Raw genomic sequence first — 57,671 nt, 5'->3', positions numbered from 1 at the left:
ATCCAGCTGACGGTACAGTGGTACCGCCAGGCAGATGGTGGCCGGCGTCATCAGGTAGCTGATGTATTTCGCGCTGTTGTTGTATGTCTGGTATTCAATTCCGAAAACACGCAGGAACAAAATCGTAAAGACGATGGCTATCAGCAGCGGATTCACCAGCGTATGCTTCACCTTCTGTTTCAGAAACATGCCGACGCCATAAAAGAACAGCGTGATGAATATGCCAAAAAATGTGGAAGTTTGCCAGAATGTATTCATAAATCAGGTTTCCTTTATAGTTTAAGTTTTATAGTTTAAGTATTTCAGTAAAACGGTTCATCGTCTTCGCAATACCGTTTTACAATTTGCGTTTCGTAATGACACACGCCATTACGTGTTTTCATCTGTGTACCTGCGGGAAAGGCGGAGGAACCACTGGGTGATCCGTCCCGTGGCGACCATGACAATCAACGTGACTGCAATGATAATCGTAACGTACGCTGTCAGAGAAGACCGCAATTCATTCCAGGCATCGATCAGTCCCACTGCAGCAGGAATAAACAGCAGCGGCATAATGAAAATCAGAAAATCCGCTACTTCTTTCACATCATCCACTTGCAGGGTCTTCTGTTCCAACAGAAGAAACAACAGCAGAATACCGTAAATGCTGGCCGGAATCGGAAATGGAATCAGCGCGTGCAGCACTTCGCCGATGAACGACAACGCAATAATAATAGTAAATTGTTTAAACAGTTTCAAGGTGAACAGCTCCGTTCCTATTACACTTTTCAAGTTGTACCATTTTATCACAATATCGGCAAGATTTCCATGTTTGTCAGCATCTGTCTGGCAGATTTTGCCGATAAAACAAGGTTGGTCGTAAAAACGACCAACCTTGGTGTGCAAACACGCATGGTTACTGGGATTTTACCCCACTACTTCTTAATATTATAGGATAGACAATTTATATGTCTGTACAGGCGAAGCCGTCAGATACAAATGTCGAACTGTATGAGAGTGAAGGCTCAGGGTTTCCCCGGTTTTCCACCCTATAAAATAACTCCCAAAATACATGGGAACGCATTCCGGGAATTACTCACCTTCTTCCCAAAATTTACGTAAAACCAGTCGTTATCAGTCGATTTTTATGGTAAAATTGATTGTAGTAACGCAAGCATTAAAAAAGCTCTGCAACCAGCGTTACAGAGCAGGTTATCAGCTTGGTGCGCCTGAGACGAATCGAACGTCCGCACCCGGTTCCGGAGACCGGTGCTCTATCCACTGAGCTACAGGCGCATGTTAAATTGTACAAATGGTATTATAGCACAGTTTGTCGTTTGTAGCAAATATTTTTATTGTTTTTTTTACTGAGGAAGCATTATGTGGCAGTATGTTAAACGCTATGCGCATTTCGCGATTATCGCCGCGCTGTTCATGGGCGGCGAAGTGCTGATGGATTTAATTCAGCCGGGTCTCATGCGCCGCATCGTGGACGACGGGGTGCTGGGCCTGAACAATAACGGCGTGGGCAATCTTGAACTGGTCTGGCGTTTAGGCATCCAGATGATCGGCATGGTACTCATCGGCTGCTGTTTCGGTTCCCTGAACAACGTGTTTGTGAACATGGCCAGCCAGAACATGGGCAATGACCTGCGCAAGGACATGTTCCGGAAAATCATGACCTTTTCTTTCCCACAAATTGACCGCTTCGGCGCCGGTTCCCTTATCACCCGCATCACCAACGACGTGACCCAGGTGGAACGGCTCATCGCCCAGTTTGTACGGGGCATGGTACGCACGGTACTGATGACCATCGGCAGCCTGTATTTTATGTTCACCCTGAGCCCCGATTTCGCCTTCATCGTGCTGGGCGCCCTGCCCTTCATCATCGGCGCCATGTATTTCGCTCTGCGCAAGTTGAACCCGCTGTTTACCCTTCAACAGGAAAAACTGGATGTCGTGAACGACATGCTGCAGGAGGATATCTCCGCTATCCGCATCATCAAGGCCTGCGTGCGAGAAACCTACGAGAAGCTTCGCTTCGGCAAAGCCAACGACGATTTGATTAAAACACAGCTGAAGGTTCTGCTGACCCTCGCCTTTCTGAACCCCCTTGTCAACATGGTAATGAACCTTAGCGTCGCGGCCATCCTCTGGTACGGCGCCAGGGATGTGATGGAAGGCGCCGCTTCCCCCGGCAGCATCATGGCGGCCATCACTTACACGACACAGCTGTTAATGGGCATCATGATGCTGATGATGCTGTTCCAGAACATTTCCCGCGGTTTCATTTCCTGGAAACGGCTGGCAACGGTGCTGCATCTGGAGCCGGAAATTCAGGACGGAAAGTTTGAAGACAAAGATTGCAGCAACGTTTCTGATTTTAGTTTTGAAAATGCTGACGCATCTGGACAACGTTCAGAAAACACAACAAAAATAATAAACACACAGGGCCGTATTGAATTTGTAAACGTGTCTTTCACCTACCCCGGAAGCCAGAAACCGGTGCTGGAAAATATCAATCTCACCATCAATCCGGGCGAGACCATTGCCATTATGGGTTCTACCGGCAGCGGGAAGACCACGCTGATCAATCTGATCCCCCGTTTTTATGATGTAACGGAAGGCAGCGTGCGCATCGACGGTGTGGATGTTCGGGACTATAAAGTCAGCTCCTTGCGTCGTAGAATCGCTATCGCGCTGCAAAAGAGCGAACTCTTCAGCACCTCAATTAAAGAAAACATTGCCTGGGGCAGACGCGAATTGGATGAAACCAAAACCGAAACGGCAACAACTGATGAAACCGAAACCGGCATGGCAACGCCTAATGAATCACGGGGCTATGATTTACAACCTAACGAAACGGATCTGACAGAAAGTGACACACAGTCAAATACTGCCGCTGACGCGGACATCGAACGCGCCGCCCGCATCGCCCAGGCCCACGAGTTCATTGCGCCGCTGGAACAGGGTTACGATACCGTTGTGGCCGAACGGGGCATGAGCCTCTCCGGCGGACAGAAGCAGCGCATCGCGTTAGCCCGGGCCGTTTTGAAAGGCTCGCCCATTATGATTTTTGACGATGCCACCAGCGCACTGGATCTGAAAACGGAAGCCAACTTTTACAATGAGCTGGCAAAGACCAGTCCCCAAAGCACAAAAATTATCGTAGCGCAGCGCATCGCCTCCGTTCGTCGCGCCAATCGCATTTTAATTCTGGAAAGCGGAAAGATCGTCGCGGAAGGAACGCATAAAGAGTTGTTAAAGAGCTGTGCCATCTATCAGGACATTTACCAGTCCCAGGTGGGCGACATTGCGCAACACGAAAACGCAACGCAAACTGAAAACGCAAATACCACACAGCCAAAAACAAACACTACAAGTAACGAAGCGGATGCTTCTGCGAAAGGCGGTGAGCGGTCATGAGTAAAAACGTAAAGACCCAGACCCCGCAGTCCGGTATCGGCCCCCGCCGCGGCAACATGTTCGCGGAAACGGAATATGCGAAAGACATCGGCTGGACCCTGAAGCGCATCGGCCTCTATTTTGTAAAAGAGAAAAAACTGATCTTCGGTATGCTCGCCGCCGTACTGGGCGGCACCCTTGCGGGGATTTACGCCCCCATGCTGCAGAGCAACGCCGTGGATATCATCGCCGGACAACGCAGCGGCGACTTGCAAACAACCATTGCCTTTATGCTCGCCACTTATTTAATGATAAGTCTCCTGCGAATGGCCCAGGGCGTGTTCAGCGCAAAGCTGAGCCTGCGCATCGTCAGGCAGTTCCGGGAAGAACTGTTCGGCAAGGTCATCGACCTGCCCGTAAAGTATACGGATACCCATTCCCACGGCGACGTGATGAGCCGCATGACCAACGACGTGGAAAACATTTCCACTACCGTTTCCCAGGCCCTGCCCTCTTTGTTCAGCGGTGTGCTGACCATCATCGGCACGGCTGCCATCATGCTCTGGCTTTGCTGGCAGCTGGCCCTGTTAAGCTGTGGCACCATCTTCCTCACCGTCATCGTCACCCGTCTGTTGTCGTCCTTTGTCCGCAAATATTCCAAGGAACGGCAGACCTTATTGGGCAGTATGAACGGAACCGTGGAAGAAATCGTCAACGGGTACCGCACGGTTGTCGCCTACAATCAGCAGGACAAATCGGCGGAACGGTTCTGCAATGTTTCCGACAAACTGACCAAAGCCGGTATCCGCACCGAAGTCTGCAGCGGCGTCATGGGTCCGGTGATGAACTGTATCGGCAACATCGGCTTTGTGGTCATCGCGGCCTTTGGCGGCTACTTCGCCATCCACGGCATGATCTCCGTGGGCGTCATCTCCGCCTTCATCGTGTACGCCAAACAGTTCAGCCGTCCCATCAATGAAATCGCCCAGATCTACGGGCAGTTGCAGTCCGCCATCGCGGGCGCGGAACGTGTTTTCCAGGTGTTGGACGAAACCAGCGAGGACCTGTACGGCCTTGTCTGGGAAGACCAGGAACAGGTTTCCGTACGTTTCGAGGACGTGGAATTCGGTTACGTGCAGGGCAAACCGGTGCTGAAGCACTTTAACCTTACGATTCCGGCGGGCAAAAAGGTAGCATTGGTAGGTTCCACCGGCAGCGGCAAGTCCACCGTGGTCAATCTGCTGATGCGCTACTACGACGCCGACAAAGGAGCTATCTGGATCAACGACCAGAATGTGGAAGAAATCACCCGGGACAGCCTGCGGAAACACGTGGGCATCGTGCTGCAGGATACAGTTCTCTTCTCCGATTCCATCCATCATAACCTGCAATACGCCAACGAAAATGCGACTGCAGAAGAGATAAAAAAAGCAGCGGAGATGAGCCGCTGCCATGAAATGATCGAACTGTTGCCGCAAGGCTATGAAACTCTGCTGACGGGAGCCGGGGAAAACATCAGCCAGGGCCAGCGACAGTTGCTGGCCATCGCCCGGGCCTTCGTGGCCAATCCCCGCATCCTGATTCTGGACGAAGCCACCTCCAACGTAGACACAAGAACGGAAAAAGCCATCCAGGATGCCATGCAGGAAGTGATGAAAGGGCGCACCAGCATCGTCATCGCCCACCGTCTCTCCACCATCCGGGACGCGGATCTGATCGTGGTACTGGACCAGGGACGCATTGTGGAACAGGGAAATCACGACGAACTGCTGGCCCGTAAGCAGAAATATTATGATTTATACATGACGCAATACGCCGGCTTTGCTACGTAACTACCCATTACCGAAACAGGCATCAAAATCTTTTCGTTTTCAACATTATAAAACTCCGGACAGCTTCCGCGGTCCGGAGTTTTTCACGTTACGGTGTTTCCCGTTTATAACCTTTATGAATTCCCTTTTACCACACAGCAGCGTTCACGCCATTTACAGAATGGCACCGGTCAGACAAATCGATCAAGCCCTCGTCTTCGCGCCCATGGCTTTTAACTGCATCTTGCGTTTATACATCAGGGCATCGGCCCGTTCAAAGACATCATGTACATTTTTGTCCTGCCCCGGCACAAAATCGGTAAGGCCCACGGATACGACCACTTTTCCTTCTTCTTTTACGTTCGCCTCAACCTGACGGTTAAAAGCCGCCACGCAATCATGGCGTCCTTCAAAACCCTGTTTCTCCAAAATCGCTACAAACTCGTCGCCGCCGGTACGGAACACCGGGCTGTGTTTAAAGTTTTCACAAATCAACTTACTGGCAGCGCAGATGTATTCGTCCCCCGCCTTGTGCCCGTAGGTGTCGTTGATATGTTTCAGTCCGTTCACGTCGCAGACCAGCATGGCAAATTGCTTTATGGATCCGGACCCGATCAGCTCGTCCAGCCGGCTCACCTCATCCACATACGCCTGCTTGCTCTTTACACCGGTCATGGCGTCCCGATAGGCCAGCTTCTGAACATGGCCCAGCTCGGCCTCTGTTTCCTCCGTTCTCCGCTGCACGATAGCATAATTGGTGAAAAACATGCCCAGAGAGAACATGATCAGTATCAGGACAACCGAATTTTTGCGGGACCCTCGGACGACATAATCCTGCTTTTTTGAATTAATGAATTCCTCTTCCCCCATTTCATAGGCGGCCGCATCGGCCTCGCCCCTGTAGAAACCGCGGATCTCCGACATGGTTTTTTCTGCAAAGTCCTGGTCCGACTGCCTCATCCAGCTCATGGACATAAACACGATAATCGCCATCAGGGCAACCCAGGCCACCACAGAACGTCCGAAGACCTTGGCATAGTCGCGGTGCAGCACATTGCGCAGGAACAGGAAACCGCACACGGACCAGATGGTAATCAGGAAATACGTTTCCGTTGCCAGCTGTTCAAAGTTGTTCAGTTCCGGGAAAAGCTGTAACAGGGCAAATACGGCCATGATTGCCACGCCCACAAAACCTGTGCAGTGCTCCGTCCGGTCTCCCCGTTCCCCTGCCAGCTTATAGGCTGCAGCAGAAATCAGACCATACACAATGATGGCGGAAATGGTCAGCACGTCAACGATCCAGCCTACGGCGGTGCGGCCCAGCAGCGGAATCGGCAGCGACAGCAGCAGGACCAATTCCACGGCCCGCTCCGGATTCCTGCGCTGGTTCAGTTCCGCAAATCGGTCAGGCAGGATGTCGTCCTTGGCTACACTGTAGAACAGACGGCTCAGCGCCACCGTGTTGCCGATGAGGCTGGTCATTACCAGAGAAAACAGCGCCGCCGCCAACAGGAACATGCCTGTATCTCCCAGATAATAATGGGCTGCGTAAAACGCCGGCAGCACTTTCAAACCGCCCCCCTGATCTGCCAGACGGTTAATATAATCCGGCCAGCCGGTATACTGGGACGGGATTGCCGAAATGGAAAGCAGGATCACAAAAATGTACAGCAGCGTGGTAGTCACGACGGACACGGTTAATACGTTAAAGGTCTTCTTATGACTGAACTTGAATTCCCGGGCGGAATGGGAGATATTTTCAAAACCGATGAAAGCCCATGGCGCGATCAGCGCGATGCCGGTCACCTGGGATAACGCGCTTTTACCGGAAATAAAGCCGGGGGTGAAAGGAAACACAGCCGCATCCCGATGCAGCATGGCCACGGCAAAACAGACGGCTATGCAGACGGTAAAGGTCAGCGCCAGCACTTTCATAAGGTTTACGGCAATCCGCTCCCGCTTCATACACAAAAGTCCCATGAACAAAATGGCGGCCATGGTCAGCAGCACTTCGCCCAAATACACTTCGTAATCAAAAACCGTGTACAGGTAGCCGAAACGGAATGTATCGCCCAGGAAATTACGGGCAAACAGCGGTAAGGAAGTCGCATTGGCCCACAGCATGGCCAGATAAGCCAGGCCCACATACCAGAAACTCAGGAAGGCCCGGTCATAGCCGAATATCTTTTTTACATAGCCGTACACACCGCCGGCGGAAGGATAATAGTTGATCAGGTAATGATAATTCCGACTGATAAACAGCATGATGACCATACCCACCAACATGCCCAGCGCGCTTCCCACCGGTCCCGCTTCCGACAGGTACAGGTTCGTGGTAAATACAAAGGAGCCCCATCCGATGGCAGTGCCCACTGACAACGCCCAGGCGCCCAGTGGCGTAAGATACGGTACCAGACCTTCTTCCCGCTCTTTGACTGAACCAAACTCTTCCATAATAGAGACCTCCACCGTGCCGCGGAACATTGCGGCATATATTATTTCAGCATATGTTTACAGAAACACTGATTAATCAGCGTCTCCTTATATTATTTTAGACACTCGCGCAACGTGGCCACCATATCCGGAATATTGATAGGCTTGGCGATGTGCCCGTTCATACCCACGTCCAATACATGCTGGATATCCTCTGCAAAAGCATTCGCCGTCATTGCGATAATGGGGATCCGGGACAGTTCCGGATCCGGCAGGGCACGGATCGCTTTCGTAGACTCGTACCCGTTCATCACCGGCATCTGGATATCCATCAGCACGCCGTCGTAATACCCGGGAGCAGACGCCGCCACTTTATCCAGGCCGATCTTACCGTCTTCCGCCGTTTCCACCTTGAATCCCAGTTCCATCAAAATCATCTGGGCAATTTCCCGGTTGATCACATTATCCTCTACCAGCAGCATCCGCTTGTTTCTGAAGTCCGCCTGCTGTTTGGCAACTTTGCTTTCCTCGTCGGTTTCGGCTTCCGGTTCCTCTTCCGCCAGGGGGAAGCCCACCCGGATGATGAACTCCGTACCTTTCCCCTGCTCTGTTTCCACTGCAATGGTACCGCCCATCAGGTTTACAAGGCTCTTGGTGATTGCCATGCCCAAACCTGTGCCCTGGATGTTGTCCACCGCGGTCGTGCGTTCCCGTTCATACGCTTCAAACACTCTGGCTGCGAACTCCCTGCTCATGCCCATACCGGTATCCTTCACCCGCAGTTCGTAGAACCCAGTTTCGGCATCGGCACCGGTTTGGCGCAGCGTAACGGAAATGTTGCCGCCCTGAGGGGTAAACTTGTAGGCATTGCTGATCAGGTTCAGCAGAATACGGTTCAGGCGGCTTACGTCGCACATCACCGTTTTGTTCGTAATATCCACCGCCGAAACGGTATAATGCAGTCCTTTCGTTTCCATCTGGGTCAGGAACATGTCGTGCACTTCGTTCATGGTCTTCACCAGGTTGGTCTTCTTCGGTTCCAGTTCAATCTTTCCGCTTTCAATGCGGCTCATATCCAGTACGTCATTGATCAGCGCCAGAAGATGCTGGCTGGATGTTTCAATCTTGGTCAGGTACTCCGCCGTTTTCGGCGACATGTTCTCCTCTTTGCGGGCCAGCATCGTGTAGCCGATGATGGCGTTCATGGGCGTGCGGATATCGTGGCTCATGTTGGAAAGGAACGTGCTCTTGGCCCGTGTGCTCCGCTCGGCCTCCAGTTTCTTCCATTCTGTCTCACGTTCCCGCTCCAGTATGAGACGGAAAACCATGAACAGGATCAGCATCACGATGAGCGTCATGAAGAAAAACAACACCATGTTCCGGTTCAGTGTAGCAATCAGATCGACCCTGATTTCATTCGAAAAGAAATCGCGGTATTCCTGCCACTGCTGGAAATCCATGACAACACCGAAAGAACGCAGCTTGGTCGTATTGAAGAGATTGATGGTTTCCATGGCATGTTCCGCCGCGATCTGGAACTCCTGCCGTACCCAGATGGTAGACGCAATGGTAATCAGGGATACCAGCCACAGCCAAACCTGCGTCGCTTTGCCCAGCCGCGCTTCCCTGTCGTTTCGCAGCAGGACCAGGAAAAGCAGGGACCCCAGCACGGACCATAGAACGAACATCAGATAGGATTCCACGGACAGAGAATCATCAAACAGGTATACGCTGAACAGGATGGCTACCACCATACCTGTCAGGCCGGTTATCTTATATGTCAGACTGTTTTCTCTTTTTGCGCAAAGGTACGCCGTGTAACAAGTATACCCGTAAACAATGGTAGCGCCGATGGTGGTCACGTCTACGATCCAGGCCACGGCCGTACGGCCAAAGAACGGAATCAGGCAGGAAAGCGCCATAATAAACAGGACCGCATTCCGGGGAACGCCGTTATCGTTCAGTCTGCCAAACCAGCGGGGCAGCATCCGGTCCTCCGCCATGGAGTACAACAGGCGGCTGGCCGCCACACAGTTGCCAAGAATACCGGTAAAGATAGCGCCCAGTACCGTTACGCCGATCAGCAGCAACCCGGATTCACCCAGAAGAGATTGGACCGCAAAAAAGGTCGGCAAACTTTTCATTCCAAACATAGATTTCAGATTGATAACATAGGCATACCAGGTCGTGTGAGCACGCTCCGGCAGCACAGAAGCCGCCAAAATAGTAGTCATGATATAGGCCAGCGCTGCAGTAATAACCGCCGCCACCAGCACAGACAGCGTCTTTTTCACCGGGAAACGGAATTCCGCCGCAGAATGGGACACCGATTCAAACCCCACAAAGGCCCAGGGTGCCAGCGCAATTATTTCCAATGTGCCCGCCAGCGGCGAATTTTTAGGTGAAAAGGCAGGTTCAAAATGCCCCAGATTGCCGCCATAGCGTGACATGGTGGCTCCAAAACCGATACAGACGCCCGCAAAGAGGATCACGGCCATGATGATCTGCACCCGTTCCGTCAATTTACCGCCGCCCAGGCAGACCAGCCCCATCAGGGCCAGGGCCGCCATCGACAACAGAACCTCTCCGAAATACACGTCGTAACCTGCAACGGTGTAGTGAAAACCAAACTGCAGGGCTCCCTGCAGCAATCGTCGGCCCAGCAACGCCAGCGCCGTCGCATTGGCCCAGATGATGGAAACATAGGTCAGCATCAGGAACCAGGCGCTGAGAAAACCGTGGTCATAGCCCAGTTCTTTTTTTGTATAGGTAAAAGCGCCCCCGGCGTCCGGATAACGCTGCATCATATAATAGTAATTCACGCCAATCAGGATCATGATCGCAGCGCCAATGAGCATAGCCAGTACTGTACCCAGCGGTCCCGCCTCGGGCAGGAACAAATTGCCTGGCATGACGAAAGCGCCCCACCCCACCGCACAGCCGAAGGCCAACGCCCAGGCGCCCAGCGGGGACAAATACCGATTCAGTCCGACCTGGTTCTTTTGTTGATTAGCTTCCCTGTCTGTCATTTTGCAGATTCCTCTTTTCACCCGCGCTGCATTGCGGAATACAGGCGCGGCATTTAAAAATGTAGCGGTTTTTTTAATTGTATTTAATCAGTGTCTCCTTAAACGCGTTACGCGTATTGTCCGTATTATTGTATCAGGCTCTCTAACGTGGAGAATAACGCGTCAGCTTCCACCGGTTTGCTGAGGTGGGCGTTGAGCCCCGCCTGCAGGCTTCGCTGAACATCTTCGTCAAAAGCATTGGCCGTCAGGGCGATAATGGGGATCGTTTTCGCGTCCTCCCGGTCCATGCCGCGAATGACGTGGGTCGCCTCCAGTCCGTCCATTTCCGGCATCCGCATATCCATGAGGATCGCATCATAATACCCCGGTTCGTGACCTGCAAACTTATCCACGGCAATCTTTCCGTTTTCCGCCACGTCCGCTTCAATCTCCCGCATCTGAAGAACCATGACCATGATTTCCGCATTGACGGCCACGTCTTCCGCCAGCAGGACACGGCGACCGCGGAGGTCCGCCTTTTGATTCTGCATGACCGCGCGTTTCTTCTGGAGCGCGTTCCGGAATTCATCCAGCACCGTAGCCGCAAACAGCGGCTTGGGCACAAACGTGTCCACACCGGCGTGAGCCGCTTCATCGGCAATATCGTACCAGTTGTAGGAAGTCAGGATAATGATGGTAGCATCCTCGCCAATGATGGAACGAATTTGCCGGGTGGTTTCCACCCCGTCCATTTCCGGCATCTTCCAATCTACCAGAATCAGGTTATAGGGTTCCCGGCGAGCGCGGCGCACCCGCACCATCTCCACCCCTTCCCTGCCGGACAGCGCTGTTTCGCAGTTAATACCAACCTGCCCCATTACTACTTTTGCGTGTTCGCAGGCAACGGGATCGTCGTCGATAACAAGCACGCGCATATCCTGTGGCTGCAGGTGTTCCGTTTCTTTCTCCTCTGCTTTACGGCTCGAATCAGCCAGTGTAACGGTTACGGTGAACGTGGTACCCCTGCCCTTTTCACTTTCCACTTCAATATTACCGTTCATCAGCTTCACCAGGCTTTTGGTAATAGACATGCCCAATCCTGTACTGCCGTACTTGTTTGTAGACGAGGAATCCTCCTGGCTGAACGCGTCAAAAATTTTCGGCAGGTATTCTTTGCTCATGCCGATGCCTGTATCGCTGATGATAAAACGCAATGTGGAGTTTCCTTCAAACCGCGCCACATTCTGTACAAGGAAGCGCACCTTTCCGCCCGCAGGCGTGAACTTCACCGCATTACCCAGAATATTGATCAGCACCTGCCGCAATTTCATATCGTCGCCGATGTAATAATCATTGACATTTCCTATGATGCGGCATTCGTAATTCAGCCCCTTGTCCCGGCACTGGCCGCTGATCATGGTGTTGACCTGTTCCAGGGTCTGGGTGAAGTAAAACTCCTCCTGCCGGATCATCATGCGCCCCGACTCGATGCGGGACATATCCAGGATATCGTTGATAATACTCAGCAGATGATGGGCGGACGCGCTGATCTTTTCCAGCGACTCCCTGGTCTTCGGGGAAAGATCCGGATTGTTCAGGGCAATATTGTCCAGGCCGATGATGGCGTTCATGGGCGTACGGATCTCGTGGCTCATGCTGGAAAGGAACGCCGTTTTAGCCCGGTTCGCCTGTTCCGCTGTAGCCAGCGCGTCATTCAGCGTCTGGGCGGTTTCCATATTCTTCCGGGTTTCCGCATCCACATCGGTAAAGCAGAGGCCCACCGCATGTACGATGTGGTCGTCCCGGTCTTCCGGATGGCGTACGCCGGCAATCTTGGTCATCTCATAGGTTTCCTTCCCGTTCCGGCTCACCATATACCGGAACGCAATGACCCTCTCCTCTTTCAGCGCTTCCCGGATCGCATCCGGACAGGTAAAACGCAGGAACTCCTCCCGGTAGGACTCTGTCACATATTTATTGGCATATTCGGTTACGGTGGCAAGGTACGGGAAACGTTCCCCCACCTTAAGGCCGTCTTTGATATCGGCATGGTCCTGGTAACAGACCCCTTCGTCTTTGTCAAGTTCGATATAATAGACGCTCCAGTAGTCGGAGGACAGCGCCGTAATCAGCTTATCCTGCCGTTCCCGCAGCAATTGCTGAGCCTGGAGCTGTTGCTGCAGCGCCTGCCAGTCCCGCACGTCTTCATCTACGTCCCTGAAACCCAGCACGACCCCGATTCTGCCGTCAGGCATATTCGCCCGGGCCACTTCAATCCGGTAATAACGATGGCTGCCGTCCTTCATCAACCGCTGATAGCTGATGCTGAAATGGGGCCGTTCCTTCAGGCGGCTGAGGATCCGGTCCCGGGACAGTTCCGCCCGCAGGCGTTCCTGATCTTCCGGAACAACGGTATGGCGGATATAATACTCCCTGATTTCGGCATAATCCGCCAAACCCGTTCCGTTTAATTCCGGCTTGTCAGGGACAAGGATGCCTTCCTCATTGCGGATATAACGTTCATAATCATCCGATTCCGGATCCTTGAGCAACCAAAGGGCACGGTAGGATTCACTGAGGGCATCGATGAGCGCCTGCTGGATGATCTTATCGGATTCCATCCGTTCGTGCATTTCCGTAATATCGGAAATGAAAACGTAGTAAATTCCGCCGTAGGCTTCCGTATCCGTATAATGACCGTAGTCATCCACCCAGCGCACGGCGCCGTCCCTGCGGATGATGCGGTATTCCACATAATCCATAAATTCTTCGTTTTCCTGGACCTGACGCTGGATGGTTTCGGATACAGTATCATAATCATCCGGGTGCAGCATGCCTTTGAATGTATAACCTGTAAGTTCTTTGAACTCTTCCAGGTTTTTACAGCCGAAAATATTCAGGACAGCGCGATTAGCATACAACAGCTCTTCCGGCATCTCCTTTTTGTAAATAAAAAAGCCGCCAGGCATATGCCTTCCTATTTCTTCGACGATATGGATCGTTTCTTCATTCAGCTGGAAGCGTTTTCCGAACATTCCCATACGTTTCCCTCCTTGCACAGGGCAGGATGTCTCCGCAAGTCCTTTGCCCTGTTTGCATCGCTAACACCGTGTCAGGTTAAAAACAAATCTGTATCATTTTCATATAATTACAATAATTCAATTTATTATACCATATCAGTGGCATGAAATTCCACATAATTATACGTATTACATAGGAAAAATAAAAAATCCGGGCGATGATGCCCGGATTCTGGTTCAATTTTTATGTTTATTTAATCCTATGTTATGAAGAACAACGGTTCATTCGCAGGTACCCCGCTGAGGCTTTTGCGATTATAATTTCGGTCTGCCTTTGCTGTCTTTATAAATCGTCCGGCACTGAGGACAGGACCAGAAGAAACCGTATCGTCCTTTCTTCTTTTCCAGAACCGCGTTGTCTTGCGGACAATGCTCGATCACCGGGTTCCCTTCTCTATCCACAGCATAGAATACAGTCTTTTTCGTAAGCGGTGACACACAGGTTTTATCGTCACAAACGTAAAAATACTGTTTTGTCTTTGGAGAGTAATGGCGATTCAGGGTTTCTTTACCGCAGACAGGGCAGGTAAAGGTCTGCGCCGGCGTTTCCTCCTGCCGTTTCATAACCGGCTGCCCGTTTTTGTCAACATCATAGTAGACAGGCTTGCCCGTGGACGGCGATACACACGCCTGGTTATCGCAGACGAAGAATGCTTTTTTCGTTTTCCGGGAAAAATGCTTCACCAGATTCCCCGTTTTGCAGAGGGGACATTTTTCCATTATGTAACCGGGAAACTGATGTGCTTCCGCGTACGCGATGTTGCGATCAATGGTATCGTAAACATCCTGCCTGAATTTTTCCACGGACCCTTCCCCTGCCGCAATTTCCGCCAGGGCAAATTCCATCTCCGCCGTAGTGTCCGGTTTCGTCAGCGTCACATCCACGTTGTCAATAAGCTGGAAGCCAAGTTCCGTCGGCACCAGTTCCTTTTTCACCTTTTCCATAAACGGCATCTGGGTCTGCCTGTTTCCGCGGATGCCTTGTAATTCGGAAATGATGGTGTCGCGGGTAGCAGGCGTACCGATGCCCTTTACTTCCTTCAGTTTGTCCCGGTTGGGATTCTTCGGGTCCATGAAACGGTAGATGTTGGCCATGGCCGCCAGCAGCGTACCTTCCGTAAAGCGCTTGGGCGGTTTCGTTTCTTTTTCCAGCAGATCCACCGCATCGGGCTTGCCCAGGTTTTCCCCTTTGCTCAGGTTGGGCAGGGACAGGTTTTCGTCTGCCTGCGTTTCCGCTTCTTCGTCCTGTGCATTGTCTTCCCCTGTTGCCTTTTTCCGTTTGCCGGCAGCAGATACGACAGCTTCTTCACCGGACGAAGCGGCTGTGGTGCGACCGGCTGACGTCGTTTTCCCCTGTCCTCCGAACACCGCTTTGAAGCCCGGTTTTAATATGACCTTGCCGCTTCCTTTGAACAGTTCGTCTGCCAGCATGATTTCAAAGGTAATGGTTTCAAACTCACAGGGCGGATAGAACTGCATCACATACCGCTCCGCGATCATAGTGTAGATTTTTTCTTCCGTTGCGCTTAACTGCATCGGGATTTCGCCTGTGGGAATGATGGCGTGATGGGCCGTCACCTTTTTATCGTTCCAGGCCCTGGAAAACAGAGACACGTCTGCCCCGGCCGCGCCTCTCACATTACGGGACGCCAGTCTGTCCAAAATACGGAACGCGTCTTTGTGCTGGGCCCGGGGAATGTAGTTGCAGTCCGAACGGGGATACGACACGTACTTTTTCTCATACAGAGACTGCACCGTGGACAAAGCCTGCTTTGGGGAAATGCCGAAGCGCGCGTTGGCCTCCACCTGCAGCGTGTCCAGCGAATACGGCAGAGGCGGCGCCTCCGTTCCTTTTTTCCGCGTGACCTTCTGCACCATGCCATCGGCAGGCAGTACTTTTTCCCGTACTGCATCCGCAACCTGTTTGTCCAGCAGTCGTCCTTCCTCGTCAAGGGCTGTTTTCTTTTCATCCGGCTGCCACAAAGCGGTGAACCGTATCCCCTCTTTTGTAAAAGCAGCTTTCAGTTCGTAATATTTGCGTACCTTAAAACTTTGTATTTCTTTTTCCCGGTTGACCACCAGCGCCAGCGTCGGCACCTTAACACGCCCGATGTTCCAGACGGCGCCCGGGGAAAACCTGGACGCATTAGTCGTATAGCAGCGGGTCAGGTTGATGCCCACCAGCCAGTCCGCCTGCTGCCGCGCCAGTCCTGCCGCATACAGGTTTTCATATTTTGCGTTGTCTTCCACGGTATCAAAGGCCCGCTTCATGCTCACGTCGTCCTTGGCGTTGATAAGAAGGCGCTGCACCTTTCCTTCGTAATTGCAATAATGCAGAATCTCCTCAATCAGCAGCTGCCCTTCCCGGTCCGGGTCGCCCGCATGGATGACCACGTCCGCCGTTTTCAGCAGGCCTGACACTACCTTGAACTGAGCGGCTGACTTGGTAATCACATCGTGTTTCCAGACTTCCGGAAAAATCCGGTAATTCTTCCAATTGGCGTACCGTTTTTCATATTCCTCCGGCGTCGCCAGTTCCAAAAGGTGTCCTACCGCCCAGGAAACAATAGTGTCGTCCTTCCGGTAATACCCTGTACATTTTTTATAACCTCCGGACGGCCACAGGTAATCTGCTATGGCGTTAGCTATGTCCGGTTTTTCTGCAATATAAAGTGTCTGCATAAAATCCTGTTACCCTTTCTGATTATTTATTGAAACACTAATAATTTATGTTGTTTCAGGCAATATCACTTTTACCACGGTCCCTCCCCCTTCGCGGAGCATCACCGTTAATTTACCGCCGCACATGATTTCCAGGCGCTGCTGTATGTTCGCCAGGGCGATGTGCGGCTCGCTTTCGTCCATATTAGCCTGCGCAAAACCGGGGCCGTTGTCTTCCACGGTAATTTCATGGCCGGCATCCGTTTCCCGGGTACGGATACAAATACGAAGAGGAGCGGAATCCGGGTCCATACCGTGCTTGACGGCATTTTCCACTATCGGCTGCAAGGTCAGAGGCGGCACACGAAACCGGGTATGAGGCGTATCGTATTCAACGAAGAGGCCGTCTTCAAACTGTACCTGCTCAACGGCCAGGTAGGCGCGGGTGTGCTCCAGTTCATTCGCAAAGGGGATGGTATTCTCACTGGCAATCGCAGAAAAGTTCTTACGCAGGTAAGACGTGAAATCCAACGTGACCTGCTGGGCCTTTTTGGAATCCTGTGCGCAAAGGTAATAGATGCTCATCATGGTATTGAATATAAAGTGAGGCCGCATTTGCAACACCATGATGCTGGCGCGCTGATGGGCAATTTCCCGCTGCTGTCGCATATACTGCTCAATCTGGTCGCACAGGATAATACCAAACATCGAAAGCATGGAGAAACCCAGGCCGAAGACAACGAGCAGGGGCACAAAGATAACCGCATGGATAAGCGCAGCAACCGTCATCGGCAGCAGGTGAATCAGGAATGCGACATAGTATTTATCAGGCAGTCTTTTCCGCCTGCGAATCACGCCTGCCAGGTTGAGAAGCATAATCGCAGCAATGGGAGCCACCAGCAACGGATGCCAGGAACCGCGGATAAAGTCGTTATCCGGTGTAACGTAATACAGGAAGGTCGTACACTGGGCAATTCCCAACAGGATGAAGTATATACCCCACAAACCGATTACTAGGCGGAAGAGCGTGCTCTTTCGAAGGTCTTCCCCGCAAAAGTGCAGCAGATACCCCGTAAACATGGGCATTGGCAGCGAGACGAGAAGGTATTGAAAATAGACGTCGATTTGTTCTGCCAGCGCCATGTCCCGGAACTCATATACGATCAAATCGACGAGGAAAGCTCCCATAAGCAGCAAAAGAACGGTAAAAAGAGCTGTGAAAAAGCGTCGGTTCCAACGGTTCATACCGGGCATGAAGACGGAAACGCCAAGTCCCAGCACTGTCAATGTCAGCATAGCTGTGCATAATGAGTAACAGAATAGAGTGAACCAGTCCATCAATCACCTGCACCTCCTGACGAAAACGGATAGCGCAGGTTTTTGAGCTGGGCACGAACGCCGTCCGGCGTAATCGGCTTCAGCAAAAAACCGCTGGCCCCGGTGCTCCATGCGTCATAGGAATACTCTACGTAGGCAGTCAGGTACACCACGTTTGTCCGGGGATTCAGGGCAAGCAGCCTGCGGCAGAGATCAAATCCGCTATTTTTCCCCATTTCAATATCAAGAAAAGCCAGTGCGACCCGGTTCGTTTTTGCATATTCAATCGCTTCTGACGGCCGGGTAAAGCCGGTGACCTTTGCATTCGGCATAACCTCTTCCAGAACAGGCAGCGCGCCGGAAAGGAATATCTTTCCGTCGTCGACCATGATGACATTGGGAATGTTGTCACTTTCCGCCGCTATGCTCAGCAGGGTACTGAAATCTGTGTTGAAACAGCTGGAAAGTCTGGAAATCATTGCAGCGTCCGGCAGACGGCTTCCATTTTCCCAGCGGGCGACCGTGGAACGGGTTACGTACAAACGTTCTGCCAGTTCCCGTTGGGACAGCCCCTTTTCTGCTCTTAGTTTTTTCAGGGTTTCTGAAAAGATAACTCTCATGGTATAAGCTCCATTCTGTATTGCTATTTTAAGGAGACGCTGATTAAATGAGTTTGTGCGATGACCGAGGGCTTTTTGCGACTGACAAGGAAATGACCCGAAGGCGCAGCCGTAGCTGCGTTGAGGGTCATTGACGCAGTCAGTCACAAAAAGCACCGGTCAGCGTGCAGACGAATTAATCAGCGTTTCCTTAAGTGTAACCATGAACATCGACAAAATCAAGCGGCATTTTTTAAAACAGTGTGACTTTTTGGAACCCCCCTTGACGGTGATAGCGGATAGTAAGAAAATATAAAGCGAAAATGCAATATGATGAACATCGCATCACAACAATCATCCGGAGGTAAAAGAGTGCAGACAGAAAACAGCAATGCCGGGACTGAACGAAACGCCCTGTCAAATAAGAACATAACGACCAGAGAGTATGCCGACCTGCTGCAGGAGAACGAACGGCTTCGAAAAGCCTGTAAAAAAGAACGGAGCAACGGCATTATTTATGCCCATATTGCCCATGCCCTTACCCGGGACTACACCGACTTATTCTACGTCAATATGGACACGGATGAATATATCGAATACGTCACTGACGATGCGCGCGGTGTACTGGTCGAACGCAGGCGGGCTGCAGATTTTTTTGAAAGCTGCGGACGGGAGGCCAGGTTGTATGTGCATCCGGAGGATCAGGAAGCGTTTGTGCACGCCATGAACCGGGATTTCCTCACTGAAGCGCTGGACCGGTCCGGGGTATTTGATATGACCTATCGCAGGATCAAGGACGGAAGGACGTTCTATGTGCAAATGAAGGTTTCCCGGATGAAAGACGATCCCCGCTTTATCGTTATAGCTGTTTCGGATATCGACGAGCTCGTGAAAAAGCGTCGCACAGAAGAACGGATAAGGGAGGAGCGCATGATTTACGCCCGTCTCCATGCCATCACGGGCAACTATATTGTAATCTATGTTGTAGACCCGGATACCGATACCTACCGTGTATTCAGTTCAGTCACTGCGTATAAGGAAAACTCTTCGTTAGTAAGGAAAGGAAAGGACTTTTTTGAGAAAGTCCGGGAAGTAGCCTGGCAATATTCCTACCCTGCAGACCTGAGTCGTTTTCTCGCAGTTTTCACCAAAGAAAACATTATGGCCGAGATTGAACGCAGCGGCATCTTTACGCTGAGTTACCGCTACATGATGAAGGGAAAACCGATTCATGTCCAGATGAAGGCTGCGATGGTGGAAGAAAAAGAAGGTCCCCGCCTGATCGTCGGTCTCAATGATATTGATGTACAGGTCCGGCAGGAGAAGCTGATTGAAGAGCGCCTTGCAGAGGCGCAGGTTCAGGCCACTGTCGACGCTTTGACCGGTGTCAAGAACAAACATGCCTATCTGGAAGCAGAGTCACAGATGGACAGCCTGATTGCGGAGCACTGCGCACCGCTGTTTGCGATCGTGATGCTGGACATAAACGATTTGAAGAAGGTCAACGATACAGCCGGCCATCAGGCAGGAGACCAGTATCTTCGTGATGCCAGCAAAATTATCTGTGACATTTTTAAACACAGTCCCGTGTTTCGCATTGGCGGCGACGAGTTTGCCGTAATCGCCCAGGGAACTGATTATGCCTGTCTCGAAGAAAGGCTTGGGAAAATGCAGGACCACAATGCACAGGCATTAGTATCCGGCGGTATCGTCATTGCCTGCGGAATGGCAAAATTCGAAAATGACACCTGCATAGCCACGGTATTTGAACGCGCCGATCATACCATGTACGAGAATAAGAGCAGACTGAAAGCGGAACGAAACGGTCAGTAACCGTCCGCTGTGCCAGAAACGCATATCCCTGAAACCGAAAAAGATGCAAATTAAAATCCCCTCAAATCCTCCATCGGACTTGAGGGGGTTATTTTTATGGCAGGGGCAGAAAGAATCGAACTCTCAACACACGGTTTTGGAGACCGTTGCTCTACCAATTGAGCTATACCCCTGTGGAGCGGAAAACGAGACTCGAACTCGCGACCCCAACCTTGGCAAGGTTGTGCTCTACCAACTGAGCTATTTCCGCATGGCGACCCGGACGAGACTCGAACTCGTGACCTCCGCCGTGACAGGGCGGCATTCTAACCAACTGAACCACCGGGCCGTTTGTCAGTTCACCTGACGTTTTAGAATTATATCACAGGAAAACAAAATACGCAAGTTATTTTTTAACCGGGTTGTTTTTCCCGGTACTGCCCCGTTTAGTCAGTTCCACACCGTCATGGCACAGGGGGCAGTCTTCCGCTTTAAAAGTAGGTACGTCCAGATGCAGCAATGCTTCTGTCCGCACACCGAAATCTACCTTGCCTCCACTGCGGTCTACCAACAGACCCACGCCGATTACATTACCACCGTGTTCCCTCACCACGTCCATCACTTCTTTTACGCTGCCGCCGGTGGTCACTATGTCTTCTACTACCAGCACCCGGCAGCCTTCCGGAATCTGAAAGCCGCGTTTCAGGGTCATCTTACCGTTTTCCCGTTCCGTAAAGATGGCGCGGGTTCCCAGTGCCTTGCCGGTTTCATGGGCCAGCAGGATGCCGCCGGTAGTAGGACCTACCACCAGTTCGATGTTGTCGTTGGCGTAGCGTGCGGCAATCTCCTTGCACAGTTTTTCCGTATAAGCGGGATGCTGCAGCACGTTGAATTTTTCCACATACATAGGGCTGTGCAGGCCGCTGGTCAGCAGGAAATGCCCGTGCAGGACAGCCTGGGTTTCTTCCAGCAGGTGCAGTACTTCTTTTTCGCTTAACATAAAAGTGCCTCCTTTATTTCTTCTACAATAGCTGCGGCCGCCTGTTTTCGATCCGCCGCTTTCATGATGGGACGCCCCACCACGATATGGGAGGAACCGTTGGCAAAGGCTTGAGCCGGTGTGGTCACGCGGCTCTGGTCGTCCAGGGCGCTGCCCGCCGGACGCACGCCGGGGGTTACGATGAGGAAGTCCGGCCCACAGGCTTTACGGATCTCCTCCGCTTCTTTAGGCGACGCCACTACCCCGTCCAGTCCGGCTGCTTTGGCCAGCTTTGCCAAAGCCAATACCTGCTCCGCAATGGTATTTTTATAATTCAAATCGGCAAACTGCTCCTCGTCCATGCTGGTGAGGATGGTGACCGCCAGCAGCTTCGGGCGTTCTATGTCAAGTTCTGCCGCTTTTTCTCTGATGGCAGCCGCTGCCGCTTCCATCATCTTTTTTCCGCCTACGGCATGGACGTTGATCATGTCCACGCCCAATTTCGTTTCCACTTTCAGGGCGCTGGCTACCGTATTGGGAATGTCCTGGAGTTTTAAGTCAAGGAAGACTTTCTTGCCACGCTCTTTCAGGAAACGGATCATCTCGTTCCCTGCCGCGTAATATAGTTCCATACCGACTTTATAATAGATTACCGCGTCCCCGATTTCCTCCACGGCCTGCTTCGCAGCTTCTGCCGTGGGAAAGTCCAGGGCTGCGATGAGTCTCGGATCGCTCTGCATGTTGTCACCTCTTTTGTACTCAAAAACCTTACACAGCCATCAGTGTTTTCCTAAAAGCCGGAATATCAGCATCGTCCCGGAAGCGCCAGCCCGATCATATCCTGTATCTTTTTGATATTGTGCTTGTCCATGTATTCCAGAATGTCAAGACTGATGGTCTCCGCAATGGCCGGGTTCACAAAGTTAGCCGTGCCCACGGCAATGGCGTTGGCTCCCGCCAGGAAGAATTCAATGGCGTCTTCCGCGCACATGATGCCGCCCATGCCGATAATAGGAACCTTCACCGCCTGGGCTACTTCATAACACATGCGCACCGCCACAGGACGGATGCAGGGGCCGCTGAGACCGCCAGTCACATTGCCCAACACAGGACGCTGACGGTGGATGTCGATCTTCATGCCAAGCAGCGTATTAATCAGGGAAAGGGCGTCCGTCCCTGCGTCTTCCGCCGCTTTTGCCATTTCCGTAATACTGGTCACGTTGGGGGAAAGTTTGGTGATGACCACCTTGGATGTATTCTTTTTCACTTCTTTGACTACCTGGGCCATGCTTTTGGCGTTGGTGCCGAAAACCAGGCCGCCGTCTTTGATGTTGGGACAGCTTACGTTGATTTCCACCGCGTCTACGCCTTTCACGTCCAGCTTCGCTGCCAGTTCCCCGTATTCCTCCGGACTGGAGGCGTCGATGTTGACGATGACAGGCACGTTATATTTTTTCAGTTTCGGCAGCGTCTCTTTTAAAAAGTAATCGCTACCCGGGTTCTCCAGACCGATACAGTTCAGTATGCCGGAAGGGGTTTCCACCACCCGCTGGCCTTTATTGCCTGCCCGGGGCGCAAGGGTGGTGCCTTTCACCGTAATGGCTCCCACCTTTTCCAAGTCCAGAAAATCCGTAAATTCCAGACCGAAACCAAACGTTCCGGAAGCGGTGGTCACCGGCGTTTTCATTTTCAGCCCGGCAACGTCCACGGCCAGACGGTTATGATACAGATACCTTACCATTCCGTCACCTCCTCCGCCCAGAACACAGGGCCGTCCTGACAGACCTTGACGCGTTTGCCGATGCCCTGACAGCTGCAGGACAGGCAGGCGCCCAGTCCGCAGGCCATGTACCGTTCCAGTGATACCTGGCATTTAATGCCTTTTTCCAACACAGCAGCAGAGACCGCTTTCATCATGGGCGCAGGGCCACAGACATACACACAGTCGTAATGAATACGCCGCAGCAGCAACGGCAGTTCCGCCATAACGGTACCCTCCGTACCTAACGACCCGTCGTCAGTGGTCAGGCCCATCCGTTCCACCAGATTCTGATACATATCTTTCCAGAACAGGTCGTCCGCCGTTCTTCCACCCATGAGCACATCCGGCCTGATGCCGGCTTCTGCCATACTTTCCGCCAGAAACAGCAGAGGCGCCAGTCCGGTACCGCCGCCTACCAGCAGCGGATGTTTTGCGCTGCGGTCAAAGCCGTGGCCCAGGGGACCCACTACGCTGAGCCTGTCTCCGTTGCAGACGTCACCCAGAATGTTCGTCGCTTCACCCACAAACCGGTAGACCAGACGCACCACGCCCCGCTTTCTGTCCACCCCGGCAACGCCCAGGGGACGGCGCAGCAACGGCGCAGTACGCCGGGAAACCTGCACGTTGACAAACTGGCCCGGTACCGCTTCCGCCGCAATTTTCGGTGCAATCATGTCAAGTTCTCTTGTGACAGCGTTTAACACCCATTGTCCAATCACTTTTGCTTCTTCGATATATTTAGTCATTCAAATCCTCCGGTATATTTCCGGTTTCAGATAAACAAACCCTCAAAGCTATTTTGCAAAACCTTTGTCAGTTTAGGGAATTACTTTTCGCACACTGCGCCGTCTTTCATGACGAACTTGCCGGCTACCACCGTCGCAACGGCTTTGCCCTTGCACTGTTTGCCTTCAAACGGTGTAACCTTGCCAACTGTGTAGAACTTTTTGGAGTCTACCGTCCATTCTTTATCCAGATCCAGAATGGTAATGTCCGCCGGGGCGCCTGCTTTTAAGGTGCCGGCTTTCAGGTTAAAGATTCGGGCCGGACTGCAGCTCATCTTGTCAACGACCTGTTCCAGCGTCAACACGTTCTTGTGATACAGTTCTGTCAACACAACGCCGACTGCTGTTTCCAGTCCGCAGAAACCGTTAGGAGCCTTGCGGAATTCCACGTCCTTTTCTTCCGGGGCGTGGGGGGCGTGATCTGTGACGATTATATCAATGGTCCCATCCAACAGGGCGGCCCGCATGGCGTCCACGTGATCCTGGCTCCGCAAGGGAGGAGAAACACGGGTAGCCGTGCTGTAACCCAGGCAGGCTTCATCCGTCAGGGTCAGGTGATGCACGGTGACCTCTGCCGTTACCGGATAGCCTTTGGCCTTGGCCTGGCGAATGATATCCGCCGCGCCTTTGCTGGCCACGTGGGCAATGTGGATATGGGCTCCGGTGTAACCGGCTACCAACACGTCCCTTGCTACCGCGATGTCTTCCGCTACGGAAGGTACGCCGGGCACACCAATCTTTGCAGAAACCGCGCCTTCGTGCATGTAACCGTCCGCGTTCAGTTCACTTTCAATGCTGTGGGAAATCAGGGGTGCGTCAAAGCTTGTCATATATTTGGCCGCGTTCATCAGCAGGCGGCTGCTGTATACGTAATGACCGTCGTCGGAAAAAGCTACCGCGCCTTTTTCCAGCATATCGCCCATCTCCGCCAGTTCCTTCCCCTCTTCGTCCTTGCTGATGGAACCGATGACTTCCACGTTCACATAGCCTTCCTTTGCAGCCCGTTCTTTGATACCGCTGACCACGATGGAAGTGGAAATGGCAGGTTTCGTATTGGGCATGCAGGCGATGGTGGTGATGCCGCCGGCCGCTGCCGCCATGGTACCGGTGCGGATGCTTTCCTTGGCTTCCAGACCCGGCTCCCGCAGGTGGGTATGCATGTCGATGAAGCCGGGAGCTACTACTTTGCCCGTAGCGTCATACGTCTCATCGGCTTTGTCCGTTATGTTCTTTGCAACTTTTGCGATTTTCCCGTCTGCTACCAGCACGTCGCAGATTTCATCCAGTTTCTGAGAAGGGTCTACCACCCGTCCGTTTTTAATTAGCAGCTTCAATTTGTTTACCTCCAGTCAGTGTCAGGAATAACAGCGCCATACGAACGGCCACGCCGTTCTGCACTTCGTCGCGGATCGCCGCCTGGTCGCAGTAACCTACGTCCCAGGAAATTTCCAGACCCCGGTTCATGGGACCGGGATGCAGTACCACGCAGTCCGGTTTCGCCAGCTTCAGTCGCGCTTCATTCAGACCAAAGATGCGGGCGTATTCCCGGGGTGACGGGAACAGACCGCTCTTCTGGCGTTCCAGCTGGATCCGCAGCACGTCGATGACATCCGCGCCTTCGATGGCTTCTTCGATACGTTTGTGATAGGTCACGCCCAGACTTTCAACCGCGTAGGGCATCAGGGGACGGGGTCCCGCCACGTGCACATCCGCGCCCATCTTGTTCCAGGCCGCAATATTGGTGCGGGCCACCCGGCTGTACAAAATGTCGCCCAGGATGACCATTTTCTTTCCTTTTAAATCTTTCAGTCCCTTTTCCCGCAGGGTAAACATGTCCAGCAGTCCCTGGGACGGATGGGCATGGGCGCCGTCGCCGGCGTTGATGATGACCGGCTTTGCCACGTCCGCAGCATAAACGGCAGCCCCTTCAATGGGATGGCGCATGACAATGGCGTCGCAGCACATGGACTGCACGGTGAGGATGGTGTCCCGCAGGCACTCGCCCTTTACCACGCTGGATGTGGAAGTCGTAATGTTGACCACGTCCGCCCCCAGGTATTTGCCCGCCAGTTCAAAGGACGTACGGGTCCGGGTACTGGGCTCGTAGAACAGGTTGATGATAGATTTGCCCCGAAGGGACGGTACTTTTTTGATGTCGCGTTTCATAATCTTTTTCATTTCCGCAGCTGTCTGCAGAACCAGATTGATTTCCTCGACGCTGAAGCTCTCCAGGTCAAGGATGTCCCTGCCCGCCAGGGACACAGTCGCTTTTGCCATTGCAGTTCCTCCTGTCTGATGTTGGAAAATCCGCCTGCCTTTTGTTTTGTCAGCCGGTTCTGTCAACGCCGGACCTGAACATAGGCGGTTTTCCCAAAAAATAAAAGCCTTCTCGTCCCACAGGATGTAAGAAGGCTTAATTTCTTCCATAATAATACTTTGCTAAGTCACCTTACAGCCTCACAGGACCGATTTAAAGGTAATGCATATTTAGTTTTGTTAATTATAACACGAAGCGTCCGGAGCTTCAACTAAAAATTCTGTATACATAAAAGCTCTTTACGAAATTTCCTTTATCAATTCCATATGCTGATCTGACAACAGCGAAGGAGTGACGACTTCCGTCATAAATTCCCACTGCTTACTGCTCCGGGAGGGCCGTGTGTTCCGCCAGTATTCCGCTGCCATCTGCAGAAACAGCCGTACCCGCTCTTTACGCCTGCTATTATCAGGCACAGCAGAAAGCCACTCCCGCTGCCAGGAAACAAAGATTTCCCATTCGTCTTTCATCCGAAGCCGGGCACAGGCCGCTGCCATATCCCTTACGTTACGAAGAACAAAACGGATTAACTCCAGCGCCTCTTCCTTTTCACCCAGCACATTCATCTTTTGTTCCACCTGATCCAGAATTCCAGACTCCCGGATTTCCGTTTCCGCTTCCACGACGTTTTCAGACTTCAGAGCGTGACGGTAACGTCGCATGCCCCACTGCAACAGGGCAAGAGAAAACAACTGACAGGGATAATACAGCCGGAACGCAATTTCAAAATTATCCCATTTGCTCTGCATCTGCATATGGATAGAGATATCCGCCATCACCTTTTTGATCAGCGCAACATCCCGCACGGAACCCAGACACAGGCACAGGTCTGTTAACAGCAGTCCGGTTTCTTCTTTCCAGTCCCGCTGTGCAATCTGCGCTGCCGTATTGCTCCATTCCATGACGAACTGCTGCCGTACGACCGGTTCTTCAGAACTGCGGCGCAACACGTTACGGCTGAGAGAGCACACTGTCACAAGGGCATTAGTCTGACGTCTATCCGCCGCCACAAACAGCAAACCGGACAAAAGGCCAAGGAGCCCCGGCGTAACTGAAATTCGGTTATCTTTCCAGTAACGGTCCAGTGCGTTCACAAGCTCGCGGAAATCCTCTTCGTTACGAGAGCGCAAGGCTGTATTGGTCACATTCTTAAACTGCAGATATCCCTGCTCAATCAGTTCCTGATCTTCCTGTTTCAGCAGGCGCAGACCGCTGAGTACTGCTTCTCCGCATAAACGGCCCAGCAACGGAATGTCCCTCTTATAGGCCATGCATCCCAAAAAACCGGCCTGTTTAAATAACTCTTCCCGTACGGACGGATGGGACTGCAGCGTTCTCCGGAAGATGCCCATGTATTTCTCGACATTTTCTTCTTCCCTGCTCCGCAGGTAATACAGGCCTCCATCCTTCAGCTTCGCTGCCAGTTCCTGAGAATACTTCTCGTTTTCCACCATCATGTTGAGCAGCTTAAAGTTCGGTGCCTGCAACAGCAGTTGCCGGCGCCGTTCTGCCTTTTCTTCGTCCAGTTCCTGATCCAGCCGTTTATCAAAATCTGTATATATTTTTTTAAAAATGCGTTCTTCCTGATTTGCCATAAACTTCCCTATTGCGTACTGTTTCCCAGTACAGTTGCTTCACAACACACTTCCGCTCATGGCCGAAAGCCATGCTCAGCCAAAACCTCGTAAGCCTCTTCCGCTTCCGAAACAGGCACAGAGATTTCTATGGCGGCAGCCTTACCATTGCGATGCGAACCCACTGCCTTCAGCTGACACAGAAACCCGTTGTCAGCCAGCAGCTTTTTCAGACTTTCAGCCCGTTCCTGTGTCGGGGCAATATAAATCACTTTCCACACAGAACCGTACCTCAGGATTCTTTATAAGCTTTGATCTTCTCAATCAGCTTGGGAATGACAACGTGCACATCCCCTACCAGGCCGTAATGAGCCACTTCAAAAATCGGCGCGTTCTCATCTTTGTTGATAGCCACGATCACTTCGGATTCTTTCATACCGCAAATATGCTGCAGCGCGCCGGAAACGGCACAGGCAAAGTACAGTTTCGGTGCGACGGTTTTGCCGGACTGCCCTACCTGGGAGGCATGGTCTACCCACTTTTCATCTACAGCCGCGCGAGACCCTGCAATCGCCGATTTTTCAAACAGGGCAGCCAGGTCTTCCAACACCTTGAAGCTTTCCTCGTCGCCGAAGCCACGACCACCGGTGCAGATGACTTCCGCATCTTCAATCTTCAGCTTTCCGCCAGTGGACAGAGGTTCCTTCTTCAGAATCTCCACTTTGCTTTCCACTTTATTTTTGACAGTGTAATTGATTACTTCGCCCTGACGGCCGGCGTCCGGTTCCATAGGTGTAAAAATCTTGGGACGTACGGAGCCCATCTGAGGACGGATGTCGGAGCATACGATGGTGCCCATCAGGTTGCCGCCCAGCGCAGGCCGTGTCCATTTCAGAAGGCCGTTCTCGCCCATTTCCACTTCTGTGCAGTCCGCGCACAGACCGGTTTTCAGGCGGGCTGCCACACGGGGCGCCAAATCCCGTCCGTCAATGGTAGCGCCAAACATGATACCGTTAGGCTTGTACTCCTGCGCCAGTTCACAGATGGCATTGGTGTACAGTTCCACATTATAATCCGCATATTCGTCGCCCAGCACGGTGTACACCACATCCGCGCCCTGAGCAATCAGTTTTTCCGCATGCCCATTGTTCTCCCTGGCGATCAGGATGACAGCGGTATTCTGCCCGACCGTGTCGGCCAGGCGGCGGGCCTGCCCCAGCAGTTCATAGGTCACGCCAAGGGTCTCGCCATTTTCCAGCTGGGCTACTACCCAGATTGCATTTTCAGTCTTTGCCATTATTGAAATCCTCCCTCGGAAGAGTTATTGCGTCCATAGGACAATCATATATACACGCGCCGCATTCCACACAGCTCTGTTCTCTGACAGAAGCTTTACCGTCTTTCACCTGTATGGCGCCCGTAGGACAGATTGCCGCGCAGTTCTCGCAGCCTGTGCAGCGTGTAATTTCAACGTTAACTGCCACGATACACGGCTCAGCGTTTTACCACGCCGGCTTCGATCAGCTTTTCCACCAGCTTGTCCACGGCTACATCCACATCCTCTTCTTTGATGATCTGGGTGTCTACCTTATGCACTTCCGGCGTAAACACTTTGATAACACGTGTCGGGGAAGCTTTCAGACCTACGTTGGTAACATCCAGTCCCAGGTCGGCCGCGGTCTTGACAGGAATCTCCGTCTTGCGGGCTTTCATTTTGCCGCGGATGCTGGCAAAGCGCAGCTCTTTTTCCGCACGGGTCATGGTCACCAGGAGCGGTGCCGGAACAGCCAGGGTCTCCGCCCAGTTTTCCGTTTCCCGTTCTACTACAAACCGACCGTCGGTAAACTCCACTTTCAGAGCGGAAGTAACCTGCGGGATGCCCAGATGCTCCGCCATTTCCGGTCCAACCTGCGCCGTGCAGCCGTCCGCCGCTTCCCGTCCGCAGAGGATAAGGTCGTATTCGCCCAGATTTTTGACCAGGGCAGCCAACGCCATACTGGTAGCCAGCGTATCGGAACCGGCCACCACCCGGTCGGTGAGCAGGTACGCTTCATCCGCGCCCAGTGCGATGGCATCCTTCAGGATATCCTTGGCCTGAGGCGGTCCCATGGTAACAACCGTTACCTTTGCACCGTATTTATCTTTCAAAATCAATGCGGTTTCCAACGCTTCCGCATCATAGGGATTTAAGATGTTCTCCACCCCGTCCCGGACCAGGGTTTTGGTTTCCGGATTCAGACGGATCTGCGTCGTATCCGGCACTTGTTTTACACAGACGATAATGTTCATGTGTGCCTCCTGCTTGTGTAGTCTTTTATGCATACAAAGGAAAAAACTCTCTTCGCCTCAGGCAAAATAAGTCCTCTCTCTTTGCAACCACGTCGCACCTGCAACGTTATAGTACATTATATCATATAATGATATGATTTCCAAATAGAAAGACGTATCCGCAATAGAATTTATCAGAGCAGATTCGGTTCAGATAGCAGTCCGGATTCATATTTCCTCAGGGAACAAGGATTAAGGAAACGCCGATTAATTCGACTGCACGCTGACCGGTTCTTTTTGTGACTGACCGCCTCAACTCACAGCACCTTTTCCAGATAGGCAATGCCGTTCTTGTACGCCAGTTTCCGTATCGTTTCGTCACTGAACTTCTTGCTTAATAAATCAAACAACGGCACAAAATCCTGCACGCCGCACAGATTATATGGCGGATGGCTGATGCCGTCAAAGTCGCTGCCGAATCCCAGATAATCGTCGCAGCCCATCACGTCCATCATGTAGGCCAAATGGCGGTACACGCTTTCGATACAGGCGTCGTTCCAATCCTTTTCCAAAAACTGCCCCGCAAAGTTAATGCCTACAAAGCCGCCGGTTTTGGCCAGCGCTTTCAACTGGTCGTCCCGCAGGTTCCGGGGATGGTCGCACAGACTGTAAGCGCAGGAATGGGTAGCGATGATGGGCTTCGTACTATGTTCCAGCACGTCCCAGAAACCGTAAGTGGAAATGTGGGATACGTCCACGGCCATTCCCAGCCGGTTCATCTCTGCCACCACCTGACGCCCGAACTGAGTGAGGCCGCTCTTGCTGCACTCTTCGTTCACACCGTCGGCAATATCGTTACGGTTGCTCCATACCAGCGTCATGCAGCGGACGCCCAGTTCATAATAGACGCGCAACACTTCGATGCTGCCATCTAAGGCGCCTCCCTCTTCAATGGCCAGCAGTGTATTGAACTGCCCGTTAGGCAGTTGAGCCAGGTCTTCCTTCTTTAAAATCCTGTGCGCACGGACGCCCTTCGATTCCAGTTCTTTCAGACCCCGCAGATACGTGTCGATCAGCTTCAGCGTATAGGTTGCGCCCGCCCCTGTCCGGAACACTTCTGTGGGAATGAACATGGCCATAAACTGCAGGCCGCCTCCATTCTTTATGATCCGAGCCGCATCCAGCATCAGATCGTTGGCATACAGGCTCTTATTCTGTTTGTACAGCTCGCTTAAGGTATCGCAATGACAATCCACTAAAAACATACTATATCAGGCTCCTTATAAAACGATAATGAAGAATAGCTTGTACAGACAAACCATGATTAAAGAGACGCATCTCCCCCGGTTGCTGCCTGTTTACCGTATAATATAAATAGAAACAAAACAGGACCGGTAAACGGAAAAGACCGCTGCGCGTCAGCACAGCGGCCCCTTTTACATTTTAATAATTTTCCGCATGAATTTCAAAGTAAGCCTGGGGATGCGCGCAGACCGGGCAGATTTCCGGCGCCTTTTCACCTACTACAATGTGACCGCAGTTCCGGCATTCCCAAATCTTGACAGAGCTCTTCTTAAATACTTCCTGGTTCTCCACGTTTTTCAACAGGGCGCGATACCGCTCTTCATGATGCTTTTCAATCGCAGCGACCATGCGGAACTTGGCTGCCAGTTCCTTGAATCCTTCCGCTTCCGCCGTTTTGGCAAAGCCTTCGTACATATCTGTCCATTCGTAGTTCTCGCCGGCAGCCGCTGCAGCCAGGTTCTCTGCGGTGCTGCCAATGCCTTCCAGTTCCTTGAACCACATCTTGGCATGCTCTTTTTCATTATCCGCCGTCTTCAGGAACAGTGCGGAAATCTGCTCAAAGCCTTCCTTCTTTGCTTTCGACGCAAAATACGTGTACTTGTTCCGCGCCTGGGATTCCCCTGCAAAAGCGGCCTCTAAATTTTTCTCGGTCTGGGTTCCTGCGTACTTGTTAGCCATACTGATTCCTCCTTAACTTTTTTAACGATAATTATATGGTTATTAAGGATAATATAATTAAAAGAAATTGTAAAACACTGCTACGCAACATCGTTCCTTTTCTAACCATTAACGGTACGTTTTAAAAATTAATGGTGCGTGCCGTACACCACTTCTACGCCCTTGCTCTCCAGATAGTCTTTCATCTTTTCCACCCAGGGACAGCGTTTTTTCAGTTCCGGATTGTCTTTATCCTTTTTGTTGGTACAGCTGCTGAAGTGAACCACATCCACCGGTTCTTCCGCCAGGCGGTCCAGTTTTTTCTTCAGCCCCTCGTCGTTCTCCACTGTCTGCCCGCAGCCGTTACAGGTCAGGCTGGCAAACAGTTCCAGTTCTTCGTCCCCGTAGCGTTCAAATTTTACGGTATGGCTGTTAAAGGATTTCATGCAGGACGCGCCTACGCAGCGCATACTTACATCCAGACAACGGATGATGGCAACTTTTTTCATCTGATTCCTCCCAGAGCCCTCTTACAGATTGTTCTCTTTCTTAAACTGCGCTAAGAGTTCCAGCACTTTGGTCTTCATGTTGCCGCCTTCGGCAAAACGGGCCGCATTGCCGTTCACACCGTCGATCATAGCCTGAGCACGGTCTTCCTGCATCTTCAGGATGTTGGCAACCGGTTTTACCAAGTCTGCATATTTGCCGTTCATGTCGCCGTTGACTTTTTTGATTTCAGCCAGCGCGTTTTTGCCCAGATCCAGCAGCGCCGATTTATCAATGGTTCCGGAGTTGATGGAGTCCGCTAATTTCTTCAGGGTTGCTTCGTTTTTATCCGCAAAAGCCACAAAATCTTTCACGAAAGCGGTTTTGTCTGCTGCGCCTGCTTTGGCTGCATCACCCGCAACGGCTCCCGCTACGGCGCCGGCCAGTTTCTTCATGTCCCAGCCCTGGGGTTTCAGTTTTTCAAAGATTCCGTTCAGGTCCAGACCTTTCAGGTTCGTGATGCCGTCGCCCCAAATCAGGTCCTTAATGGCAGCTTTTGCCGCTGCAAAACTGAACACACCGTCTTTGTTTTCCAGAACCGCTTCTTTGTTCAGGGCCACTTTGCCGGCCGCATAATCAAAGGCCACGTTGCAGAAGTCCAGCGATTTGCCGTCTTCGCCAACTTTTAATATCCACGCATAGGCTTTTTTGCCCAGATCGTCAGTTACAACATCCTTAGGATTATAGTATCCGGTGATTTTTCCGGCTGCGTCTTTCATGGCTACCCAGCCGTTCTTTTCCAGGTCTTCAATCTTAAAGGTCTTCGGGTCGATATTCAGGTTTCCTGCAGCGATACCGCGGCTGATCTTTTCAGACAGCCCCGTGGCCTTGCCCATCAGGTCTGCCACTTCTTTTTCCGCCGCCGCATTGCCTTTAGCCGCTTCTTTCAGCTTGGCAATTTTGTCCATCAGGCCTTTGAAACCTTCCGTCGCTTTCTTGGCCGCATCGCCTTTCAATTCATCGGCAGCCAGCTTATCCACATTACCCAGCAGGGTGCCGATTTCCGTTTTCAGTCCTTTGATCAGCTCTGCTTTTTTGTCTCCGCCGCCACAGCCTGCCACCACGGACAGGGATAGCAGCATGGCCATCACAACCATCAAAAATTTCTTCACAATACTTCCCCCTTTATAATTTTATTACAGGAACCTCTCTCTTGTTTCTGTATTTATATTTTACCACTTCTGTAAAAAAATAAAAACTCCTTCATCAAAGCTTTTCAATTTCCGCATCCGCCAGCTCGCAGAATAGTTCTTTCCCCTCTTTGTAGGAAGAAAATGTGCCGGTCACAATGATTGGCTCATCCGGTTTCGGATAATTTTCCGGATAATTGTGCTTTCCTTTCCGGGAAAATTCCATACCGGTAGAACAGCAGGCCGTCGCATCCATAACCACACAGCCGAAATAATGTTTTCCCGTTTTTTCGTCATAATAATGGCCGAAGGTCCCCTGCATGCGGACGACTTTTCCTTTATATTTATCCGGTTCCTTCAGCATGTTGTAAATCTGGGTGTACATCATGGTTTTATCCATCCGGCTGAAATCGTAATCCACCTTCTTATAAGTGGGATGCAAATCATACACGTCATGCCGGGGAGTTTTCTCTTCCAGTTCCTTCATCTTTTGGGCGGTGACGGGCCCATCAGAGCCCTGTTTATTCTGTATACCGGGATCCTCTCTGCCTGTTTTATCGCTTGCATCTTTTTGTTTATCCGCCGTTTCTTTTCTGGCATTCACATTTCCATTTTGGCGGTCTGCTTCCGCCTTTTTCTGCTGCAGCACCGCTTCCACGCTGTTTTGTTTAGACGGAATAAAACTGCCCGCCTTTTTATCGTTGCTGCTTCCTCCGCAACCACTCACTAACAGGAGCAGCAAAGACCAGATAAGCATTGCAGTAAAGAACTGTGCCGTTTTATCTTTCATGTTCGCACCTCCTGAAAAGCCTCTCAACTGCTGAAATATGCCGTATAAGTTTCCCACACGTTTTTAATGCCCGCCGTTTTTTAAAGATCCTATCACGTAAAACGCACCAAACGCCAGCATATCGATCATAACAACAGTCGCGCCCACCGGCGTGCCTGCCAGTATGGACAAAACGATGCCCACAAAGGCACAGATCACAGAAAAAACGGCCGAGCAGAGGATCACCGATTTAAAACTGTTAAAAATGCGCATGGCCGACAGGGCCGGAAAGATGACCAGCGCCGAAATTAACAGCGAGCCCACCAGGTTCATGGCCAGCACGATAATCACCGCGATCAGTACCGCCAGCAGCAGGTTATAGGTTCCCACCGGCGTACCCGCCGCCCGGGCAAAGGCTTCGTCAAAGGTTACCGCAAAAATCTTGTTGTAGAACAGAACAAACACGCCGATTACCACCGCAGACAGCACGCCGCACATCCCTACCTGCATCTTCGTTAGCGTTAAAATGGAAGTGGAACCGAACAGGGTGGTACAGACGTCGCCGGAAACATTGGCAGAGGAAGAGAATACATTCATCAGAAGATATCCCACAGCCAGCGCTCCTACGGAAATCATGGCAATGGCTGCGTCCCCTTTGATCTTCGCGTTCTGTCCCGTGCGCAACAGCAAGACGGCAAAGGCCACCGTGACAAGCAGGATAAAGGGCATGTCATCGGTAAATCCCGCCACCGCCGCCACTGCCATGGCCCCGAAAGCCACGTGGGACAGACCATCCCCGATAAAAGAATAGCGTTTCAGCACCAGCGTCACGCCCAGCATGGAGGAACACAGGGCAATCAACACCCCCACGATCAGGGCGTTGACCACAAAGGGATATTGAAAATACAGGAACAGTTTATCTGTAATTGCACTCATAGACTTAAACCTTTCTCATTCCGGCTGCAAAAACGCATTTCCAAAACATGACCGGCGGTATTCTTCCACCGTGCCGAAGAAGTATTCCCTGCCCATATGCAGGATATGCGTGGCATAGGGGATTGCCTCCAGTATATCATGAGAAATCATGATAACGGTAATTCCCATTTCCCGGTTGATGCGCTCCACCAGCCGGTACATGGTTTCCGCCATCTTGGGATCCAGCCCCGAAACCGGCTCGTCCAGCACCAGCATTTTATCCGAAGCGCACAGGGCCCTGGCCAGCAATACCCGCTGCTGCTGCCCGCCGGAAAGATCCCGGTAGCAGGTCCGGGCCAACGGTATAATTTCCAGCTGTTCCATGGCATTTTTCGCAATCTGTTTTTCCTCACGGTTGTAAAAGGGCCGCAGGCCGCATCGCCCCTGACAGCCCGAAAGGACCACTTCCCACACGGAAGCGGGAAAATCCCTCTGCACAAAAGTTTGCTGGGGCAGGTACCCGATTTCGTTTTGTTGGAGACCGCCGCCAAATGTAATCTTGCCGGCCAGTGGTTTCTGCAACCCCAACAGCGTGCGCAGCAGCGTACTTTTGCCTGCGCCGTTCTCGCCTACGATACAAAGGTAATCCCCTTTTTCTACGGTAAACGACAACCCGTCCACCAGAACGCCGGCGCCATATCCTAATTTTAAATTATCACAAGTGATTTGAACTTCCATAATCTATTCCCAACTATTTATTCATTTCGCCTGCAGCGCTTCCTTAAACACGTTCAGATTCTGTTCCATGACCGCAAGATACGTAATGCCCTTTTTGATTTCCTCTTCAGTTACAGACTGCATGGAGTTCAGCTTCAGCACCTTCTGATTCTTTGCCTTCGTATTTTCCACAATGGTCTGCGCCAGCTTATGCTGCCTGCCCTCAATGGTAAGGACCGCAGGCAGTTTCAGCTCGTCCATCTTCTTCGCCAGAAAAGCTACGGTTGCGAAGCTGGCTTCCGTTTCCGCCGAACAGCCGTTAAATGCCGCGTAATATTGTAAGCCGTAATCGTCTGTAAGATAACGGAACGGGAAACGGTCGCCGAAGAGAACCACTTTCACCGGCGCCTTTGTTACAACTTCTTTATATTTTGCGTCCAAAGCCGCCAGCTTTTTGCTATAGGCCGTATAATTTGCACGATACGTTTCCGCGTTTTTCGAATCCAGCGCAGCCAGTTCCTCTGTTATAGCTTTGCAGACAATGTCTGCGTTTTTCAAAGACAGCCAGACGTGTTCGTCATATTCCGGCTGCTCATGGTGAACTTTGCCGTCATGTTTATCCTTGTCGTGTTCCTTTTCGTGTTCGTGCTTCTCATCATGCTTGTCTTTGTCATGATGCTCATGTTTTTCATCCTGTTTGTCCTTCTTCGGATGGGCCTTCGCATCCTTATCATGTTCGTGATGGTCATGCTTTTCCATGCCTTCCACTTCTTCTTCTACCTTTGCCCGGTCGCCCATCAGTTTCATCAAATTAAGAACTCTTCGTTTCGGGTTGCCGCCTTCCTTTAATGCCTTGTCCACCCACTTGTCCGATTCGCCGCCCACATAAAGGAACAAATCGCAATTCGCAATGCGAAGGATATCCTCTGCACTGGGCTGATAGCTGTGCATGTCCACGCCCTTTTTCGCCAATAATGTAAGTTCCACGTCTTTTTCATGACTGCCCAACAGCTCTTTTGTCCAACTGTATTCAGGGAAAATGGTGGCAACGATTTTTAGTTTGGGTTTCGACGTATCCCCCTTTGCGCCTCCGCTTTTGTCAGAACTGCCGCAGCCGCTGAAGCCAAGCAAAACGGTTAATAATAAAATAAAAATGGTAATAGTTCGTTTCATGTTTTCATTTCTCCATTTCATTAACAAAAACAATACACACCACATCCGACAATACTTGAATATATCGTCAAACAAAAAAGTGTGCATAAAAACAGAAGAAACCGCCGAATCGCTTCGACGGTTTTTCTACATTCTCATTATAACATTCTTGTCAAGACCCAAAACAGAAAATGGATGATGCAACGGAAGAACCGGTCAACGCGCAGACGAATTAATCAGCGTTTCCTTAAGTACTTTGCCCTTCCTGCATGGGGAATTCCAGTAAACTCTTCGATATCCTTATCTAACGTAATCAAATCAGCGTTTCCCTATATCTCTTTTACCCGGAACGCATTGTCCCCTAACAGTTCCCTCAGTTCATCCTGCAGTGCCATGTCCTGCCCGTTTACATAGTAGCGCGGGTCCAGACGGATACGCCTCCGGGAGCCCATCAGTTTCAGAAAGACCATGGTACTGCCGTGATGTTTCTGCAAAATTGCAATCAGCGCCTTGGTCACAATTTCCGATTCCCGTTCCGGCGTTATCACCAGTTCGATGATGGCGCTGACAGGAACTTTTATGTGCCCTTGTTCGTCCCGCATGTTTGACATACCATCATTAGTCAGGGAATTTGTTTTTTCGGCAATTGCTCCGTTCTGATTAAATGTATTGCCATTATGATTTTCCAAATGAGATTGGTGCCCCTGCAGGACTGCGCCATTTTGATTTTGCAGTTCAGTATCAATCGGCTTCAGCGAAGCAGCGTACGCATCCGGATTTTCATTCACAAATCCGTATACGCTTGCGTCTTCACTGTTTCCACTATATTCATTCCCGTAACTAAATCCGCCGCCATATCCGTTTCCGCGCCGCGTATTCCGCGCCTGTGCAGACAGCACCGGCGGTTTTCCTTCCTCCAGCAGCGCCATTCGCGAAGCAATGATCTTGCTGCCCCGCTCGTCCACATTGAACCGGCCTTCCACTTCCACCACAGCGTCTTCACGCAGCAACGTATGATATTCGTTGTAGGCCTGAGGGAACACCACCACTTCAATGCGGGAGCTGAAGTCCTCCAGCGCCAGCACCGCCATGGAGTCGCCTTTCTTTGTCACTTTGATATCGGTGCTGCTGATGATGCCGCCCACATTAACAAACTGTCCGTCACGCACCGCCGGCGTGTCGCCCGTCAGCGTATAGAGCGGTGTCAGTTTGTCCAGCGCCTCCCGGTAGCCGTCCAAAGGATGACCTGTCACATAAAAGCCGATGAGTTCCTTTTCATTTTTCAGCCTCACAGAACGGCTCATCTCGTCCATCTTCGGCAACGGCACAGAATTCACTTCCGCAAAATCGTCGCCGCCGAACAGGCCTATCTGCCCGCTGTTATAATCCCGTTGCTGCTGAATGCCCAAATCCAATGTTTTTTCATACACCGCCAGCAGTTGGGACCGGTAAGCCCCCAGGGAATCCATGGCGCCGCACTTGATCAGGTTTTCCAAAAACCGGCGGTTCAGCGTCCGGTAATTCACCCGCTTGCAGAAATCCAGAATATCCCGGAAGGGACCGCCTTCCTGCCGAGCCCGTACAATTTCCCGAACTGCGCCCTCGCCCACGCTTTTGATACCCACTAGTCCGAAACGGATGGCGCCCTTTTCCACAGAGAAACCTTCCTGGCTGGCGTTCACGTCCGGGGGCAGCATGGGGATGCCCCGGTCCTTGCAGACGGTGATGTACCAGCTCACTTTATCGGTGTCGCCCATGATGCTGGTAAGCAAGGCCGCAAAATACTCCGCAGGCCAGTGAGCTTTCAGGTACGCCGTCTGGTAAGCCACCATGCCGTAGGCCACCGAATGAGATTTATTAAAGCCGTAACCGGCAAACTTCAGCAGTAAATCAAAAATTTCTTTGCTTTTTTCCGGCGGAATGCTGTGTTTCTTTTGTGCCCCTTCCACAAAGCGGTTCTCCATGGCTATCAGGTCTTTCGCCTTTTTCTTACCCATGGCCCGGCGCATAATGTCCGCTTCGCCCAAAGTAAAACCTGCCAGGATGCGTGCGGTGTTCATGACCTGCTCCTGGTACAGTACAACCCCGTAGGTATCTGCCAGGATTCCGTCCAGCAACGGATGGATGCTTTCCACCGCGTGATGCTGCTTCCGGCCTTCGATAAACTTGTCCGCCATGCCCGCGTCCAACGGGCCCGGACGGTACAATGCCACTAACGGAACCAAATCCCGCATGGACTTTGGCGCCAGCCGTTCCACCAGTCGAGTCATGCCCGCGCTTTCCAACTGGAACACACCCTGGGTGTCCCCGGCGCAGAGCATCTTGCTGACCGCTTCATCTTCCAGGGGGATGTTGTCCAGATCGACAGTTTCCCCGGTACTCTCTTTTATGAAATGCACCGCATCGTCCATGACGGTCAGGGTACGCAGACCCAAGAAGTCCATCTTCAGAAGACCCAGCTCTTCCACCTGGTTCTTATCAAACTGAGTGGTGATCATCCGCTCCTGGCTGATGCCCGCTTCTATGTCTGCGGCTTCGTCCAGCTGCAGAGGCACCAGTTCAATCAGCGGTTTCGGTGCAATCACCACGCCCGCCGCATGGGTGCCGCTGTTACGGGGCAGGCCTTCCACGCTTTTGGCGATGTCAATCATGCGTTTTACTTCCGGGTCGCTGTCGTACATGGCCCGCAGGTCTTTAGTCTGCAGCGCCCTGTCCAGGGTAATCCCCAGTTCCCGGGGCACTGCCTTGGCCACCCGGTCCGTCTTCGGCAGACTGATCCCAAGGGCCCGGCCTACGTCCCGGACTGCCGCACGCGCCTGTAATGTTCCGAAGGTGATAATCAGCGACACATGGTCTGCGCCATACTTGCGGATCACATAGTCCAACACTTCGCCCCGCCTGCGATAGCAGAAATCCGTATCAATATCGGGCATGCTGACCCGTTCCGGATTCAGGAACCGTTCAAACAGTAAATCAAAATCCAGCGGATCAATGTTGGTAATATGCAGCAGATAGGCCACAATAGAACCTGCCGCGCTGCCACGGCCCGGTCCCACCGGAATGGGGTCGGGATTTCCCGCCGCGTCTTTGTGACTGCGGCAGTAATGGATAAAGTCCCAAACAATCAGGAAATAGGCCGCATAGCCCATCTGTTTGATTACACCCAGCTCATACTGCAGCCGATCCTGAATTTCTTTTTCCTTTTTCTTTCTGTTATCCTCCGACAGCTTCGTCAGCAACGCGCCGTACCGTTTGGGTATTTCTTCTTCACAAAGGGCGCGCACATATTCATTCGCGTCGTTATGGTACTCTTGCGGAATGGGAAACTCCGGCAGCAATAACTGGCCAAAGGTTAAATCTACGTTACAGCGTTCCGCAATGGCGTGGGTATTGTGCAGCGCCTCCTCATCGTAGGGGAACAGCGCTCGCATTTCCTCATAGCTCTTGCAGTAATACCAGTCGTTGTTGAAACGCATCCGGTCCGGGTCGTCCACGTTTTTATTGGTCTGGATGCAGAGCAGCACATCCTGGGCGGAAGCATCCTCCCGTTTCACGTAATGGATATCGTTGGTAACAACCAGCTTCACGCCGTATTTTTCCGCAAAAATGTGCAGCTGCCGGTTGACGGTCCGTTCTTCTTCCAGATCGTGGTTCTGCATTTCCAGAAAGAAATTGTCTTTGCCGAAAATATCAATATATTCCCGCAGCGCTCGTTCCGCACCGTCCAGATTCCGCTGCAGGATCATTTGAGGAACCTCTCCCTGTATGCAGGCAGACAAGCAGATGATGCCCTTGCTGTATTTGCGAAGGATATCCTTATCGATGCGGGGCTTGCGGTAAAAGCCGTCAATAAAACCGAGAGACACCAGCTTCACCAGATTGTGATAGCCCTCCTGATTTTCCGCCAGCAGGATCAGATGGTAACGGGGCTGCTTGTCGATGCGGTCAAAGCGGCTCCCCGGGGTAATGTAACACTCACAGCCGAAGATGACCTTGAGGCCGTGTTTTCCCTCTTTTTCTGCTTCCTTATTTAATTTCTGCGCAGTCTGATAGATGTCTACCGCGCCGTACATATTGCCGTGGTCGGTGATGGCAATGCTGTCCATCCCCAGTTCCGTGGCGCGCTGCAGCAGCTCCTTCGGTTTGGAGGCGCCGTCTAACAAACTGTATTGGGTATGCACATGCAAGTGCGTAAATGGTACGTTCATGGTTGGTTCCGTTCCGCCGCTTTCACTGCGGCATCACATAGTTTAATCTAACTTTGCAAAGGAGACGCGGATTATTCAGCGTTTCCCAAAACACTTCTGTTGATTTTATTATAACATATTCTGCTGAATACGTACCTGCTTTAATAACATCGGCGGGAAAGACTGCGCAAAACCGTTCCGGGACGGAAAACCCTGAGCCTCCACTCTCCTACAGTTCGACAGTTGTATCTTACGGCTTCGCCTGTAGTGACATATAAACTGTCTATCCTTATAATATTGAGAGATATAGGGACCAAATCCCAGCATCCATGCGGCTTTTCGGTTCCAGATTGGTCGTTTTTACGACCAACCTCAGTACTTCTCCGTTGCTTCCTGCACAATTGCCAACACCCACCGGGCCGCATTGTTCAGATCTTCCAGGGCAAGGCATTCCTCCGTGGTATGAATCTTGTCCATTCCGGTGGCCAATAACACGGTGGGCAGACCCATACCGCACAAAAAGTTGGCGTCGCTGCAGCCACCGGTAAAACCCGTGCTGATGGGGAAGCCTAGTTTTTCCGCTGCAGTGACCGCCAGTTTCACGGTGGCATGGTCCGTGTCAAGGTTGACGCCCGGCGCTACCTCTTTCACCGCGAGTTCCACAGTCCCGCCTTTCGCCTCAACGGCATTTCGGAATATCTCCACCATTTCGTTCTTTAACCGTTCCAGCTTCGTTTCATCGGGACAGCGCATGTCAATGACGATTTCGCAGGTTTCCGGCACAATATTGGGAGCCAGGCCGCCGTCAATCATGTCCACACTTAAGGTTGTCTCTGCATCGATTCGTCCGTATGCAGGCAAAGCGTGCAGTGCGTCTGCAGCCAGCATGATGGCGTTGATTCCCTTCTCCGGTTCCAGTCCGGCGTGGGCGCTTTTTCCTTTCACCGTCAGTTTCAGATTAATTGCTTTGGGTGACGCGTTAAAGATGGCCCCCGGATGACCGCCGCAGTCCATGCAATAACCGGCGTCAGCCCGGATCATGGTTTTGTCCATGTAACGCACGCCGTAACTACCGGTCTCTTCCCCGATGGTAAAGCAGACCTGGATATCCCCGTGAGGCAGATTGTTTTCGATGATGCATTGCATGGCTTCCAGCACGGCAGCCACACCGCTTTTATCGTCGCCGCCTAACGTGGTCGTACCGTCAGAATACAACACGCCGTCTTTTTCAATGACATTTGTCCCTGTCGTAGGAGCCACGCTGTCCATGTGCGCTTCAAAAAACAGACGCAACGCGCCGGGCACATTTCCTTTTAAAAATCCCCAAACATTTCCCGTGGTGCCGCCGCATTGTTCGCCGGCCCGGTCCACCTGCGGTTCCATGCCAATTTCCTGCAGCTTTTTTACTAAAAGCTCCGCTTCCTGTTTTTCATCACAGCTGGGACAAGGCACACCGACCAGCTCGATAAACGTATTCTTCAGGCGCTCTTCATTTATAGTAATACTCGTATTCATAGCTTGTTTCAATCCTTTCGCAGTTCAGTAAAACAAAACATCAGCACTACTATTAAGCCTTTAACTCATCCAGCAAATCCGGCGTCAGCATTTCTTCAGAATACACCTTCACCCCGTGTTCCATAAGCAACGCTGCCGTAATTCCCTGCCCTACGATTTTGGTTCCGGAAAACGTGCCGTCGTATATGTAAAACCCCGAGCAGGACGGACTGTTTGCTTTCAAAATAGCGGACGTAATGTGATGCTGTTTCACCAGTTCCAGTACCCGTTCTGCCCCCAGCAGAAACTGCTCCGTCACATCTTCACCGGCTTTGTTGACGACACGCCGCTTTTCAGGAACTGCCACGGAATTTGCTTCCAAAAACTGAATCTCCGCCGGAAGGCGCGGTGTCGGCAACCCGCCCATCACCTCCGGGCAAACCAGCAGCACCTGTTCCTTATGACGTTCGATCCATTCACAAAGCCAAGGCACTGCATTATTACTTCCATTATATTTTACATTTCGGCCCGCCAGACAGGCGCTGATCAGAATCATACTCTCCCCTGCTTTCTCCCAAGCACATTTCACGTCAATACGCTTCCACTTTTATCTATTTTACCACAAATAGGTAACAGCAACATATTTCCAAAATTAAACGTTGCAAAGAAAAAACATATAAATGTCCTTCTTTTGACACAAACCCATGTTACATTTTAGAAAACATAAAAGTACCGCAAATCAAATAATGCCAAAAATACTGCTTGCAAGGTTGCATTCTCAGCAGATGTATGCTATCATACATGTGAATTTTAAGAGGAACGGAAGACACCGCAGGGTTTTACCGCAAATCCTCTGAGAGAATGAAACAACAGAGTCTGATATCGCTTGGATCCGCAAAGACCGGGACGGGACGCAACAGTAACATGTATCGCGCATCCGTTTCCGGGTGGGCGATTTTTAATTTTTTGCAAACCCTACGTTACTAAAAGGGAGGTACTTGTCATTATGAAACGCAGTGAACAATTCCGGCAGGCGAACCGGGAAGCCAAGACCACCGTGCTGGCCACGATTGTCGTCATCCTCTTCTGGATTGCGGCAGGTTTCGGTCTGGCTGATTCGGATATCGTCATTTTCGACACCCCCATCTGGGTCATCGGCGGCTGCATCGTGTCCTGGCTCTTTGCGGTTGTCGTAGCCTGGTGGCTGGCGGAATATGTCATCAAGGATGTTGACATGAAAGAAGACGCCACGGTGAAAGGAGGCGGTAAGTAATGGAAAATTTACTGAATCTGGCTCCCGCTCTTTTATTCCTGGCCGCGTTGCTTTACATCAGCTACTGGGTACAGCAACAGTCCAGCGAAGCCCGTTCTTCCAACTTTGTGAAAGACTACTTCATCGGCGGACGTTCCTTAGGCGGCTTTGTCCTGGCTATGACCACGGTTGCCACCTACTCCAGCGTTTCCACCTTCGTCGGTGGGCCCGGCGTGGCCTGGCAGATCGGTTACGGCTGGCTGTACATGGCCATTGTCCAGATGGTGGTCATTTTCCTGGTCATGGGTGTTTTCGGCAAGAAAATATCCCTGATTGCCCGCGAGATTGACGCAGTCACCGTCATCGATATCATCCGCGCCCGGTACAAATCCGACGCGCTGGCCAATATGGCGGCCATCTTCATCGTCGCTTTCTTCTGCGCCACCATGGTCGCCCAGTTCGTAGGCGCAGCCAAACTGTTTGAAGCAGTAACCGGCTATTCCTACATGACCGGCCTCACCATGTTCGGCATCATCGTAGTCATCTATACCACCATCGGCGGGTTCAAAGGCGTGGCCATCACCGACGCCATCTGCGCCATCGCCATGATGATCGGCATGGGCATCCTGTTCTACTGCCTGCTGGACAAAGCCGGTGGTTACAGTGCCATCATGGCCCACTTCCGGGCAAACGACCCGGCCATGCTGGAGCCTCTCTCCCGGGGCAAGATGCCGGTTTCCCTGTACATCAGCCAGTGGCTGCTGGTAGGCGTCTGCACCCTGGCGCTGCCCCAGTCCGTGGTCCGCAGCATCAGCTATAAAGACACCAAGGCCCTGCGCAATGCCATCATCATCGGCACCATCGTCATCGGCGTAGTTACCATCATCGCTACCTGGGTGGGCGTACTGTGCAAAGGCGTCCTCACCAATCCGGACCTGGCTGCTTACGGCAACAGCGTGGACAACATCATGCCCCGCACCATCATCAGCGTCATGAGTCCTTTCTGGGCCGGCGTTGTTATCATCGGGCCTATCGCGGCAACCATTTCCACCGTTTCGTCCCTGCTGCTCACCTCTTCTTCTTCCATCATTAAGGACGTGTACATGCGCCATCTGGAAAAGAGCGGAAAATCCCTGAGCAATGACAGTGTCAAACGGTTGAGCATGATCTTCACCATCCTGCTGGGCTTCGGAATCTACCTGATTTCCATCGCGCCTCCGTCCGTTATCTGGAAAATCAACATGTTCGCCTTCGGCGGATTGGAAACCGCGTTCTTCTGGGTGATGATCTTCGGCCTGTTCTGGCACAAAGCCAACAGCACCGGCGCCATCTGCGCCATGTTCGGCGGCGTGGCAGCCTACTGCATCACCATGGCCCTGGGTTTCAAGGTATTATCCCTGCACCAGATCACCATCGGTATCACCACTTCGCTGGTCTTCTTCTTTATCGGCAACGCCATGGGCAAAATGCCCGACATGGATACCCTGAAGCTGTTCTTCCCGGATAAATACGAAGACTGAAAACCAACGAACCTCCAATTAAAAAATAACTATAATAGTAAAACCGGTATCGCATGGAATGCGGTACCGGTTTTTTTAGACAATTAATATTTTCACCCGAGCTAACGCCTGATTATCGCCATCCCCTGCTCTTCCACAAAGTTGATAACGATACCGTTTTTCGCAGAATATTCATGGGAACCAGGATTCTTTTTATCAGAAAACAGAGTCGACGAGGCGCTTCGCATATTCAGATTTCGGACGCATGATCACATCGTCAGGAAGTCCCTGCTCCACAATCTTCCCATCGCAAAGAACGATTACCCTGTCACAAAACTGCTGAACCAGCGCAAGGTTATGGCAGATAAAAAGATACGCAAGTTCCTTCTTCTGCTGCAACTCCTGCAGTAATTCCATAATCTGCCTTTGCACCGTCACATCAAGGGCCGAGGTGGCCTCATCAAGAATAAGAATTTTCGGGTCGCACATCAGGGCCCGGGCAATTGCAGCGCGCTGGCACTGTCCGCCGGATACCTGGTGCGGATACCGTTCCAAAAAATCGCCGGGTAATCCGCATTGTTCCAGCAGGCCCCGCGCCTTTGCCTCACGCTCCGCCTTTGGCATCCCCTGATTCCGCAAACTCTCGCAGATTCCATCGCCCAGGGTCCTGCGAGGATCAAAAGATCCCTTGGGCATTTGAAAAACCATCTGGATCTTTGCATAGACAGGAATCATCTCCCGCCCTTTCAACCCGGTAATATCCTGCCCTTCGATTTCAATCGTTCCGGCTGTCGCGTCAATCTGCCTTGTAATCAGTTTGGCAATGGTGGACTTACCGGATCCGGATTCGCCTACGATGCCGAGAATCTCCCCCGGCATAACCGCAAAGCTCACATGATCTACGGCAAAGAAACCGTTTTTCCCGGCACGGAAAAAGTATTTGGAAAGGTCGGTGACCTTCAGGACCGGATCCATTTACACTATCCCCTCCTCAATCTCGGAACCGCACTGAGCAATTTCCTGGTATAGTCGTTCCGGGGAGTTTCCAGAACATCCTTCGCCCTGCCGTATTCCATCACGTTGCCGTCCTGCAGCACTAGAATACTGTCTGCCATGGCGGAAACAACGCCGATATCATGCGTCACAATAATAATCGCAGTACCGAATTCATCCCTGACGCTTAGCATCTCCTCCACCACCTGCCGCTGCACTGCCACATCAAGAGCGGAAGTCGGTTCGTCTGCCAGGAGAATCACAGGGTTCATGAGCATGGCTATTGCAATCCCCGCCCGCTGATTCATGCCGCCGGAGAGTTCAAAAGGATAACTGTTCCAGACCCGTTCCCCGTCTTTCAGTTTCAGCTTGTCAAACAGCTCCATGGCCGCAGCTTTTGTCGTTTGGACATCCACCTTGCGATGGGCCGCCAAACTCTCCACAATCTGCTCGCCAATGGTGCGGATGGGACTCAGGGAAGCGCCGCAGTCCTGGAATATCATGCCAATCTTTTCTCCGCAGATATGCCGCATCTCCGAGTCAGACAGATCCGGCAGGTTTTTTCCCTCGAACCAGATATCGCCTCTGGTAACCATGCCGGAACTGCCAAGCAGTCCCATCGCAGCCTTGATCAGCGTAGATTTTCCTGAGCCTGATTCTCCCACCAGGCCCAGGATTTCGCCCGGATGCAACTGAAACGTTACATCATGTACAACCGCGTTCCCGTTAAAGGAAATCTCCACATGCTGATAATCCAATAATCCTGCCATAGCACAACCTCATCAACCATACTGTGCTTACTTGATGTCCAGATCCGCAGTCAGTTCGTAAAAGTCGCAGGTATGCGCCGCAAGACCGGTAACGTTGGCCTGCATGATCATACTCATGCGCAGGAACGAACAGAAGAAATAAGAATTGTCATCCAGAAGTTCCTGCTGCATCTTAACTGCTATCTTCGCACGCTCGCCCGGATCAAAGGCGCCGCGCAGTTGTACGGCAAGCATCTCCAGATCGTCGCTGTGGTGACCGCCGGAGTTCTTAATGGAAGAATCCAGGCAATATGTATCAAAGAAATTCTGCGGATCGCCCAGGCCGGCGTTTACGTTGGCGCTGACCCAGATATCCCAGGCTTTGGGGTCCTTCCGGATGCTGTTGTGGTTTTTGGTGTTATTGATCTGCACTTCGATCCCTATATCCTTGAGCGTAGCCTGCGCGGACTCGGCCAGCAGCGGCAGTTCCTGACGGGACGGATAGGTCAGCCAGCGGATGGCCAGCTTGACGCCGTCTTTCTCGCGGATACCGTCGCCATCGGTATCAATCCAGCCGGCATCTTGCAGGATTTTCTTTGCCTGTCCGGGATCATAGGAAACCGTGTTAACGCCCTTTCCAAAAGCAAAGCTTTCGGGGAACGCGCCGGCAGCGGTGTAGCCGTATCCTTTCAGCAGAACATCCACAAAGCCCTTCTTGTTGATGCCCATGGCAATCGCTTTGCGGACCGCAGGATCGCTCATGATCCGGTAGCCGGGGTTCTCTTTGTGGAAGTTCATCATGCCCCAGAAGCAGCGACTGGTCTGGATACTGCTAAACTTGAATTTGTCGTTTTCAAAGAGAGGATAGCTGGCATACGCCATTCCATATGCCGCGTTGATCTCGCCGGACTGGAGAGCCATCGCCAGCGTGTCGCCGTTAGAGATGGTACGGACGGTGACTTCGTCAATTTTAACGTTGCCGTCCCAGTATTTTTCATTCTTCACCAGTTTTACATGATTATCCGTTACGACCTCAGTAGCCACAAAAGGACCGGTGCCCACAACGCATCCGTTCTTGGGAAGACCGGTTTCCATATCGATGATACAGCCGTAGCCCTCAGAGAGATAGTTCATCAGAATAGGATTCGGCTCCGATGTGACGATGGTCAGCTTTTGGCCGTCCGCCTTTATGGAAGCGATCTTCAGGTTCCCGGCCGCCCGCTCATGGACCTTGATCAGGTGCTCTAAACAAGCTTTTACAGCGGCAGCGTCGCACTTTTTACCGTTGGAAAAGCGGACCGTGTCCTTAATCACGATTTCCCATGTCGTTTCATTCACATTCTTAGCACTCTGAGCAAGCCAGGGCTTCAGTGTGCCGTCGTCCGCAATCTTCATCAGTGTCTCACCTACGCCGTAACGGATGCAGGGCCATCCGGAGTAAGCATTATGCGGGTTGATGTCCGGTTCTTCGTTCTCCGCGTTGAAGGTCGTGTCACCAAAGACAAAGGTTTTCTTTTTACCGGAGGCAGCCGGCGTATTGGAACCGCCGCCGCAGCCGCTCAGAATGCCTACTGCGATACAGAGCATCAGAAGGACCGCCAGAATCTTTTTCATGATATTTTCCCCTTTTATTATGAAGTAGTAGTTTTTTACGACCCTCTCCAAGGTCATATAAAGTGCTTACAAATCATTGACTTCCGGAGTTTTTGGGATCCATGTAATCGCGGACCGTATCCCCCAACAGATTGAAAGTCACGACAGTCAGGAAAATCGCAACGCCGGGAGACAGCACAAGCCAGGGATATGTCTGCAGCATGCTTCTCCCGCCGCTCATCATATTTCCCCATTCGGGCACAGGCGGCTGCGCGCCAAGTCCGAGGAAGCTCAGTCCCGCCAGTTCCATCATCATCGTTCCGATATCTAGCATGGCCGTAACCAAAATCGGACCCAGAATGTTCGGCAAAATGTGCCGCCAGATCATCTGGACAGAATTGTCTCCGGCAAGCCTTGCCGCCGCCAAAAAATCACAGTTCTTCAGGGCCAGCGTCTGCCCCCGCGCCACGCGGGCATACTTAGGCCAGCTGATGACAGCCAGCGCAATAACCGCATTACTTATGCCCCCGCCAAGCAGCGCTGCAATCGCCAACGCAAAGACCAGACCCGGAAACGCCAGACAGACATCCGAAATCCGCATCAAAACAGAATCAATCCTGCCCCCAAAGTAGCCGCAGAGCGTTCCTGCCAGGGTTCCGAATACCGAGGTAATGCAAACGAGTATCAGGGTAGAAAAAACACTGGCCTGCGCTCCTACAACTACACGGGAAAAAACATCACGCCCGTATTGGTCAGTTCCCATAAAATGTGCTGCCGACGGAGGCTTTCTTGACAGACTCAGATCCTGCCCGTAAGGGTCATAGGGAACAATCTGATCCGCAAAAAACGAAACCAGCACCAGAACCACCGCAAGAAACAGGAAAAAGAACAAACGCGCCCGGATCCTGTTCTTTTTTACTTTTTGCACGCGAATCGTGACCGGTCTGCTCATTGCTCTGTTCCTCCCAGCCTGATCCGCGGATCCAGATACCGATAGCTTACATCGGTTATCAGATTGACCAACACGTAAATAATCGCCATCCACATGACGTAAGCCTGAATAATCGGATAATCGCGCATATTGATGGCATCCACCGCCATCTTGCCAACGCCGTCCCACATGAAGATGGACTCTACTATAGCGGTCCCGCCCAATAAGGAACCAATGGAGAGCGTCAGCAGCGTGATAATCGTTACAAGAGAAGCCTTCATCACGCTTTTCATCATCGTCGTCTGGAACTTCACACCTCTGGCTTTGGCGCCAAGCACGTAGTCCTTGCTGAGTTCATCAAGAACCGTTGCGCGAACCTGCCGCAGATATTTGGCCGACATGGCGATAGCCAGCGTAATGGACGGGAGCGCCACGCTCTGCAGACTGACGTCCCTGGAAATAACCGGGAACCAGTTCAGCCGGATTGCGAAGAAATACATCAGCAGCAGGGATACAAAAAAATTAGGCAGAGAATTCCCAATGAAGCTTGCCGTGCGGATTACATAATCGGCCGCCCTGTTCTGGTTCACAGCCGACCAGATTCCAAGCGGGATCGAAACGATCACCGTCAGCAAAATGGAAACGACGGCCAGCAGCAACGTAGCAGGCAGTTTGGATACAAACGTTGAAAAGACCGGTTTCCCGGAGACATAGGAAACCCCCATATCTCCGCGCGCCAATTTTCCGAGCCACGTAACGTATTGGACGATAAAAGGCTTGTCCAGGCCCAATTCCTCTCTGGCTGCGTCAATCATCTCCTGCGAGACCGTACCGTCGGTATTTTCCATTTTTTGTTCCACCACATCGCTGCCTGCCAGACGCATCATCCCGTAGGACAGGAAGGTAATTGCGAACAAAATCGGAATCAGCTGCAACAGTCGTTTGACAGCGTAGTGTTTCATCATCACGCCTCTTTTCGTTAAAAATCATGGAAAACTACTAAAACAAAAAAGCTACAAAGACTACGGTTCCCTCTGAAACCTGTAAGCCTTCATAGCTTTTGCATTTATTATTATGATTAATTACAATGTAAGCCTGTTATAGTTATCGACAGTGTAAGTCAATCTCCTTTTGCCGTTTATTATTATGACCATTTCGCCGCTTTGACGAATCTAATTCACTCTTGTGATGCTTTATTTTAACACACTTTCGGTTACTATGCAACGTTAAAATTGTAGGAAACGCTGAAGCGGTTCTTCCCGGATAAGTACGAAGACTGAAAAACAAAGAACCACAATATAAAAATTTGCGAATATAAAAATTATAATAGTAAAACCGGTATCACGTTGCGTGTGATACCGGTTTTTGTTATTACGTTTGCTATGTAATTTTAATGTCATTACCTCTATTTGTCGCTTATATATCTCATGGAAGGAACGCCGCCTACGATACCGTTCTTATCCTTGAACTCGCCGACCTTCTGCATCAGGTCGAAGTAGCAGTCCCAGTAATTAGCAGACTTGGTCCAGACGCGGATCGTATAAACCACCGCGTAATCCGTGTAACCGGAAACCCGCACGAAAGGCGCCGGATCCTGTAACGCGGTGGGCGTATCTTTCACGGCTTGCAGCACGGCAGCGTAAACATCTTCAAACTTATTGGCGTAGCCTGCTTTTGTCTCAATGTCTACGCGACGTAATTCTTCGGAAGAGAAGTTGGTAATCTTACCACCCATGGCTTCCGAGTTGGGAACGATGATCAGCTTGTTGTCGATGGTCAGTACTTTCGTGCAGAGCATGCTGACTTCTTTCACAAAGCCTTCGATACCGGCGATGGCAACATAGTCGCCAACCTTAAAGGGTTTGGTAACCAGAATGAGGAACCCGTTGGATACGTTGGACAGGGCGCCCTGCACGGACAGGGAAATTGCCAGGCCTAACATACCTACAACAGCCAGGACAGATGCAATGGGAATTCCGATGCTTTCCGCTACTACGCAAAGGGCCACAAAGTTCAGGATCACTTTAACGAGTGCTTTCACAAAGCCCCGCACCGTGGTTTCCAGTTTAAAGCGGTCCAAGATCTTGTCGATGAGGGGTCCCATGATCATACTGATGATCCGGTTGAAGATGATCAGCAGGATCAGGCCCTGAATGACGGACCCCACGCTGATGGCGCCTACTTTAAAATCCAGTATCTGCTGCGCTGTGGCAATAATTTGATTCATGATTGTTTACCTCCTTATAAAAATAAAGTATCAGCTATCTGATACTTTATTATAGCACATTCACCGCACACAGGTAACAAAAAAGCAGTTTTTTATTTAATATTTTCCAATATCTGTTCCGCCCGCAGGATTTCTTCCAGCTGTTTCAACACTTCCCGGTTATAATGGTTGACTGCGGATTCCCGTTTTAAAATGGAAAACGTAAGCTCCCTGTCCTGTTTTTCTTTCAGCAGCGAGGTGTAACGGTTTACAATCAACGCCAGTTCCGCCGCTTTCAGGCAATTTTGCCGTTCCAGTTCCGGACGGAACGCTTCGTTATTGTCCACCGGCGCATTTAAAAAGCGCAGCACCGGCTGAAGCCAGCGACCCATATACAATCCGTCCGTCAGGGAAATGACCTGCTCCACCGTCAGGTTTGTCCTTTTTGCCAGTTCGGCAGGCGAAGGAAACATAACAGCAATACGCGCTTTTTGCGCCATAGCCCAGTCCCAGTTCAGGGATTCCAGCAGTTTATTGCAATACACCATATTCGGCGCATTGATATTCGTGGGCTGTCCCAGCAGAAGCTGCCCAAACCGTCGGAACGCTTTGGCTACATTGCAGCTTTCTTCCAGCGTGTCCTCGTAGAGCTTTTCCTTTAACAGTTTCTGGATGATCGCTTTCACTTCATTATAATTTATGGGCTTTACCAGAAAATTATCGGCTCCGACTTTGTAACCGTGGATGCGGCTTTCCAAATCCTCCAGCGCGGTCATCATGATCACCGCAATGGAATGGGTGCGCCCGTCCCGTTTCAGTTCACTGCACACCTCATAGCCGGACAGACCGGGCAGCATAATGTCCAGCAAAATGATATCCGGTTGTTCCTGCCGGGCAATTTCCAGACAGGAACGGCCTTCCGTCGCCTTCAGCGCCGTATAGCCCCAGCTTTCCAGCACATCCTTCAGCATACTGCTTAACTGTTCGTTATCATCTACCACTAAAATTTTCGGCATTCCTTTTGCTCCTTATAAACGATAAGAAACTGCTGATTAATTCATACAAGTGATGGCCGGTGTATGATACGAATTACTTCGGTAATATGTACCAACCCCGGTCCGCCTTACGCGTCCGTTTGTTGCGTTGTTACAACATTTTCATGCAATAACAAATCCTGTTCCACCGGAAGCAGCAGAATGGCTTCCGTTCCTTTCCCTGGCTCGCTCTGGAGGGAAATCATACCATGGTGAAGTTCCGCCAGTTTCTTGACAATCGGAAGTCCCAGCCCTGTACCGGGCCGTTCTTTCGTCATGGGATTTTCAATCTGCTCAAACTCTTTAAAAATCCGCTCCAGATTCTCCCGGGCCACGCCGATTCCCTGATCCTCGATACTGATCCGCATCTGCCGCGATTCTTCCATCTTCTGCACGCGGATGAAAATCCGGCTGTCAGGCGGCGAAAACTTCAGGGCATTGGACAGCAGATTGTAAATAATCTGCCGCAGCATTTGCGGGTCGGCCACAATTTCAAAATCGTCCGGTTCAAAGGAAGTCTGCATGATGATGTGAGCATCGGGGCGGAAATTGCGCATTTCATTAACAATCGTTTCCACAAAAGCATGAATGGAAAATCGGGAAAAATCCGCTTTGGTCTTTCCTGAACGCAGGCGGGTCAGATCCAAAAGGTTATTGATCAGCGTCAGCAGATGGGACCCGCATTCCGAAGCATGATCCACATAGCGGAACTGTTTTTCATTCAGCGTACCGCCGTACCCGCCCTTCAGAAAATCACAGGCATTGATAATAACACACAGCGGCGTTCGCAGCTCATGGGTGATGTTGGAAAGGAAACGGTTCTTTGTTTCATTCAGCTGTTTCAGTTCTTCCACTGCGGATTCCAGATCCTTGGTACGTCGCCGCACCAACAGTTCCAGATGCTTCTGGTTCTGCCGGACCTGAGCAGCCATCAGCCAGATCAGCGGTGCGAAAAGCACAAAACAAAGCAGACCAATGACCATGGTCTGCTTCCGGTTATCTTCCACAATGCCGGAAAACTGGTCTTCCTGCAGACCGAAGCTGATATATCCCACCAGATCGCCGGAATAATTCTTAATGGGATGGTCAATAAACAAATGGGGAATCCCCCGCAGATATACCTTACCGGAATAGGTTCCGTCAGCGGCTTTGGAGCTGGTAATGGAACCGGCTTTCTGCCCGACGATCCAACTCCGGTCCTCCCCCTCGGTAGATTTAGTGGAAACATGAACGCCGTCTACCGTCAGCACCAGAAAACCGTTGGTCGCTTTCGAACTAATATAGGAAGGAAAGTAATAATCACTGTTGCAGATACCAATCAGCACCATGCAGGCAATGACCTTGCCGGGATCGCCCGTATCCATAACCGGCACCATGGTCACTTCGCAGAGAGCCTGCTGCATGTACTCCCCTTCGCCGGCGATGCCCTGCTTCAGTTCTACTGTAAACTTTTTAAATTCTTTGCTGCCTTCTTCGAACAAATCGCTGAGGGGCATCTTTTCGTTGACATTAATGGGTCTGCCTGTCCGGCAGACCTCCCGGTTCAGACTGCCCAGCCTGCTTTCTGGGTTAAAACGGATATCGGATGCTGACCGGGCAATAATATGACTGTCAGGATTCAGCATCACAGCATAGTCAACTCTGTTAAAGTTGTTGCGTAAAAGCGCCAGCTTCTCTTCCAGAACCCTGGTGTCCTGCTGTTCCACTGCCTGGGGCGTGCTCACCTCCTGCGCTATACAGGTAGCGGCTTTTTGGATACTGCCCTGCCGCTGCTGCATCTCGCTGATGACGATTGCCAGCGTAGAGCGCAGATACCGGTCCTGGTTCCGGCTGAACTGTTCCTCCAGATAGCGGGTGGAAAAGAACGTGATCAGCGCAATCGGCAACAGAACAAACAGGGAAATGGTAAAAATCAGCCGGACCGTTAAATCATGATACCATTCATTCAGCAGTCCGGATATTCGTTCAATCAGTTTCTTCATTATTAATCGTATCTGACGCTTCCGCTCCGTTAATCTTATTATAATAATACACTACAATCTGCATCCGATCATGCAGGTTCAGTTTCGCAAGAATGTTGCTGATATGGGTTTTTACTGTTGTTTCACTGATAAACAGCTGTCGGGCAATCTGTTTATTGGTATAGCCCTTGCACAGCAGCTGCACGATTTCCTGTTCCCGTCGGCTGATGCGTTCGTCCCGTACGTTGACCGGAAGCGCGTCCTCCTGTTTCTGCGCCGCATCTTTCTGTGAAACGGTACAGTTTACGTTCAGCAGGCGCAGCATGCTTTCCAACAGCATCAGGATATTCCAGGTAGTCTCTTTATTGTAACTGGTAATATGGAATCGCTGTTTCAGATTTTCGGGAATGGTGCTGTTTTCATACGTGAGGCCCCCAATCCCGGCAAAAGCGGTCAGCCGGTTATTAAAATAAACCGGAACATACAGGCAGGCGATTCCGAAAGGACACACATGGATAAAGGATTCCCCTTTTTGCATAGTGTCCATGTCCATCTGGAAATTTTCCTGACAACGTACCGCATGTTCTTTTTGAATGGTAAAACAGAACAGGGAATTCTGAGAACCAACCGTTAACGGATTTCCATCCATGTCAAGGAAAATCATGCTGACCCCGTAGGCTCTGGCAAAATTATCCTGGAAAGTCTGAAGTTTGTCTTTACCAATGAATTGAATCCACTGATCAGCAGAACCTGTCTTCTTTTTCATGATGATGCCCAACCTCTTTTATGCTAACACTAAAAAATAATTCTACAGTAGCATTCTTCACCTTCCACAAGTATATGCAATAGTTGGAATTTGCGCAATACATAAAGGGTTTAAGATTTGTAGCAACCGTTTTGCTAATTCTAAAGTATTACTACTTTTGGCATAGTTTTATTTGTATTTCTAAAAGTTCATACCCTTGTCAGAAAAAATACATCGCAAGAATTACTCTTATGGCACGCTCGTGTGTTCCCATCATACTTTCAGTCAATGCAGGATTACGCCAAACGTGTTACTCTATAACTGCAACTGTGAGACGCAAGTATGTGGGACTCATTAAAAAGGAGGAGTTATTATGGCTCAGTCCACAAAATGTCTTATTCTTCTCGCGGTGATTGCCTTATTCTTCGTTACCGAAATCATTCCTCTGGCAGTTACCGCTATGGCCGGCTCTATCGCCTGTGGCCTGTTGGGATTTATCCCGGCAAAACAGGTATTCAGCGGCCTGTCCAACTCCACCGTGGTTCTGTTCGCAGGCATGTTCGTTGTAGGCGCTGCCATGTTCTACACCGGCCTGGCCCAGAAAATCGGTGAAACCGTCGTTAAACTTACCGGTACCGGTGAAAACAGCCTGATGATCGGCGTTATGCTGGTCGGCGCGGGGTTATCCTCCGTTCTGTCCAACACCGGTACGGCCGCCTGCTTACTGCCTGTAGTATTGGGCGTGTGCGCAGCGGCAAAGATTCCTGCTTCCACCGAACTGATGCCTCTGGCATTCGCCTGCGGCCTCGGCGGTATCATCACCCTGGTAGGTACGCCTCCCAACATCATCGCTTCCGGCGCTCTGGAACAGGCTGGCTATCGTGCATTCGGATTCTTTGAATTCGCGAAGATCGGTATCCCCCTGACCCTGGCTGGTCTGGTTTACATGATGTTCATCGGCAAACACCTGCTCCCGAAACGTGTCATTTCCGAAGATACGGAAGTGGAACAGGAAATCGAAGCCAACGAAACTTCTACCAACAAGATGATCGTTTCCGGCGTTATCCTGTTAGCCGTAGTTCTGACCATGGCTCTGGGTATCAAAGGCGTTACCCTGGAAATGGCAGCTATCACCGGCGCTATCGTTGCTGTACTGACCGGCTGCTTAACGGAAAAACAAGCGTATGCCTCCATCGACTGGGTAACCATTTTCCTGTTTGCCGGCATGATGCCTGTATCCTCTGCTATGAGCAAGACCGGCGCCGGCAAAGTTATCGCTGAATGGGCAGTAGGTCTGATGGGCGGAACCCCGTCCCCGATGATTGTGACTGCTGTACTGTTCATCCTGTCCTGCGGTCTGACCCAGTTCATGTCCAACACTGCATCCGCCGCGCTGCTGTGCCCGATCGGTATCGCAATTTCCAAACAGCTGGGCGCTGATCCGGCAGCCGTTCTGATGGCTATCGCCGTTGCAGCATCCTGCGCATTTGCGACTCCGGTAGGCACGCCTCCGAACACCCTGGTATTAGGCCCCGGCGGCTTCAAATTCATGGACTACGTAAAAGCAGGTACCGGTCTGGTAATCGTTTGCTTCGTTATCTCCCTGATTCTGATTCCTATGTTCTGGCCCTTCTTCCCCGGCAAATAATCTACGAAGAATCATCCATTACATAAGGTTTCAGATCATCTCAGTTTTGTCCCGGCTGCCGTGGCTCACAGGCGGCAGCCGGTATATCCCAAAGTTTTGCAGTTGCGCTTTTTTCATTTCGGATAAATCGCAAAGATTATCCAACCGTTTAACTGAAACAAAAATTGTGTAAAGAATCGAGGACGTATTTATGGAAGCATTAATTGTTTCTCTCCAGTCCGTATGGAACGACTCCGGTTTCGAGGGGTTGACCAGCGGTAACGTAATCATGCTCCTGGTAGGCTTGATTCTGCTCTACCTGGCTATCGGCAAAGGTTTCGAACCTCTGCTGCTGTCCAACATCGCCTTCGGCTGCCTGTTGGGCAATATTCCTAAGACCGGCTTCTTTGATGAACCCG

General features: G+C 51.4%; 46 protein-coding genes and 4 tRNA genes (1 of these 50 running past the window's edge). 7 read left to right on the top strand and 43 right to left on the bottom strand.

Annotated elements, in window-relative coordinates; genetic code table 11:
• The 3 genes from QZV31_RS09440 to QZV31_RS09430 form a co-directional block, all read right to left on the bottom strand.
• Positions 1-258 carry the beginning of an LrgB family protein gene (locus QZV31_RS09440; RefSeq protein WP_295359895.1) on the bottom strand. It extends 435 nt beyond the left edge of the window, so the window shows 258 of its 693 coding nt (coding positions 1-258); the start codon lies at positions 256-258; the stop codon falls past the left edge of the window.
• A 111-nt stretch (positions 259-369) separates the two neighbouring features.
• Positions 370-738 (bottom strand): CidA/LrgA family protein, encoded by a 369-nt coding sequence (locus tag QZV31_RS09435; RefSeq protein ID WP_295359893.1) that lies wholly within the window; start codon positions 736-738, stop codon positions 370-372.
• Between the two features lie 462 nt (positions 739-1,200).
• Positions 1,201-1,275: transfer RNA gene (locus QZV31_RS09430), tRNA-Arg, on the bottom strand.
• An 84-nt stretch (positions 1,276-1,359) separates the two neighbouring features.
• Between QZV31_RS09430 and QZV31_RS09425 the strand changes: the two genes are divergently transcribed.
• Together QZV31_RS09425 and QZV31_RS09420 are read left to right on the top strand one after the other, a co-directional pair.
• Complete coding sequence (locus tag QZV31_RS09425) at positions 1,360-3,405, top strand: ABC transporter ATP-binding protein (RefSeq protein ID WP_295359892.1); 2,046 nt, start codon at positions 1,360-1,362, stop codon at positions 3,403-3,405.
• Entirely contained in the window at positions 3,402-5,216 is a 1,815-nt protein-coding gene (locus QZV31_RS09420) for an ABC transporter ATP-binding protein (RefSeq protein WP_295359891.1), read from the top strand. Before QZV31_RS09425 ends, QZV31_RS09420 begins: the two co-directional genes overlap by 4 nt.
• A gap of 183 nt (positions 5,217-5,399) precedes the next feature.
• Here the strand turns inward: QZV31_RS09420 and QZV31_RS09415 are convergent, their stop codons facing one another.
• From QZV31_RS09415 to QZV31_RS09390, 6 genes are all read right to left on the bottom strand, one after another.
• On the bottom strand, positions 5,400-7,649 hold the full coding sequence (locus tag QZV31_RS09415) for an amino acid permease (RefSeq protein ID WP_295359890.1): 2,250 nt from the start codon (positions 7,647-7,649) through the stop codon (positions 5,400-5,402).
• Between the two features lie 92 nt (positions 7,650-7,741).
• Positions 7,742-10,657 (bottom strand): amino acid permease, encoded by a 2,916-nt coding sequence (locus QZV31_RS09410; protein ID WP_295359888.1) that lies wholly within the window; start codon positions 10,655-10,657, stop codon positions 7,742-7,744.
• Between the two features lie 125 nt (positions 10,658-10,782).
• On the bottom strand, positions 10,783-13,677 hold the full coding sequence (locus QZV31_RS09405; RefSeq protein WP_295359886.1) for a response regulator: 2,895 nt from the start codon (positions 13,675-13,677) through the stop codon (positions 10,783-10,785).
• A gap of 294 nt (positions 13,678-13,971) precedes the next feature.
• Positions 13,972-16,398: a DNA topoisomerase 3 gene (locus tag QZV31_RS09400; RefSeq protein ID WP_295359885.1), complete on the bottom strand. Its 2,427-nt coding sequence runs from the start codon at positions 16,396-16,398 to the stop codon at positions 13,972-13,974.
• Between the two features lie 45 nt (positions 16,399-16,443).
• On the bottom strand, positions 16,444-17,715 hold the full coding sequence (locus tag QZV31_RS09395) for a histidine kinase (protein WP_295359903.1): 1,272 nt from the start codon (positions 17,713-17,715) through the stop codon (positions 16,444-16,446).
• Positions 17,715-18,314 carry a response regulator gene (locus QZV31_RS09390; protein WP_295359883.1) on the bottom strand — a complete coding sequence of 200 codons (600 nt, stop codon included), beginning with the start codon at positions 18,312-18,314 and terminating at the stop codon, positions 17,715-17,717. Before QZV31_RS09390 ends, QZV31_RS09395 begins: the two co-directional genes overlap by 1 nt.
• 351 nt (positions 18,315-18,665) lie before the next feature.
• On the opposite strand from QZV31_RS09390, the gene QZV31_RS09385 reads away from it, so the two are divergent.
• Positions 18,666-20,126, top strand: a complete 1,461-nt coding sequence (locus QZV31_RS09385; protein WP_295359881.1) for a sensor domain-containing diguanylate cyclase — start codon at positions 18,666-18,668, stop codon at positions 20,124-20,126.
• A 97-nt stretch (positions 20,127-20,223) separates the two neighbouring features.
• Here QZV31_RS09385 and QZV31_RS09380 read toward each other — a convergent pair.
• From QZV31_RS09380 to QZV31_RS09260, 25 genes are all read right to left on the bottom strand, one after another.
• Positions 20,224-20,299: transfer RNA gene (locus QZV31_RS09380), tRNA-Trp, on the bottom strand.
• A 1-nt stretch (position 20,300) separates the two neighbouring features.
• A tRNA-Gly gene (locus QZV31_RS09375) sits at positions 20,301-20,376 on the bottom strand.
• Between the two features lies 1 nt (position 20,377).
• Positions 20,378-20,454 (bottom strand) — tRNA-Asp (locus tag QZV31_RS09370).
• Between the two features lie 57 nt (positions 20,455-20,511).
• A complete protein-coding gene (pyrE, locus tag QZV31_RS09365; RefSeq protein WP_295359879.1) occupies positions 20,512-21,105 on the bottom strand; it encodes an orotate phosphoribosyltransferase in 594 nt (197 codons plus the stop codon).
• Positions 21,099-21,824, bottom strand: a complete 726-nt coding sequence (gene pyrF, locus QZV31_RS09360; protein WP_295359877.1) for an orotidine-5'-phosphate decarboxylase — start codon at positions 21,822-21,824, stop codon at positions 21,099-21,101. Before pyrF ends, pyrE begins: the two co-directional genes overlap by 7 nt.
• A gap of 65 nt (positions 21,825-21,889) precedes the next feature.
• Positions 21,890-22,825, bottom strand: coding sequence for a dihydroorotate dehydrogenase (locus QZV31_RS09355; protein WP_295359876.1), 936 nt, complete (start codon positions 22,823-22,825; stop codon positions 21,890-21,892).
• Positions 22,819-23,592, bottom strand: a complete 774-nt coding sequence (locus QZV31_RS09350) for a dihydroorotate dehydrogenase electron transfer subunit (protein ID WP_295359874.1) — start codon at positions 23,590-23,592, stop codon at positions 22,819-22,821. Before QZV31_RS09350 ends, QZV31_RS09355 begins: the two co-directional genes overlap by 7 nt.
• Positions 23,593-23,672: 80 nt before the next feature.
• A complete protein-coding gene (locus QZV31_RS09345) occupies positions 23,673-24,965 on the bottom strand; it encodes a dihydroorotase (RefSeq protein WP_295359873.1) in 1,293 nt (430 codons plus the stop codon).
• On the bottom strand, positions 24,949-25,908 hold the full coding sequence (locus QZV31_RS09340; RefSeq protein WP_093730425.1) for an aspartate carbamoyltransferase catalytic subunit: 960 nt from the start codon (positions 25,906-25,908) through the stop codon (positions 24,949-24,951). Before QZV31_RS09340 ends, QZV31_RS09345 begins: the two co-directional genes overlap by 17 nt.
• A gap of 279 nt (positions 25,909-26,187) precedes the next feature.
• Positions 26,188-27,543, bottom strand: a complete 1,356-nt coding sequence (locus QZV31_RS09335) for a hypothetical protein (protein WP_295359871.1) — start codon at positions 27,541-27,543, stop codon at positions 26,188-26,190.
• A gap of 56 nt (positions 27,544-27,599) precedes the next feature.
• Entirely contained in the window at positions 27,600-27,803 is a 204-nt protein-coding gene (locus QZV31_RS09330) for a hypothetical protein (RefSeq protein ID WP_093730423.1), read from the bottom strand.
• 11 nt (positions 27,804-27,814) lie between these two features.
• Positions 27,815-28,819 (bottom strand): electron transfer flavoprotein subunit alpha/FixB family protein, encoded by a 1,005-nt coding sequence (locus QZV31_RS09325; protein WP_295359869.1) that lies wholly within the window; start codon positions 28,817-28,819, stop codon positions 27,815-27,817.
• Positions 28,806-29,006: a 4Fe-4S dicluster domain-containing protein gene (locus QZV31_RS09320; RefSeq protein WP_218118214.1), complete on the bottom strand. Its 201-nt coding sequence runs from the start codon at positions 29,004-29,006 to the stop codon at positions 28,806-28,808. Before QZV31_RS09320 ends, QZV31_RS09325 begins: the two co-directional genes overlap by 14 nt.
• 10 nt (positions 29,007-29,016) lie before the next feature.
• The gene (locus QZV31_RS09315; RefSeq protein ID WP_295359867.1) at positions 29,017-29,811 is read right to left on the bottom strand and encodes an electron transfer flavoprotein subunit beta/FixA family protein; all 795 of its coding nucleotides are present in this window, start codon (positions 29,809-29,811) and stop codon (positions 29,017-29,019) included.
• 296 nt (positions 29,812-30,107) lie between these two features.
• Complete coding sequence (locus QZV31_RS09310) at positions 30,108-31,055, bottom strand: dipeptidase (RefSeq protein ID WP_295359865.1); 948 nt, start codon at positions 31,053-31,055, stop codon at positions 30,108-30,110.
• A gap of 178 nt (positions 31,056-31,233) precedes the next feature.
• Positions 31,234-31,773: a rubrerythrin gene (rbr, locus tag QZV31_RS09305; RefSeq protein ID WP_093730419.1), complete on the bottom strand. Its 540-nt coding sequence runs from the start codon at positions 31,771-31,773 to the stop codon at positions 31,234-31,236.
• A gap of 128 nt (positions 31,774-31,901) precedes the next feature.
• Positions 31,902-32,261: a CGGC domain-containing protein gene (locus QZV31_RS09300; RefSeq protein WP_295359863.1), complete on the bottom strand. Its 360-nt coding sequence runs from the start codon at positions 32,259-32,261 to the stop codon at positions 31,902-31,904.
• Positions 32,262-32,282: 21 nt separating this feature from the next.
• Entirely contained in the window at positions 32,283-33,410 is a 1,128-nt protein-coding gene (locus QZV31_RS09295) for a hypothetical protein (protein WP_295359861.1), read from the bottom strand.
• A gap of 94 nt (positions 33,411-33,504) precedes the next feature.
• On the bottom strand, positions 33,505-34,218 hold the full coding sequence (locus QZV31_RS09290) for a hypothetical protein (RefSeq protein ID WP_295359859.1): 714 nt from the start codon (positions 34,216-34,218) through the stop codon (positions 33,505-33,507).
• A gap of 63 nt (positions 34,219-34,281) precedes the next feature.
• On the bottom strand, positions 34,282-35,133 hold the full coding sequence (locus QZV31_RS09285) for a metal ABC transporter permease (protein ID WP_176760460.1): 852 nt from the start codon (positions 35,131-35,133) through the stop codon (positions 34,282-34,284).
• Positions 35,134-35,148: 15 nt separating this feature from the next.
• A complete protein-coding gene (locus QZV31_RS09280; RefSeq protein WP_295359857.1) occupies positions 35,149-35,850 on the bottom strand; it encodes an ABC transporter ATP-binding protein in 702 nt (233 codons plus the stop codon).
• Between the two features lie 21 nt (positions 35,851-35,871).
• The gene (locus QZV31_RS09275) at positions 35,872-37,002 is read right to left on the bottom strand and encodes a metal ABC transporter substrate-binding protein (protein ID WP_295359855.1); all 1,131 of its coding nucleotides are present in this window, start codon (positions 37,000-37,002) and stop codon (positions 35,872-35,874) included.
• A 308-nt stretch (positions 37,003-37,310) separates the two neighbouring features.
• On the bottom strand, positions 37,311-41,189 hold the full coding sequence (locus tag QZV31_RS09270; RefSeq protein WP_295359854.1) for a DNA polymerase III subunit alpha: 3,879 nt from the start codon (positions 41,187-41,189) through the stop codon (positions 37,311-37,313).
• A gap of 351 nt (positions 41,190-41,540) precedes the next feature.
• Entirely contained in the window at positions 41,541-42,683 is a 1,143-nt protein-coding gene (locus QZV31_RS09265) for a M20/M25/M40 family metallo-hydrolase (RefSeq protein ID WP_295359852.1), read from the bottom strand.
• Between the two features lie 52 nt (positions 42,684-42,735).
• Positions 42,736-43,218 carry a DUF523 domain-containing protein gene (locus tag QZV31_RS09260; RefSeq protein WP_295359850.1) on the bottom strand — a complete coding sequence of 161 codons (483 nt, stop codon included), beginning with the start codon at positions 43,216-43,218 and terminating at the stop codon, positions 42,736-42,738.
• A gap of 450 nt (positions 43,219-43,668) precedes the next feature.
• Here QZV31_RS09260 and QZV31_RS09255 point away from each other — a divergent pair, with 450 nt between their 5' ends.
• Both QZV31_RS09255 and panF read left to right on the top strand, forming a co-directional pair.
• Entirely contained in the window at positions 43,669-43,935 is a 267-nt protein-coding gene (locus QZV31_RS09255) for a YhdT family protein (RefSeq protein ID WP_295359848.1), read from the top strand.
• Complete coding sequence (panF, locus tag QZV31_RS09250) at positions 43,935-45,434, top strand: sodium/pantothenate symporter (RefSeq protein ID WP_295359846.1); 1,500 nt, start codon at positions 43,935-43,937, stop codon at positions 45,432-45,434. The genes QZV31_RS09255 and panF overlap by 1 nt, the downstream gene beginning before the upstream one ends.
• A gap of 195 nt (positions 45,435-45,629) precedes the next feature.
• Here panF and QZV31_RS09245 read toward each other — a convergent pair whose 3' ends face one another.
• From QZV31_RS09245 to QZV31_RS09205, 9 genes are all read right to left on the bottom strand, one after another.
• A complete protein-coding gene (locus tag QZV31_RS09245; RefSeq protein ID WP_295359845.1) occupies positions 45,630-46,388 on the bottom strand; it encodes a dipeptide/oligopeptide/nickel ABC transporter ATP-binding protein in 759 nt (252 codons plus the stop codon).
• 5 nt (positions 46,389-46,393) lie between these two features.
• Positions 46,394-47,176, bottom strand: a complete 783-nt coding sequence (locus QZV31_RS09240; RefSeq protein ID WP_295359843.1) for an ABC transporter ATP-binding protein — start codon at positions 47,174-47,176, stop codon at positions 46,394-46,396.
• Positions 47,177-47,203: 27 nt separating this feature from the next.
• Positions 47,204-48,769, bottom strand: a complete 1,566-nt coding sequence (locus tag QZV31_RS09235) for an ABC transporter substrate-binding protein (RefSeq protein ID WP_295359841.1) — start codon at positions 48,767-48,769, stop codon at positions 47,204-47,206.
• 73 nt (positions 48,770-48,842) lie between these two features.
• Positions 48,843-49,700 carry a nickel transporter permease gene (nikC, locus tag QZV31_RS09230; RefSeq protein ID WP_295359840.1) on the bottom strand — a complete coding sequence of 286 codons (858 nt, stop codon included), beginning with the start codon at positions 49,698-49,700 and terminating at the stop codon, positions 48,843-48,845.
• A complete protein-coding gene (nikB, locus tag QZV31_RS09225) occupies positions 49,697-50,641 on the bottom strand; it encodes a nickel ABC transporter permease (protein ID WP_366508710.1) in 945 nt (314 codons plus the stop codon). The genes nikC and nikB overlap by 4 nt, the downstream gene beginning before the upstream one ends.
• A gap of 443 nt (positions 50,642-51,084) precedes the next feature.
• Complete coding sequence (locus tag QZV31_RS09220) at positions 51,085-51,906, bottom strand: mechanosensitive ion channel family protein (protein WP_093730407.1); 822 nt, start codon at positions 51,904-51,906, stop codon at positions 51,085-51,087.
• Between the two features lie 92 nt (positions 51,907-51,998).
• Positions 51,999-52,901, bottom strand: coding sequence for a response regulator (locus tag QZV31_RS09215; protein WP_295359835.1), 903 nt, complete (start codon positions 52,899-52,901; stop codon positions 51,999-52,001).
• A gap of 107 nt (positions 52,902-53,008) precedes the next feature.
• Positions 53,009-54,901: a HAMP domain-containing sensor histidine kinase gene (locus QZV31_RS09210; protein ID WP_295359834.1), complete on the bottom strand. Its 1,893-nt coding sequence runs from the start codon at positions 54,899-54,901 to the stop codon at positions 53,009-53,011.
• Positions 54,885-55,646 (bottom strand): LuxR family transcriptional regulator, encoded by a 762-nt coding sequence (locus QZV31_RS09205; RefSeq protein ID WP_295359832.1) that lies wholly within the window; start codon positions 55,644-55,646, stop codon positions 54,885-54,887. Before QZV31_RS09205 ends, QZV31_RS09210 begins: the two co-directional genes overlap by 17 nt.
• Before the next feature lie 352 nt (positions 55,647-55,998).
• Here QZV31_RS09205 and QZV31_RS09200 point away from each other — a divergent pair, with 352 nt between their 5' ends.
• Positions 55,999-57,273 (top strand): SLC13 family permease, encoded by a 1,275-nt coding sequence (locus tag QZV31_RS09200; protein WP_093730403.1) that lies wholly within the window; start codon positions 55,999-56,001, stop codon positions 57,271-57,273.
• A gap of 190 nt (positions 57,274-57,463) precedes the next feature.
• A partial coding sequence (locus QZV31_RS09195) for a sodium ion-translocating decarboxylase subunit beta (protein ID WP_295359829.1) occupies positions 57,464-57,671 on the top strand: 208 nt, incomplete at its 3' end.

Origin of the sequence: uncultured Succiniclasticum sp., from assembly GCF_902793885.1 — a bacterium.
In the GTDB taxonomy this organism is placed as follows: domain Bacteria; phylum Bacillota; class Negativicutes; order Acidaminococcales; family Acidaminococcaceae; genus Succiniclasticum.
Note: the sequence above shows the minus strand (reverse complement) of the source record. Positions and strands in the feature narration are given on the sequence as shown.

Excerpts from the sequence above, each read along its gene's own strand:
- QZV31_RS09275 (WP_295359855.1), bottom strand. The coding sequence starts at position 37,002 with ATGAAACGAACTATTACCATTTTTATTTTATTATTAACCGTTTTGCTT.
- QZV31_RS09245 (WP_295359845.1), bottom strand. The coding sequence starts at position 46,388 with ATGGATCCGGTCCTGAAGGTCACCGACCTTTCCAAATACTTTTTCCGT.
- QZV31_RS09325 (WP_295359869.1), bottom strand. The coding sequence starts at position 28,819 with ATGGCAAAGACTGAAAATGCAATCTGGGTAGTAGCCCAGCTGGAAAAT.
- QZV31_RS09220 (WP_093730407.1), bottom strand. The coding sequence starts at position 51,906 with ATGAATCAAATTATTGCCACAGCGCAGCAGATACTGGATTTTAAAGTA.
- QZV31_RS09205 (WP_295359832.1), bottom strand. The coding sequence starts at position 55,646 with ATGAAAAAGAAGACAGGTTCTGCTGATCAGTGGATTCAATTCATTGGT.
- QZV31_RS09420 (WP_295359891.1), top strand. The coding sequence starts at position 3,402 with ATGAGTAAAAACGTAAAGACCCAGACCCCGCAGTCCGGTATCGGCCCC.
- QZV31_RS09390 (WP_295359883.1), bottom strand. The coding sequence starts at position 18,314 with ATGAGAGTTATCTTTTCAGAAACCCTGAAAAAACTAAGAGCAGAAAAG.
- QZV31_RS09315 (WP_295359867.1), bottom strand. The coding sequence starts at position 29,811 with ATGAACATTATCGTCTGTGTAAAACAAGTGCCGGATACGACGCAGATC.
- QZV31_RS09355 (WP_295359876.1), bottom strand. The coding sequence starts at position 22,825 with ATGGTAAGGTATCTGTATCATAACCGTCTGGCCGTGGACGTTGCCGGG.
- rbr (WP_093730419.1), bottom strand. The coding sequence starts at position 31,773 with ATGGCTAACAAGTACGCAGGAACCCAGACCGAGAAAAATTTAGAGGCC.
- QZV31_RS09210 (WP_295359834.1), bottom strand. The coding sequence starts at position 54,901 with ATGAAGAAACTGATTGAACGAATATCCGGACTGCTGAATGAATGGTAT.
- QZV31_RS09350 (WP_295359874.1), bottom strand. The coding sequence starts at position 23,592 with ATGACTAAATATATCGAAGAAGCAAAAGTGATTGGACAATGGGTGTTA.
- QZV31_RS09340 (WP_093730425.1), bottom strand. The coding sequence starts at position 25,908 with ATGGCAAAAGCGACTGTGTCCCTGGCGGGCAGGGACATCCTTGACCTG.
- QZV31_RS09265 (WP_295359852.1), bottom strand. The coding sequence starts at position 42,683 with ATGAATACGAGTATTACTATAAATGAAGAGCGCCTGAAGAATACGTTT.
- panF (WP_295359846.1), top strand. The coding sequence starts at position 43,935 with ATGGAAAATTTACTGAATCTGGCTCCCGCTCTTTTATTCCTGGCCGCG.
- QZV31_RS09410 (WP_295359888.1), bottom strand. The coding sequence starts at position 10,657 with ATGACAGACAGGGAAGCTAATCAACAAAAGAACCAGGTCGGACTGAAT.
- QZV31_RS09405 (WP_295359886.1), bottom strand. The coding sequence starts at position 13,677 with ATGGGAATGTTCGGAAAACGCTTCCAGCTGAATGAAGAAACGATCCAT.
- QZV31_RS09310 (WP_295359865.1), bottom strand. The coding sequence starts at position 31,055 with ATGTTTTTAGTGGATTGTCATTGCGATACCTTAAGCGAGCTGTACAAA.
- QZV31_RS09395 (WP_295359903.1), bottom strand. The coding sequence starts at position 17,715 with ATGGACTGGTTCACTCTATTCTGTTACTCATTATGCACAGCTATGCTG.
- pyrE (WP_295359879.1), bottom strand. The coding sequence starts at position 21,105 with ATGTTAAGCGAAAAAGAAGTACTGCACCTGCTGGAAGAAACCCAGGCT.
- QZV31_RS09260 (WP_295359850.1), bottom strand. The coding sequence starts at position 43,218 with ATGATTCTGATCAGCGCCTGTCTGGCGGGCCGAAATGTAAAATATAAT.
- QZV31_RS09200 (WP_093730403.1), top strand. The coding sequence starts at position 55,999 with ATGGCTCAGTCCACAAAATGTCTTATTCTTCTCGCGGTGATTGCCTTA.
- QZV31_RS09255 (WP_295359848.1), top strand. The coding sequence starts at position 43,669 with ATGAAACGCAGTGAACAATTCCGGCAGGCGAACCGGGAAGCCAAGACC.
- QZV31_RS09285 (WP_176760460.1), bottom strand. The coding sequence starts at position 35,133 with ATGAGTGCAATTACAGATAAACTGTTCCTGTATTTTCAATATCCCTTT.
- pyrF (WP_295359877.1), bottom strand. The coding sequence starts at position 21,824 with ATGCAGAGCGATCCGAGACTCATCGCAGCCCTGGACTTTCCCACGGCA.
- QZV31_RS09270 (WP_295359854.1), bottom strand. The coding sequence starts at position 41,189 with ATGAACGTACCATTTACGCACTTGCATGTGCATACCCAATACAGTTTG.
- QZV31_RS09300 (WP_295359863.1), bottom strand. The coding sequence starts at position 32,261 with ATGAAAAAAGTTGCCATCATCCGTTGTCTGGATGTAAGTATGCGCTGC.
- QZV31_RS09240 (WP_295359843.1), bottom strand. The coding sequence starts at position 47,176 with ATGGCAGGATTATTGGATTATCAGCATGTGGAGATTTCCTTTAACGGG.
- QZV31_RS09425 (WP_295359892.1), top strand. The coding sequence starts at position 1,360 with ATGTGGCAGTATGTTAAACGCTATGCGCATTTCGCGATTATCGCCGCG.
- nikC (WP_295359840.1), bottom strand. The coding sequence starts at position 49,700 with ATGAGCAGACCGGTCACGATTCGCGTGCAAAAAGTAAAAAAGAACAGG.
- QZV31_RS09290 (WP_295359859.1), bottom strand. The coding sequence starts at position 34,218 with ATGAAAGATAAAACGGCACAGTTCTTTACTGCAATGCTTATCTGGTCT.
- QZV31_RS09335 (WP_295359871.1), bottom strand. The coding sequence starts at position 27,543 with ATGGCAAATCAGGAAGAACGCATTTTTAAAAAAATATATACAGATTTT.
- QZV31_RS09280 (WP_295359857.1), bottom strand. The coding sequence starts at position 35,850 with ATGGAAGTTCAAATCACTTGTGATAATTTAAAATTAGGATATGGCGCC.
- QZV31_RS09415 (WP_295359890.1), bottom strand. The coding sequence starts at position 7,649 with ATGGAAGAGTTTGGTTCAGTCAAAGAGCGGGAAGAAGGTCTGGTACCG.
- QZV31_RS09235 (WP_295359841.1), bottom strand. The coding sequence starts at position 48,769 with ATGAAAAAGATTCTGGCGGTCCTTCTGATGCTCTGTATCGCAGTAGGC.
- QZV31_RS09400 (WP_295359885.1), bottom strand. The coding sequence starts at position 16,398 with ATGCAGACACTTTATATTGCAGAAAAACCGGACATAGCTAACGCCATA.
- nikB (WP_366508710.1), bottom strand. The coding sequence starts at position 50,641 with ATGAAACACTACGCTGTCAAACGACTGTTGCAGCTGATTCCGATTTTG.
- QZV31_RS09215 (WP_295359835.1), bottom strand. The coding sequence starts at position 52,901 with ATGCCGAAAATTTTAGTGGTAGATGATAACGAACAGTTAAGCAGTATG.